The sequence below is a fragment of the Eubacterium sp. 14-2 genome (assembly GCF_000403845.2).
Classification (GTDB): domain Bacteria; phylum Bacillota; class Clostridia; order Lachnospirales; family Lachnospiraceae; genus Petralouisia.
In genome coordinates this window covers 566,911-624,223 of record NZ_KE159567.1, presented here as the reverse complement: position 1 = coordinate 624,223, position 57,313 = coordinate 566,911, and the positions used below count along the sequence as shown (strand labels likewise).

General features: G+C 46.9%; 57 protein-coding genes, 9 tRNA genes, 1 rRNA gene and 1 other annotated feature (1 of these 68 cut by a window edge). Of the genes, 13 read left to right on the top strand and 54 right to left on the bottom strand.

Features of this window, described 5'->3' with window-relative positions:
- Positions 1 to 38: 38 nt before the first annotated feature.
- The 8 genes from C805_RS10060 to C805_RS10025 all read right to left on the bottom strand — a co-directional run bounded on the left by C805_RS10060 (position 39) and on the right by C805_RS10025 (position 8,239).
- The gene (locus tag C805_RS10060; protein WP_016213719.1) at positions 39 to 1,067 is read right to left on the bottom strand and encodes an N-acetylmuramoyl-L-alanine amidase family protein; all 1,029 of its coding nucleotides are present in this window, start codon (positions 1,065 to 1,067) and stop codon (positions 39 to 41) included.
- A gap of 18 nt (positions 1,068 to 1,085) precedes the next feature.
- Complete coding sequence (locus C805_RS10055) at positions 1,086 to 2,786, bottom strand: lectin like domain-containing protein (protein WP_016213718.1); 1,701 nt, start codon at positions 2,784 to 2,786, stop codon at positions 1,086 to 1,088.
- Positions 2,783 to 3,952: a THUMP domain-containing class I SAM-dependent RNA methyltransferase gene (locus C805_RS10050; RefSeq protein WP_016213717.1), complete on the bottom strand. Its 1,170-nt coding sequence runs from the start codon at positions 3,950 to 3,952 to the stop codon at positions 2,783 to 2,785. Before C805_RS10050 ends, C805_RS10055 begins: the two co-directional genes overlap by 4 nt.
- 94 nt (positions 3,953 to 4,046) lie before the next feature.
- Positions 4,047 to 4,343: a rhodanese-like domain-containing protein gene (locus C805_RS10045; protein WP_016213716.1), complete on the bottom strand. Its 297-nt coding sequence runs from the start codon at positions 4,341 to 4,343 to the stop codon at positions 4,047 to 4,049.
- Between the two features lie 140 nt (positions 4,344 to 4,483).
- Complete coding sequence (locus C805_RS10040; protein ID WP_016213715.1) at positions 4,484 to 4,696, bottom strand: hypothetical protein; 213 nt, start codon at positions 4,694 to 4,696, stop codon at positions 4,484 to 4,486.
- Positions 4,697 to 5,069: 373 nt separating this feature from the next.
- Positions 5,070 to 5,441 (bottom strand): nucleotidyltransferase domain-containing protein, encoded by a 372-nt coding sequence (locus tag C805_RS10035; RefSeq protein WP_022750930.1) that lies wholly within the window; start codon positions 5,439 to 5,441, stop codon positions 5,070 to 5,072.
- A gap of 16 nt (positions 5,442 to 5,457) precedes the next feature.
- Entirely contained in the window at positions 5,458 to 7,731 is a 2,274-nt protein-coding gene (locus C805_RS10030) for a cyclic nucleotide-binding domain-containing protein (RefSeq protein ID WP_016213713.1), read from the bottom strand.
- A 25-nt stretch (positions 7,732 to 7,756) separates the two neighbouring features.
- Complete coding sequence (locus tag C805_RS10025; protein WP_016213712.1) at positions 7,757 to 8,239, bottom strand: DUF1700 domain-containing protein; 483 nt, start codon at positions 8,237 to 8,239, stop codon at positions 7,757 to 7,759.
- A 179-nt stretch (positions 8,240 to 8,418) separates the two neighbouring features.
- Here C805_RS10025 and C805_RS10020 point away from each other — a divergent pair.
- Positions 8,419 to 8,492 (top strand) — tRNA-Arg (locus C805_RS10020).
- A 140-nt stretch (positions 8,493 to 8,632) separates the two neighbouring features.
- Here C805_RS10020 and C805_RS10015 read toward each other — a convergent pair.
- The 8 genes from C805_RS10015 to C805_RS09985 form a co-directional block, all read right to left on the bottom strand.
- Positions 8,633 to 10,558, bottom strand: a complete 1,926-nt coding sequence (locus C805_RS10015) for a sensor domain-containing diguanylate cyclase (RefSeq protein WP_016213711.1) — start codon at positions 10,556 to 10,558, stop codon at positions 8,633 to 8,635.
- Positions 10,559 to 10,725: 167 nt separating this feature from the next.
- A complete protein-coding gene (locus C805_RS10010; RefSeq protein ID WP_031200895.1) occupies positions 10,726 to 11,346 on the bottom strand; it encodes an ABC transporter ATP-binding protein in 621 nt (206 codons plus the stop codon).
- A gap of 43 nt (positions 11,347 to 11,389) precedes the next feature.
- Complete coding sequence (locus C805_RS10005) at positions 11,390 to 12,334, bottom strand: ABC transporter ATP-binding protein (protein ID WP_016213709.1); 945 nt, start codon at positions 12,332 to 12,334, stop codon at positions 11,390 to 11,392.
- Between the two features lie 9 nt (positions 12,335 to 12,343).
- Positions 12,344 to 13,183, bottom strand: a complete 840-nt coding sequence (locus C805_RS10000; RefSeq protein WP_016213708.1) for an ABC transporter permease — start codon at positions 13,181 to 13,183, stop codon at positions 12,344 to 12,346.
- Positions 13,167 to 14,150, bottom strand: coding sequence for an ABC transporter permease (locus tag C805_RS09995; RefSeq protein ID WP_016213707.1), 984 nt, complete (start codon positions 14,148 to 14,150; stop codon positions 13,167 to 13,169). Before C805_RS09995 ends, C805_RS10000 begins: the two co-directional genes overlap by 17 nt.
- Before the next feature lie 4 nt (positions 14,151 to 14,154).
- Positions 14,155 to 15,768, bottom strand: coding sequence for an ABC transporter substrate-binding protein (locus C805_RS09990; RefSeq protein WP_016213706.1), 1,614 nt, complete (start codon positions 15,766 to 15,768; stop codon positions 14,155 to 14,157).
- 124 nt (positions 15,769 to 15,892) lie between these two features.
- Entirely contained in the window at positions 15,893 to 17,176 is a 1,284-nt protein-coding gene (locus C805_RS25080) for a sensor histidine kinase (RefSeq protein ID WP_016213705.1), read from the bottom strand.
- A 1-nt stretch (position 17,177) separates the two neighbouring features.
- Positions 17,178 to 17,861 (bottom strand): response regulator transcription factor, encoded by a 684-nt coding sequence (locus tag C805_RS09985; protein WP_016213704.1) that lies wholly within the window; start codon positions 17,859 to 17,861, stop codon positions 17,178 to 17,180.
- A gap of 198 nt (positions 17,862 to 18,059) precedes the next feature.
- On the opposite strand from C805_RS09985, the gene C805_RS09980 reads away from it, so the two are divergent.
- From C805_RS09980 to C805_RS0104500, 5 genes are all read left to right on the top strand, one after another.
- On the top strand, positions 18,060 to 20,378 hold the full coding sequence (locus C805_RS09980) for an extracellular solute-binding protein (RefSeq protein WP_016213703.1): 2,319 nt from the start codon (positions 18,060 to 18,062) through the stop codon (positions 20,376 to 20,378).
- Between the two features lie 37 nt (positions 20,379 to 20,415).
- The gene (locus C805_RS09975; RefSeq protein WP_016213702.1) at positions 20,416 to 21,267 is read left to right on the top strand and encodes a carbohydrate ABC transporter permease; all 852 of its coding nucleotides are present in this window, start codon (positions 20,416 to 20,418) and stop codon (positions 21,265 to 21,267) included.
- Complete coding sequence (locus C805_RS09970) at positions 21,248 to 22,099, top strand: carbohydrate ABC transporter permease (RefSeq protein ID WP_016213701.1); 852 nt, start codon at positions 21,248 to 21,250, stop codon at positions 22,097 to 22,099. The genes C805_RS09975 and C805_RS09970 overlap by 20 nt, the downstream gene beginning before the upstream one ends.
- 5 nt (positions 22,100 to 22,104) lie before the next feature.
- Complete coding sequence (locus tag C805_RS09965; RefSeq protein ID WP_016213700.1) at positions 22,105 to 23,676, top strand: efflux RND transporter periplasmic adaptor subunit; 1,572 nt, start codon at positions 22,105 to 22,107, stop codon at positions 23,674 to 23,676.
- 158 nt (positions 23,677 to 23,834) lie between these two features.
- Positions 23,835 to 24,452 carry a hypothetical protein gene (locus tag C805_RS0104500; protein WP_022750929.1) on the top strand — a complete coding sequence of 206 codons (618 nt, stop codon included), beginning with the start codon at positions 23,835 to 23,837 and terminating at the stop codon, positions 24,450 to 24,452.
- Between the two features lie 248 nt (positions 24,453 to 24,700).
- Here C805_RS0104500 and C805_RS09960 read toward each other — a convergent pair whose 3' ends face one another.
- Together C805_RS09960 and C805_RS09955 are read right to left on the bottom strand one after the other, a co-directional pair.
- A complete protein-coding gene (locus tag C805_RS09960; RefSeq protein ID WP_016213699.1) occupies positions 24,701 to 26,644 on the bottom strand; it encodes a [Fe-Fe] hydrogenase large subunit C-terminal domain-containing protein in 1,944 nt (647 codons plus the stop codon).
- A gap of 69 nt (positions 26,645 to 26,713) precedes the next feature.
- The gene (locus tag C805_RS09955) at positions 26,714 to 28,825 is read right to left on the bottom strand and encodes a beta-galactosidase (protein ID WP_016213698.1); all 2,112 of its coding nucleotides are present in this window, start codon (positions 28,823 to 28,825) and stop codon (positions 26,714 to 26,716) included.
- Positions 28,826 to 28,966: 141 nt separating this feature from the next.
- Between C805_RS09955 and C805_RS09950 the strand changes: the two genes are divergently transcribed.
- The gene (locus C805_RS09950; RefSeq protein WP_016213697.1) at positions 28,967 to 29,701 is read left to right on the top strand and encodes a LysM peptidoglycan-binding domain-containing protein; all 735 of its coding nucleotides are present in this window, start codon (positions 28,967 to 28,969) and stop codon (positions 29,699 to 29,701) included.
- A gap of 51 nt (positions 29,702 to 29,752) precedes the next feature.
- On the opposite strand, the gene C805_RS25075 is transcribed toward C805_RS09950, so the two are convergent.
- From C805_RS25075 to C805_RS09940, 3 genes are read right to left on the bottom strand one after another with little or no spacing between them, the layout of a single operon-like run.
- Entirely contained in the window at positions 29,753 to 30,823 is a 1,071-nt protein-coding gene (locus C805_RS25075; RefSeq protein ID WP_016213696.1) for a peptidoglycan recognition protein family protein, read from the bottom strand.
- Between the two features lie 23 nt (positions 30,824 to 30,846).
- Positions 30,847 to 31,074 carry a holin gene (locus tag C805_RS09945; RefSeq protein ID WP_016213695.1) on the bottom strand — a complete coding sequence of 76 codons (228 nt, stop codon included), beginning with the start codon at positions 31,072 to 31,074 and terminating at the stop codon, positions 30,847 to 30,849.
- Positions 31,075 to 31,076: 2 nt separating this feature from the next.
- Positions 31,077 to 31,418: a hypothetical protein gene (locus tag C805_RS09940; RefSeq protein WP_016213694.1), complete on the bottom strand. Its 342-nt coding sequence runs from the start codon at positions 31,416 to 31,418 to the stop codon at positions 31,077 to 31,079.
- A gap of 81 nt (positions 31,419 to 31,499) precedes the next feature.
- Between C805_RS09940 and C805_RS09935 the strand changes: the two genes are divergently transcribed.
- Positions 31,500 to 31,820, top strand: a complete 321-nt coding sequence (locus C805_RS09935; RefSeq protein ID WP_016213693.1) for a hypothetical protein — start codon at positions 31,500 to 31,502, stop codon at positions 31,818 to 31,820.
- A 7-nt stretch (positions 31,821 to 31,827) separates the two neighbouring features.
- Here the strand turns inward: C805_RS09935 and C805_RS26275 are convergent, their stop codons facing one another.
- The 3 genes from C805_RS26275 to C805_RS26960 all read right to left on the bottom strand — a co-directional run bounded on the left by C805_RS26275 (position 31,828) and on the right by C805_RS26960 (position 33,675).
- A complete protein-coding gene (locus tag C805_RS26275; RefSeq protein WP_155957609.1) occupies positions 31,828 to 32,100 on the bottom strand; it encodes a hypothetical protein in 273 nt (90 codons plus the stop codon).
- A 307-nt stretch (positions 32,101 to 32,407) separates the two neighbouring features.
- Positions 32,408 to 33,406, bottom strand: a complete 999-nt coding sequence (gene xerA, locus C805_RS09925) for a site-specific tyrosine recombinase/integron integrase (RefSeq protein WP_016213691.1) — start codon at positions 33,404 to 33,406, stop codon at positions 32,408 to 32,410.
- A 173-nt stretch (positions 33,407 to 33,579) separates the two neighbouring features.
- Entirely contained in the window at positions 33,580 to 33,675 is a 96-nt protein-coding gene (locus C805_RS26960; protein ID WP_242832658.1) for a putative holin-like toxin, read from the bottom strand.
- Positions 33,676 to 33,880: 205 nt separating this feature from the next.
- Between C805_RS26960 and C805_RS0104485 the strand changes: the two genes are divergently transcribed.
- On the top strand, positions 33,881 to 34,183 hold the full coding sequence (locus C805_RS0104485; protein WP_155957608.1) for a hypothetical protein: 303 nt from the start codon (positions 33,881 to 33,883) through the stop codon (positions 34,181 to 34,183).
- A 30-nt stretch (positions 34,184 to 34,213) separates the two neighbouring features.
- On the opposite strand, the gene C805_RS09920 is transcribed toward C805_RS0104485, so the two are convergent.
- From C805_RS09920 to C805_RS09845, 16 genes are all read right to left on the bottom strand, one after another.
- Positions 34,214 to 35,134: a hypothetical protein gene (locus C805_RS09920; protein WP_016213690.1), complete on the bottom strand. Its 921-nt coding sequence runs from the start codon at positions 35,132 to 35,134 to the stop codon at positions 34,214 to 34,216.
- Positions 35,124 to 35,681, bottom strand: coding sequence for a putative phage tail protein (locus C805_RS09915; RefSeq protein ID WP_016213689.1), 558 nt, complete (start codon positions 35,679 to 35,681; stop codon positions 35,124 to 35,126). The genes C805_RS09920 and C805_RS09915 overlap by 11 nt, the downstream gene beginning before the upstream one ends.
- Entirely contained in the window at positions 35,678 to 36,739 is a 1,062-nt protein-coding gene (locus C805_RS09910; protein ID WP_016213688.1) for a baseplate J/gp47 family protein, read from the bottom strand. Before C805_RS09910 ends, C805_RS09915 begins: the two co-directional genes overlap by 4 nt.
- Positions 36,739 to 37,140 (bottom strand): DUF2634 domain-containing protein, encoded by a 402-nt coding sequence (locus C805_RS09905; protein WP_016213687.1) that lies wholly within the window; start codon positions 37,138 to 37,140, stop codon positions 36,739 to 36,741. The genes C805_RS09910 and C805_RS09905 overlap by 1 nt, the downstream gene beginning before the upstream one ends.
- Positions 37,137 to 37,589, bottom strand: coding sequence for a DUF2577 domain-containing protein (locus tag C805_RS09900; RefSeq protein WP_016213686.1), 453 nt, complete (start codon positions 37,587 to 37,589; stop codon positions 37,137 to 37,139). Before C805_RS09900 ends, C805_RS09905 begins: the two co-directional genes overlap by 4 nt.
- Positions 37,582 to 38,580: an XkdQ/YqbQ family protein gene (locus tag C805_RS09895; protein WP_016213685.1), complete on the bottom strand. Its 999-nt coding sequence runs from the start codon at positions 38,578 to 38,580 to the stop codon at positions 37,582 to 37,584. Before C805_RS09895 ends, C805_RS09900 begins: the two co-directional genes overlap by 8 nt.
- Before the next feature lie 12 nt (positions 38,581 to 38,592).
- Entirely contained in the window at positions 38,593 to 39,294 is a 702-nt protein-coding gene (locus C805_RS09890) for a LysM peptidoglycan-binding domain-containing protein (protein WP_016213684.1), read from the bottom strand.
- Complete coding sequence (locus C805_RS09885) at positions 39,294 to 41,903, bottom strand: tape measure protein (RefSeq protein WP_016213683.1); 2,610 nt, start codon at positions 41,901 to 41,903, stop codon at positions 39,294 to 39,296. The genes C805_RS09890 and C805_RS09885 overlap by 1 nt, the downstream gene beginning before the upstream one ends.
- Positions 41,904 to 42,099: 196 nt before the next feature.
- Positions 42,100 to 42,531 carry a phage tail assembly chaperone gene (locus tag C805_RS09880; protein ID WP_016213682.1) on the bottom strand — a complete coding sequence of 144 codons (432 nt, stop codon included), beginning with the start codon at positions 42,529 to 42,531 and terminating at the stop codon, positions 42,100 to 42,102.
- A gap of 127 nt (positions 42,532 to 42,658) precedes the next feature.
- Positions 42,659 to 43,342 carry a DUF4352 domain-containing protein gene (locus tag C805_RS09875; protein WP_016213681.1) on the bottom strand — a complete coding sequence of 228 codons (684 nt, stop codon included), beginning with the start codon at positions 43,340 to 43,342 and terminating at the stop codon, positions 42,659 to 42,661.
- A gap of 77 nt (positions 43,343 to 43,419) precedes the next feature.
- A complete protein-coding gene (locus C805_RS09870) occupies positions 43,420 to 43,890 on the bottom strand; it encodes a phage tail tube protein (protein WP_016213680.1) in 471 nt (156 codons plus the stop codon).
- Positions 43,891 to 43,907: 17 nt separating this feature from the next.
- The gene (locus C805_RS09865; protein WP_016213679.1) at positions 43,908 to 45,218 is read right to left on the bottom strand and encodes a phage tail sheath family protein; all 1,311 of its coding nucleotides are present in this window, start codon (positions 45,216 to 45,218) and stop codon (positions 43,908 to 43,910) included.
- Position 45,219: 1 nt separating this feature from the next.
- On the bottom strand, positions 45,220 to 45,459 hold the full coding sequence (locus C805_RS09860; RefSeq protein WP_016213678.1) for a hypothetical protein: 240 nt from the start codon (positions 45,457 to 45,459) through the stop codon (positions 45,220 to 45,222).
- Positions 45,460 to 45,504: 45 nt separating this feature from the next.
- Positions 45,505 to 45,951 (bottom strand): phage tail terminator family protein, encoded by a 447-nt coding sequence (locus C805_RS09855; RefSeq protein ID WP_016213677.1) that lies wholly within the window; start codon positions 45,949 to 45,951, stop codon positions 45,505 to 45,507.
- A 415-nt stretch (positions 45,952 to 46,366) separates the two neighbouring features.
- On the bottom strand, positions 46,367 to 46,639 hold the full coding sequence (locus tag C805_RS09850) for a hypothetical protein (RefSeq protein WP_016213675.1): 273 nt from the start codon (positions 46,637 to 46,639) through the stop codon (positions 46,367 to 46,369).
- Between the two features lie 83 nt (positions 46,640 to 46,722).
- Positions 46,723 to 46,905 carry a hypothetical protein gene (locus C805_RS09845; protein ID WP_016213674.1) on the bottom strand — a complete coding sequence of 61 codons (183 nt, stop codon included), beginning with the start codon at positions 46,903 to 46,905 and terminating at the stop codon, positions 46,723 to 46,725.
- 252 nt (positions 46,906 to 47,157) lie between these two features.
- On the opposite strand from C805_RS09845, the gene C805_RS25070 reads away from it, so the two are divergent.
- The 4 genes from C805_RS25070 (at position 47,158) to C805_RS09825 (ending at position 50,443) form a co-directional block, all read left to right on the top strand.
- Complete coding sequence (locus C805_RS25070; RefSeq protein WP_016213673.1) at positions 47,158 to 47,658, top strand: helix-turn-helix domain-containing protein; 501 nt, start codon at positions 47,158 to 47,160, stop codon at positions 47,656 to 47,658.
- Positions 47,659 to 47,719: 61 nt separating this feature from the next.
- The gene (locus C805_RS09835) at positions 47,720 to 48,175 is read left to right on the top strand and encodes an ImmA/IrrE family metallo-endopeptidase (RefSeq protein WP_016213672.1); all 456 of its coding nucleotides are present in this window, start codon (positions 47,720 to 47,722) and stop codon (positions 48,173 to 48,175) included.
- Positions 48,176 to 48,400: 225 nt separating this feature from the next.
- Positions 48,401 to 50,002, top strand: a complete 1,602-nt coding sequence (locus C805_RS09830; RefSeq protein WP_016213671.1) for a recombinase family protein — start codon at positions 48,401 to 48,403, stop codon at positions 50,000 to 50,002.
- Between the two features lie 36 nt (positions 50,003 to 50,038).
- Entirely contained in the window at positions 50,039 to 50,443 is a 405-nt protein-coding gene (locus C805_RS09825; RefSeq protein WP_016213670.1) for a glycosyl hydrolase family 18 protein, read from the top strand.
- Positions 50,444 to 50,591: 148 nt separating this feature from the next.
- On the opposite strand, the gene C805_RS09820 is transcribed toward C805_RS09825, so the two are convergent.
- From C805_RS09820 to C805_RS09755, 14 genes are all read right to left on the bottom strand, one after another.
- The gene (locus C805_RS09820; protein WP_016213669.1) at positions 50,592 to 50,897 is read right to left on the bottom strand and encodes a Dabb family protein; all 306 of its coding nucleotides are present in this window, start codon (positions 50,895 to 50,897) and stop codon (positions 50,592 to 50,594) included.
- A 49-nt stretch (positions 50,898 to 50,946) separates the two neighbouring features.
- A tRNA-Gly gene (locus tag C805_RS09815) sits at positions 50,947 to 51,017 on the bottom strand.
- A gap of 40 nt (positions 51,018 to 51,057) precedes the next feature.
- Positions 51,058 to 51,141, bottom strand: a tRNA-Leu gene (locus C805_RS09810).
- 5 nt (positions 51,142 to 51,146) lie between these two features.
- Positions 51,147 to 51,219, bottom strand: a tRNA-Val gene (locus C805_RS09805).
- An 84-nt stretch (positions 51,220 to 51,303) separates the two neighbouring features.
- Positions 51,304 to 51,377, bottom strand: a tRNA-Asp gene (locus C805_RS09800).
- A 21-nt stretch (positions 51,378 to 51,398) separates the two neighbouring features.
- Positions 51,399 to 51,472 (bottom strand) — tRNA-Ile (locus C805_RS09795).
- A 20-nt stretch (positions 51,473 to 51,492) separates the two neighbouring features.
- Positions 51,493 to 51,565 (bottom strand) — tRNA-Thr (locus tag C805_RS09790).
- Positions 51,566 to 51,640: 75 nt separating this feature from the next.
- Positions 51,641 to 51,712, bottom strand: a tRNA-Glu gene (locus C805_RS09785).
- 83 nt (positions 51,713 to 51,795) lie between these two features.
- The gene (locus C805_RS09780) at positions 51,796 to 52,635 is read right to left on the bottom strand and encodes a 4Fe-4S binding protein (protein ID WP_016213668.1); all 840 of its coding nucleotides are present in this window, start codon (positions 52,633 to 52,635) and stop codon (positions 51,796 to 51,798) included.
- A complete protein-coding gene (locus C805_RS27490) occupies positions 52,628 to 52,822 on the bottom strand; it encodes a CD1871A family CXXC motif-containing protein (protein WP_016213667.1) in 195 nt (64 codons plus the stop codon). The genes C805_RS09780 and C805_RS27490 overlap by 8 nt, the downstream gene beginning before the upstream one ends.
- Positions 52,819 to 53,454 carry a TlpA family protein disulfide reductase gene (locus tag C805_RS09770; protein ID WP_016213666.1) on the bottom strand — a complete coding sequence of 212 codons (636 nt, stop codon included), beginning with the start codon at positions 53,452 to 53,454 and terminating at the stop codon, positions 52,819 to 52,821. The genes C805_RS27490 and C805_RS09770 overlap by 4 nt, the downstream gene beginning before the upstream one ends.
- Before the next feature lie 74 nt (positions 53,455 to 53,528).
- A complete protein-coding gene (locus C805_RS09765; protein ID WP_016213665.1) occupies positions 53,529 to 54,044 on the bottom strand; it encodes a GNAT family N-acetyltransferase in 516 nt (171 codons plus the stop codon).
- A 65-nt stretch (positions 54,045 to 54,109) separates the two neighbouring features.
- A tRNA-Asn gene (locus tag C805_RS09760) sits at positions 54,110 to 54,181 on the bottom strand.
- Between the two features lie 83 nt (positions 54,182 to 54,264).
- Positions 54,265 to 57,151: ribosomal RNA gene (locus C805_RS09755) — 23S ribosomal RNA — on the bottom strand.
- A 50-nt stretch (positions 57,152 to 57,201) separates the two neighbouring features.
- Positions 57,202 to 57,313 (bottom strand) — a sequence feature (23S ribosomal RNA rRNA prediction is too short) (it continues 1,196 nt past the right edge of the window).

Below are 57,313 nucleotides of genomic sequence, written 5' to 3'. Positions count from 1 at the left end.
TTAAACTCACAGACGTATCACCTGCGTTCCCCTGTATTTCAGTAACCCTCATCCAGTGCGCGCATAATGGCGTTGTAAATCCCCTGGGCTGCCTGTTTCTGATATTCCGGGGAATTCAGTTTGTTCAGTTCTTCCTGGTTGGTCATAAAGCCCACTTCTATCAATGCTGTGGGCACTTCATTATTTCTTATGATATAAATACCATTTCCATGCGTCAGGCCATTGTTTTTACTGCCCATGGCGCCGGTGATTTCCTCCAGGCAAATCTGGGCAAGATGTTTGCTGCTCAGCCCCTCTTCTTCTTTCAGTTCATCATACATAACCTCTGTTCCATTATAGGACGACATCTGGCCGTCTGTAGTGGAATTGCTGTGCACACTGATATAGAGATTGGCCTCTGACTTTCCGCCAAGCTGTGCCCTCTGCTCAAATGTGGGGTTTGTATCTTCTGTTCTGGTATAATACACACCAATATTTCTGTCATTTTTGTCCAGCAGTTCTTTTAACTGCAGTACAATGGCAAGATTGATGTCTTTTTCCATGATTTCCTGTTTGATAGCTCCCGGAGCGCCGCCTCCGTGGCCTGCGTCAATCACAACAACTTTGTCGTACACCTGCTGAGGCGTCAGAAAGTCCACATAAAGGTAACTTCCTGTCACTGTGGTTTTTACTTCATAAACCGCGTCCATGGTAATCTCGATCACACCGCTTTCCATATACAAATCATTGATGTGATTGCTTCTTCCCAGCAGGGGATGACTGGTAAAATAATCTTTTTCCACTCCCGGAATTTCAATGGTAATTAACTGTCTGACATAATTATTTTCTATGGAAATATCCTGCTCTGTCATACCAGACGGAATTTCCACGCGAAGCTGCTGGCGGAAATTGATGTCCTCTTCCTCCTCTGCCTGCTCGGTATAATAGGCAAGCATCTGAAGCTCTGACATCTGTTCCCGCTTTTCCTCCCGCTTGTTGATTTCGGAAAAAGGCCTCAGAGCCACCAGAGCCGTGACAATCAGAACTGCCAGGGTCAGCGATGATATTTTCAGTATTTTTTCTTCCATATTGCCTCTTCTGTTTTTCTATTGACGGTCACTGTATACTTTCAGGCACAGATTGCAGTCCTGATTTTCCTCTGCACTCTCCCATTTTTTTCCATTGGAACTGATATATCCCTCCCCGTCTGTGAGGTCCACATCAGCGGTCATTTCATCTGCCCTGTATTCCACTGCCATGGGATGTACGGAGCCCGGTGTTGTGATAAAAAGCACTACGGCATATTTCTGCCCCTTTTTCACCCTGCATTCTTTCTCAAATTCTATGGTATAATATCCGGCGTTGGTCAGGCTTCCTTCCGCCACTTTCACACGCTTTTCCAGAGAATCCTTATTTTCAAATTCCTTTACCACATACAGCTCATAGGAGGTTTCTTTTCCGGTGGCATAAAATCCTGCTGCTTTCAGTATTTCATCTGACCGGGCAGTGTATACATTTGCCCCGTAAACGCTGTCTTTCTCATAACCGAGCTGTCCCACCCAGCCGCAAAGATCAGACTGGTAAATGCTGTCATAATTATCTGCTTCCTGAATTCCCGTATAGACAACGCTGTGCAGCCCGATATTCACATCATAATAGGAAACGTAAAATACACCTTCATCTCCAAATGCTTTTCCCCAGCTGTTCTGACACAGAAAAGCTCCATCGCCTTCCACTTCCAGATTGAAATTTTCTCCGGGATAACTGTCATCCCAGCCGATTATCATAATTTCATGATTAGGCTTCTCCGCCCCCATATAACAGTATGCGTGATGTTCTTCATTGTAATAATCAGAATCGGAACCGTCCAGTGCGCTGTAAATGGCTGTCTGCACCCCTCCGTATTTAAACACAGATTCTTTGATTTTTTCAAAATCTTTTCCATCCGGAAGCTGTACCTCCTGCACGTGTTTCACAGGCTCCAGCCCCTCTGCGGAAACTCCGTCTCCGTATGGGTCGTCTTTTTCATTTACCGGTCCCTGCCAGGCGGTGAGATAGGCCATGCCCATGGTATATTCTCCTCCGTCTGCCTGTTCCAGCACGAAACTGTTCTGAATGGACATATGATCCGGAGAAAATTCAAATTCTTCTTCCGGCAGCAGGGTGGATTCCATGGCCGACAGCGCGGCAAAGGCCCAGCAGGTTCCGTAATGGCCCTGGTCTTTTACTTCCGGGGCCCGATGCCTTTCCCGTAAATCATAGGCCAGAGGCAGGTTTCCCCCCTCTTCTGCGGTATTAACCGCAATGGCCTGATTTTCCTCAATATTCCAATTATAATTAAAATTCAACTTTTCTGCAACTGTTTTCGCTGCTACATAGTATTCTCCGTCTCTGTACGTCATAGGTGAGGAAATTTTTTCTTTTTTGCTGTTGACCTCCACTGTTTCCTGGTCTAACTGAAACTTTACCACATCAGAGCGTTTTTCCAGTACGAGTTTTTCCCCCTCATACAGATGAGCGCTGCAGTTAAAGCTGTCCCTCAGCTCTGAAAACGGAATCATAATATTCAGATTTTCATCCATATAAATTCCGTGATCCTTACTGGTCAGCTCCCGGTTATCCACCAGAACCGTAAGATGCTTCTCGTTGACGCTTTCTGCAATCAGCGGATTCCATACCTCCTGTTTCAGACGGGCGCCCCGAAAAGGCTCCACTTTTTCATTTTTTCCGCCGTCACCGGCAAATTTAAACAGCACCGCAAGCAAAAGTATTACGGCCATCACCAGATATTTTCCTGACTGTCTCACTCAGATACCTCTTCCCTGTGGCTGCGGTTCCGTCTGGGTGGTTTCGGCCCCTGGAACTGGTAAAAATATGTTTTCAGCATTCCATTGTAAATTTTTCGGTTTCTGTCAGCCTTTTTCCCGATGTAACGCTCCGCATCCTCGTAGCCCGTGAGCAGATATGCAGACCAGCAATCCAGGCGGTTCATGGCCTGACCGATTTCTTTATAAAGAGCCGGCAGCACTTCCTCTTTCATGCGTTCTCCGTAAGGGGGATTTGCAATGAGAAATCCATACTTTTTCGGATGGCTCAGTTCTCTGACCGGACGCTGCTGAAAATGAATCAGGTGATCCACGCCTGCCCGTCTGGCATTGTCTCTGGCCGCCCTTATAATTTCTCCGTCAATATCATATCCCTGAATATCCGTTGCAACTTCCCGGTTTATCAGGTCATTTGCCTCTTCCACACTTTCCTGCCATAATTCAGGCTCTATCAGATTTGTCCAGGTCTGGGCCGTAAATCTGCGGTTCATCCCCGGTGCAATGTTCGCGGCCATCATGGCGGCTTCTATGGGAAAAGTCCCGCTTCCGCAGAAAGGATCCACCAGAATCCGGTCGCCTTTCCAGGGCGTCAGCAGCAGCAGCGCTGCCGCCAGAGTCTCCGTAACAGGAGCTTTGCTGACCAGCGTGCGATACCCCCGCTTATGCAGGGAATCCCCGGAGGTGTCAATGGCCACCGTTACTTCATCTTTCATCAGAAACAGCCGCAATGGATACTCCGCTCCCGTCTCCGGAAACCACTCGGTATGGTATTTCTGTTTCAGGCGTTCCACCATGGCCTTTTTTACAACAGACTGAATATCCGAAGGGCTGAACAGTTTACTTTTGATGGAGGACGCTTTCGCTGCCCAGAACTTTCCATCTTCCGGTATATAATCTTCCCAGGGAATACTCCGGATTCCCTGAAATAATTCTTCAAAGGTCTCTGCATGGAACTGCCCTGTTTTCAGAAGAACCCGCTCACTGGTGCGCAGAAAAATATTTGCGCGGCAGACAGCTTCTCCGTCCCCTTCAAAAGTCACCCGTCCATCTTCGACTTTCAGGATTTCATACCCCAGGTCATATATCTCTTTTTTCAGAACTGCCTCCAGTCCAAAATGACAGGGGGCGATTAATTCGTATGTTTTCATTCTTTTTCTCCAGACCGGCCCTGACTGTATTCCATAAATATGCCGGAAGGGCCTAAGACTATATTATCTTCTCACCTTCCGGCTGTCAATCATTTTATGGTTTTTGCAATACCGCCTGGATGCCGCCCACTAAAGTGGCAGTCCGGTAACCGTCCCTGCTCATCTCCCTGGCTGCCATCAGGCTGCTGGAGCCTCTGTCGCAGTAAAGAACGTACAGTTTATCTTTTGGCAGATATTTTCGGTACATTTCCAGTTCTTCATAAGGAATATTTCTGGCTCCTTCCACATGAACCTCTTCAAATTCCTCTTTACTGCGCAAATCAATCACCCAGGTGTCGGGGCGTTTGCGGTATTCATTAAACTGCCGTATATTGATTGTCTGAAATTCCATAACTTCACCCCTTCAGAATATAACCAGAACAAACATGCCCTTTCCTGTAGAAAGAAAAAGATAAAAACAGATTACCGGAACCATTTCCGATAATCTGTTTTACATTATTATACTATGCAGTTTTTCGCTTTTTGTACCGACTACTTTCCGTAGGTGTCCCGGCAGTCAGATCCGCTGGCATCGGAAGCCTTGTTGGAAGACTTATTCTGAGAAGAAGAATTCTTCGTGCTGTTCTGGGAAGAAGAATTCTTTGTACTGTTCTGAGAATATGCATTTTTGGTGCTGTTCTTCATGTTTCCGGATTCATTGGTTCCATTTGTGCTTTTGTTCTGCATATCACTGTTTTTTGCCATTATATTTTCCTCCTAATCATTTACTGCTTTCATAGTATCTGATAAAGGCCGATTTTTTATGCAGAAAATTTTTTTGAATTTTTTTAAATTTTATCTTGCATTTTACGACAGATTGTATTATAATCCTATTTGTAAGAAGGATTTCACCTTCAGGAATTCTTTTTATAAGTTATACCCCTTATTAATTATTTATACTCCCCTCATAGAAGAGGCCAGTGGCTCCCCCGCTGGTCTTTTCTTTTTGTATTAATATTATAAAAAAGAATCCTGCATTGCAGGATTCTCCGCCTGCGGCGGGTCGCTTTCGCAACATATTTCTTTTCCGCCGCAGTGCGATAATTATTTTCTCTTATAGGAAATCCAACGGAATTTCCTATAAGAGAACAAAGTGGGCAGGGTGTACAGGCATCGGGCAATATCCAGCATCCAGCGTCAGCATACCACCCTCAAATAACCGATAATATGAATTACCCGGCTCTTTTTCAGACATTGTCTGACGAAGATTTACCAGCTTTTGCGCCTGTTCTTCCGATATCTGCCTGTCAGTTAAGACCAGAATATCAATATCGCTCCATCCTGGTCTGAAATCATCCAGCACCAGAGAGCCATACAAATAAACTGACGGTTCACAGTCTGACAAAATGCTGTGGATTTCATGGGTCATCTTATTTATGGCTTTCTGACGCTGGCAGCGTTCAGAACCTGTTTCCTTCTGTTCCCACATTTCTTCTCTTTTATCCGACATCTTTCCTGTTCATCGCCTACATATCATAAAAGTCCTTATTCGCCTGCAGTTCCTCCGTAATCACGCCGCCTTTTTTCTGGTAACGGTCATACCACAGTATCATATGACGGGCTTTCCGGTCTTTGAGAATTTCGTACTTTTCAAACATCTCACGGTACATGGGGTTCACCTTCAGTTCTGCCCGAATGGTTTTATTAAAAGGACAGTACCGGAAAATAATATCCCTGGACACTTTATTCAGACGGAAACTTCCTTTGGACTCATAGCGAATCCAGCTCTGGTAATCCTTGACAAACACTTCACGGAAATTATTTTTGGACTTATACAGGGCATTTTTCACCTTTTCCTTGGCATCTGCAGACAGGTCATGGTTCTTCCGGTAATACTGGATATAATCGTTGTATTCTGAAGTAAGAGAAGCCTCTGTAATGTCGTTCCAGCGCACGCCCTGAATCTTCCTGCACATCTCCCAGCGGAACCGCCCGCAGACTTCCACCATCAGCTCGCCCACGTCTGCAACGGTGAGAATGGGGAAAATAAACCTTGCCCGAGTATCCTTCTTGATGCCTGCTGTCTCCTGCCACATCATGGCCTTGCTTCCTGCATTAGGCATAAGAATAATATTGGGCAGCACTTCTTTCTGTATCATCTCCATATTGACTTCGTGTTCCGGATCCGAGAACCCCACTTCCCGGAAAAACAGAGAAAAATCAATTTTTCGTATTTCATCCATGGCGCCATTTGCTTTTTCTGCTGTAACCAGCATGTTTTCCGGGGTACCGATAATATCGTCCTTATACAGAATGGGACAGAATGTGGAAATCTTGCCGTAGGTTGCCCGGTTGGTGGATACGAACATATTCTGCAGCTCAAACCGCACTTTGGCTTTGTTGTCCTTTGCCAGCAGCGGTACCTGATCGGCTGTAATATTTCCGGTCTTCTTCTGTTCATTGAGATGACCGGTGTAATCCATGTCAAATTCATTTCTGGAAGGTTCATTCTCTCCCCGGTACACACTCAGCAGCCATTCATAGATCGTAAACACATTCTCCGCCCTGCAGCGGCGGATTCTTCCGGCTATTTCAAAGAGGCTGCGGGTATTGTCCGTTCCGGCAAGCTCCTCGTCCATAAAGCCAAAATTCAGAAACATCTTCACGGAAGTCGGCATATATCCCCCTTCCAGGGAACGGAAAAATACCAGTTCATATATGTGGTAAAAGTCATCTGTAATCTTTCGGCGCAGTTTGCGCACATCATCGGTGGTAGCCAGAATATCCGGCAGATTTTTGTACTCATTAAGAGAATTCCGAAAACTTTCCTTCCTCTTTTCTTCGCAGCCGGAATATTCCAGAATCTGAGTCAGATAATCTATGCCTTCCTCGTAGGGCTCCACTGCTTCATCCTCTGACTCTCCGGAACTGCTCCGTACCAGCTGGCTGAAATCGAATCCTTTATACTCCGCAAAGCCGGCATTCATCATCTGTTCGGAAAACAGGCCGCTCTTTGCGGCAAAATCCATCAGTTCGGAAATTTTTCCCTGTATGGGTTCAATATCCCGTCCGAATGCCGCAGCCTTTTTCGCCAGTTCAAAATACATCTGGAACAGATTCGTACCCTCAGCGGACAGAAGCAGCTCTTTATTCGTTTTCAGATACCCCTTCAGCACAGAGATTAACTCCATGGTTTTTCGCATCCAGACCACTGCGTTAAAAACAGCTCCGGTTCCCAGCACATAATCCCTTGCCAGATGCTGATCCATGGCTTTCAGAGACAGGCCGGACATCCGCTCGTAATATTCTCTGGTCCAGGGCGCAATCTGTTCCGGCAGCGACACCGGCCCCACAGAATCCATGGCCGGAAACTGCTTCTCCGGCAATTCCATATCTTTGCACAGCTTCTGATACGCCCGGTAACTTCCCATCAGAAACCTGTAATACTCCTGACATTTCCTGCCGCTGAGCATATACCTGCGCATCAGCATGGACGTCTGGTGCATGGCCCCCATGGCAAATACCGCCACATATTTTTCTTCTTCTGCAAATATTTTTTTATAATCTTCTGTGGAATTATACGGAAATGCATACAAAACACAGTCTGTATTGGCCACATAATTGCACATATACGTTCCGCTAAGGCTTTCCAGCATACCGATAATACTTCCGGCCTCCATATCAAATTCGTCATTCTCCAAGACAGCCCGAACGCTTCCCTGTAAAATGATATACAAACCTTTCAGCCTGTCTCCTTTTTTCAAAAAATGTTTTCCTCTGCTAACTTTTACTGTTTCCATGTACTCCTCCTGTATTTCAAATCCACTAACGCCTGCCCCCGAAAAACAGGGAATAAAGCAGAAGCAATAATATAACGGGCACCAGAATCGGAAGCAGGAACGCCACCACATTTGCTACAATTACAATGATAAGAACCGCCGCCAGAACCAGCAGCAGTTTTCCGTACCAGCTGTTCAGTTTCAGTCCGCCGAACCGTACATCCCATCCGCCCTGTTCAGAATAATCCGCTCGAAATCCCCGGCCGGACTGTTCCTTCCGCTGTCCGTAATCCTCTGAATAATACTGGCTTCCCTCCCCGGCTCCAAATTTCCCGGTGGTATCAATCAATGTTTTGGCAATCAGCCTTGGATTGCCGAGACGGGCAGTTACTTCTTCCTCACTCTGTCCTTTCCTGGCTTCCTCCCTGATGTAATTATCATAATATGTTATGTTTTCGTTGATTGCCGCCTGATCCAGCTCTCCCTGCAGGGCAATCTGCAATTCATGTAAAAATTCCTGTTTTGTCATGAAAGCTCTCCTGTTTTCCTGTTTGTACACTCCATTCAATATTTTTATCAACTATTTATCATTCTATCACACTATACTTTTTTTTTCACCATTTTTCCCAAATTTTTTTCAAAAAATCTATTGACAAATTCCCGAAACTGGAGTAAGATATAAAACGTTCAATCGAATATTTACAATATGTGTGTGTAGCTCAGCTGGATAGAGCACTTGGCTACGGACCAAGGTGTCGGGAGTTCGAATCTTCTCACGCACGTGAAAAAACTCATGAGAATCATCTCATGGGTTTTTTATTATTCTATCAGGAAGGATCAGGAAGGCATTTTCACGCTAAAGTGTGAAAATGCCTTCCTGATAGAATAATAAATAATATGCGCACTCGTGGAATCTGTTCCGTTAAGTACCGGAACCCTTATATTCCGTATAACATCCCTTTGTATCGCGTTTCACCTCATAAAGGGCCTCGTCTGCCCGGTTCAGCAGCTCCTCCACATTGAGATTGGGATCTGCTGTACAGGCAAAACCGGCGGAAGCTCCTATGGTCAGTGATTTTCCTGCTGACATGGTAACCCGGTATCTTTTCAGTATATGATAAAAACTGTTCAGCAGTTTCACAATTTCCTCTTTGTCCTGGCAGCCAAAAATCATCATGCAGAATTCATCTCCGGAACGCCTGGATGGCATCACATGCCTGGAAGGCATGGACTGCATAACAGAGGCAAAGCTCTGCAGGTATTTATCTCCGGCAGCATGGCCGAAGTTGTCATTGATACCCTTAAAATAATCCAGATCCAGCATAACCACAGCACAGATTTCTCCCTCCTGCATTTTCTCCAGAATTTCTGCGGCCCGCTGTTTGAAATAAGAATATTTATACAGACCAGTCAGGGCGTCATGGGTATTTTCATACTGCATCTGTTTCTTTTCCATGATGTATCCGGTCACATCAGTAACTACTCCCAGGCATCTCTGTTCCGATTCTTTTCTGTGTATCCGGATATATTTCAGACTGTTAATCTGAAACACATTCTGTTCTCCCTCCAGAGGATGTTCCGTTATGTTATGAATATACCGCTCAAACAGTGCGGAATTTCCATAAAGCTCCCCGGCGCTCTGGGCCGGAATATCCAACAGTTCCCGCAGGCCTGACGTTACAAATACGTGATTAATTTCTTTTTCATATTCAAAAGCTGCCAGGGGTACGCCGCTGATTTCAATGATAGCAGAAATACGGTCAGAACTGTTTATAATACTTTTTACCATGGTATTGATTCCCTGGCTCAGTTTTTCAAATTCCTGATTTCCTCCTACTTCCACGGTGGTATCCAGATTTCCGTTGGTAATCACGGACAATCCTCCAATGATAGCATGGATTCCATTCACCACTTTATCTTTAACCAGATAATTCAGAAGAAAAATAACCACTGCTTCTATCAAGATCAGATATGCCAGGGTGTTGAACATGCTTTCCATGAGTTTCCGATACAGCACCGATCCTGGCAGCGCCGCACAGAGCAGCATACCTTCATAGGTCCTGGAAGCCACAAACATGATCTCCCCGTCTTTTCCTTCCTTATATGCACCCTGGGCGCATTCCTCCACTTCCTGCAGCTGATAACAGGGTGCATCAAATTCCTGTTCCATTCCGCCGGAATGGCCTGCAATCTCTCCGGTAACAGTATCTATGGCAAAAATTTCCTCTCCTTCATCTGTGGGAAACCTTGAAAAAATATACTCACAGGTATTCCTGGACCGGGCCTCTATCTGGCGAACCGGCTCAAATCCCACCTGCACAATGCCTTTCTGGCCTTTCCTGGCAATTCCCACATATTTCATCATTTTCCCAATGGCTGCATTGGGCTGCATTTCCTGAATCAGATAAGCATCCTCATCATCGCTTTCCAGAATCTGCAGAAATTCCCTGGTCTGCTTATGGTCGGCCATATCCATGCCCACATAGGCGGCTACCGAGGCAGACACGATAATTCCATTTTCATCTATAATATGCAGCTCATCCACATTGAGCAGTTTAGCCAGATACTGCATTTCGGAAACATTTTTTGCTACTTCCTCCTGCCTGTCAAAGATATAGGCGGCAGCCCTGACCCTGGTAAGATAATCCAGATCCAGGTTTTTATTCATAATTTCCAGCTCTGACTGATTATTTTCCAGAATATGAATTACCTGTTCCATCTTGGCACGAAAAGCATTCAGCTGCTGAGATTTCAGGCTGTGCAGCGTATACAGTGTATTTATGGATAAAATCAGAAACACAGCTGCTGTCATAATCGCAAAGGTATATTTGATAAAAGTTTTCTGCATGTAAGTCCCTCCTGCCTGCGCAGTCAATGGTTGCATTTTAACTTATTCCTTCTAATTATAACTTATATTATGCTGAAAAAAGTTTCATTTTTTCACAAAACAGTATCAGTTTTTAACATGATATCATGTTAAATGATTTCTTTGCTTTCCGCCCCGGAATAATAACATCATCCAAACATTCCATCTGCTTCCGGTAATTTTATAATTCTGGTACAGACTTTTTCCGCCAGAGCCGGATTATGGGTAATGACCAGCATACCCAGATTCCGTTTTTCAGCCTCCGTAAGAAGCACTTCCCAGATTTGTGCCTGGGTAATGGCATCCAGCATGGTACTGATTTCATCACAAATCAGAAATTCAGTTTCCGGCCCAAGAACCCGCGCAATGCAGAAACGCTGTAACTCTCCGCCGGACAGCTCAATGGGCCACCGCTCCATCCATCCTTCTTCCATACCCATACGTTTTAACAGTTCCTCTTCGGGCTCCTGACATTCCCGGAGGATTTTCTTCATTTTCCACCGGGGATTCACCGCCTGCTCCGGGTGCTGGGAAATCATCTGAACCGGACAGTAACCGGACAGGGGCAGAGGCTTCCCTTTCCACAGCACCTCTCCCTGTTCCGGTTTTAAGTAACCCGCCAGTATTTTTGACAGGGTGGTCTTTCCATGGCCGGAAGGCCCCACCAGACCTGCCCGCTCTCCCGCTGCCACCTTAAGATTTATATTCTTAAGAATCCAGGGAGAATTCCGGTGATACCGGAAGCTGATATTCCTGGCCTCCAGCAGAATCTGTCCTGCTGCGGAACTGTCTTTTTCTGTGGTACCATCTGTATTATTCTGCATGGATACACCTCACTTCCCCGCCCCGCAGAGGGCGCATTTCTATTCTTCCCTTACAGTCCTCCCTCCGTTCCGGGCAGCGTTCTGCAAACAGACAGCCTTCCGGAAGATTTCCTCCCCAAGGCTGTGTTCCCGCTATGGGCTTAAACTCATTCCCAGGCATTGCCTGCAAAAATGCCTGACTGTAGGGATGACGCAAAGCTCCTTTTTTCCTGAAATCCCCGGCCGGGGCAATTTCCAGTATGGTTCCCGCATAAAACATGGCCACCCGGTCTGCCGCCTGCAGGGCCAGATCCAGATCATGGGTTATCAGCAGTATTGCACATCCTTCTTCCGCCAGTTCCCGGAAATTCTGAAAGGTTTCTCTGGCCAGTTCTTCCTGCAGCCCCGGTGTGGGCTCATCTGCCACAATCAGTCTGGCCCGGTGCATGACTGCTCCTGCAATCAGCACCCGCCGGGCCATGCCCCCGGACAGCTGATGTGGATACCGGTCTGCTGCCTCCCGCTCCAGATGATACCGCTCAAAAACCTGATACACTTTCTCTCTTACCTGCTGCTTTTCTTTTCGGGGACAGACCCCGGCCACCTGTTTTCCCACTTTCATCAGGGGATCCAGATACTCTACAGACTGGGGAATAAAGGAAATCTCCCGGCCCCGCAGCTTTTTCTGTAAGGAGGCATAAAGACTCTGACCGCAGAATTCCATCCTGCCTGACACTCTGGCGTTTCCAGGGAGAATTCCCAGTATCCCGTGAGCCAGCAAACTTTTGCCGGACCCGCTGGCTCCCGCTACTGCCACAATCTCTCCGGCGGAAACTGTCAGGGAAAGGTCATGGACCAGCTCCAGTTCCCGGCGCTTCATCCCCCGGTCATACCTGTCAAAGGAAATGCTCAGATTTTCCACTTTTAACACAGGTTGTTTTTCTCTGTTTTCCATGCAATCCTCCTATTCATTTCCGCTGTTTGGATTCAGCAGGCGTTTCAGATTTTCTCCTGCCATATCAAACAGTATTACCGCAAACAAAAGCATCAGTCCCGGAAATACGGCCATCCACCATTTTCCGGCAGCAATATGCTGCATGGACTCTGACAGAATCACACCGATGGCGGGCACTTCCGGAGAAAACCCGAATCCCAGGAAAGTAATGGCCGCCTCATGCATAATGGCATGAGGGAACAGCAGCACCACTCCAATCAGATATACCGGCAGCACCTGCGGTACCATATGTTCTCGTGCCACCTGCAGCCAGGTTTTCCCCATGCGGTAAGAAGCCTGTACATACTGTGCGTTTCGAACCTGAAGCACTTCTCCCCGCACCAGTCTTGTCAGCTCCGGCCAATGGGTCAGGGCAACGGCTGCTGTCACTCCCGTTCCTCCTCTGCCCATCATAAAAGAAATCAGAATCAGCAGAATCAGATGGGGAATCCCCATACACAGATCCACGCACCAGTTCACAAACCTGTCTGTCCAGCCCCCTCTCAGCGCTGCTGCCACCCCGAATACCAGAGCAAGCAGAGAGCTGACCGCCGAGGCCAGAATCCCGATAACAATACTGTTAGACAGCCCTCTGACACTCCGGAAAAACATATCCCTTCCCATATGGTCAGTACCAAAAAGATGTTCCGGACAGGGAGAGATGAATTTTGCCTGATAGTCCACGCCATAGCTTTCCGGGCTGATACACAGTCCCGCCGCAAGACAGACTGCCAGATACAGAAAGGCTCCTGTTACAGCCCACAGTGTTTTTCTTCTCCGGTTCCAGAATTTTTCAGTTTTTCTGTTCATGTGAAACACCCTCCCTGATTCTGGGGTCCAGGATTCCATACAGCACATTTGCAATAAGGTTCCCGGCAAATACAAAAACCGCGCTGAATATGGCAATGCCCAGCAGCAGCGGCACATCCCCGCCAAGCCCCGCCGCTGTCACAGCGCTTCCAATTCCCGGATAGGAAAATACGGACTCTGCCAGTGCAATTCCGCCGAACAGCTCGCTGAAGGAAGCAAACTGTACCGTAACTGCGGGAATGGCAATATTCCTCATTCCATGACGCTTTAAAATCTGCCAGGTATTTTCCCCTCTTGTCCTTGCATAGAGTATAAACTCACTGTCAAAAAGTTCCAGTAATTTCTGTCTGGTATACAATGTGATTTTCCCGATGCCCAGAATACTCAGGGTAACTGCCGGCAGAACAAGATGGTGCAGCCGATCTCCCAGCGTCACCTCCGGGGCTGCTTTTCCCATGGGCGCCGCAAGCCCAATGGGAAACCAGCCCAGATTTACAGCAAAAACACTGAGCATGAGAAGGCCCACCCAAAAGGTGGGCGCAGACTGAAACACCAGACAGCATGTTTTTATGATTTTATCCGGCAGTTTTCCTTTCAGGACTGCTGCCAGAATGCCCAGCCCAAATCCCAGAATGCCGGAACAGCTCCAGGCAATCAGAATCAGCGCCAGAGAATACTGAAACCGCTCCTTTATCACAGTCAACACCGGCTGTTTGTATACAATGGATTCTCCGAAATCTCCATGGAGCACATTGTCTGCCCAGGTGAAAAACCGCTCCATGGGCGGGTCGTTCAGGCCCCAGTATTCTGCAATCTCCTCTTTTGCTTCCTCCGATATGGTGGAACTGGTTCCTATGTAAGCAGTCAGCGGGTCCATGGGTGCATGAGAAACCATGAGAAATGCAATGATACTTATGGCAATCAGCAATGTTATCATGCGCAGCATTGTCATACATAATTTTTTCATGTTTTTATCCTTTTCTGATTTTCCAATCTTTCATGTTACAGATTATGGGAATTCCGTGTCCATGAGGATGGGGAATCTGGGTGTCTTTGGAAATATCCAGCCGGTCGCTGACAAAATAGCAATGTTCGATATTTACCAGAAACAGCCAGGGGTAATCTTTTGCGTAAGCTGCCTGGGCTTCTTTCCAGAGCGATACCGCTTCTTCCTGACTTCCGGCAGAAACAGCCTCCGTCATCAGCCTGTCCACCTCTTCATTCCGGTACCCGTTGGTATTGCTGTAAGCCTGCCTGGTGAAATGTTCCGACCGAAACAGGCTGTCGATTACCATGGGGCTGTACTGTCCATAGCCCCAGACCACGCCCTGGCTGTACGCCTTTTTTGTAATTTCATCCCAGGTGGTCTGTTTTACCTCTATGGAAATTCCAAGCTGTTTTACGTTCTCCGCCACGGCCGCGGCCAGCATATAGCGGTCCTGTTCGTCAGAGGGGGTATAGACCTCAAACTGACAGGGCACCCCGTCTTTTTCCCGGATTCCGTCTCCGTCCTGATCCCGCCATCCTGCTTCTTCCAGCAGCTTCCTGGCTTCCTCCACCTGAGAGTCCTCATACATTTTCGTATTTCCCCAGACCAGGTTGTCTGTCCAGCCCTGGGCAGGCTTTCCAATCCCGTTAAATGCATGGTCAATCACTTCCTGCCGGTTAATGCCGATGGACAGGGCCTTTCTCACTGCCAGGTCCGACGTGACTTTATTTCCCACTTCTTCCTGCTTCCCGTCGGCAGTGGTAATCACGTCCGGTTCCCGGCAGGGAAGGCTGATATTCCGCACGTCCATGGTTTCCAGCTTTTCCACATGCATGCCTTCCAGGGTTTCTCCTGCCCAGGCAGGCTGTACCATTACCACATCCAGCTGCCCGGATCTGGCATTGGAAAAGGCCGCTTCGTTGTCCATATCCACAAAGGTCACACGGCCAATTTCCGGCGCTCCCTCAAAATAACTTTCGTTGGCCTCCACAATCAGCTGCTGCTCCGTATCGTACTGGATCACTTTCCAGGGCCCGGTTCCCACAGGCATCCTGTCATAGGTTTCACTGTCATACCCGTCGGAAGGCACAATTCCAAGCTGGGCGGTAGTGTCCAGAAATGGTGAAAAAGGCTCTTTCAGGGTAAACTGCACCGTAGTGTCATCCAGGGCTTTTACTTCTTTCAGCCTGGAAAGATCCACTTTTTCATTCTGTCCCTGATTTGCCATTACTGTTTCATAGGTAAATACCACGTCCTCTGCTGTAAAATCCGTACCGTCCTGAAACCGGATTCCTTCTTTCAGCCTGTAGGTATAGACCAGGGAATCCTCGGAAATCTCCCAGCTTTCAGCCAGATCTCCCTCATATTCCGAATCAGCATTTACCCGTACCAGGCCATTGTTGATAAAATCATATCCATAAGCAAATCCGCCCTTTACCGGGTCCAGGGAACCATCCCAGAATCCATGGCCCACATAGCAGACAATGGCATTTTCATCGCCTGCTGTATTCCCTTTTTCTTCCGGTTTCTGTTCCCCTCCGCAGCCTGCCAGCAGCAGAACCAGCCAGCAAAGCAGAAGCAGTCTTTTCCTTTTCATATATTTTCCTCCTGTACTTAAACTCATAATTCAGACATGGTTTATGCTACCACAGAAAAAAAGAAGGCGGAAGCCCCCTGGGGGGTCTTTCCACCTCTTTTTATCTTGCAGGAAAACAATATTTTTACCGCTTCACCGGCAGTTTCACCGTAAAGGTACTGCCGCCGCCCTTTGTATCGCTTACGGATATTTTCCCGCCGTGGCTGCTGCAGATTTCCCTGGCTATGGACAGTCCGAGTCCAAAATGTTCCTTATCGCTACGGGAATCGCTGACCTGATAAAATTTATCGAATATCTTCTCTTTCTCCTCATCGGCAATTCCTTTTCCGGTATCGGCCACCTGAATACAATATCTGCCCCTCTGGCGGTACAGATACAGTGACACTTTCTGCCCGGAAGGGGTATAATGCAAAGCGTTTTCCACCAGGATAACCAGCACCTGCTCCATCCGCCGGCAATCGCAGACACATTGATAATCCTGTCCTTCTTTAAAGGTGCAGGAAAAGCCGATTTCCTTCTTTTCTGCAGCCTCCTTATATTTCTCATATACAGTTTCCACAAGTTCCGCCAGACTGACCGGTTCAAACTGAAAGGTCATCTCTGCCCGTTCCACTTTTACCAGACACAGAAGATCCTGTATCAGATGCTCCATTCTGGACATTTCGCTGTTCATCAGAGCAAAAATCCGCTCCTGCTTTTCCATGTCATGGTTTTTTCTCAGCATGGACAGCCCTGTTTTAAATACTGCCAGGGGCGAACGGAGTTCATGGGAGGCAAAGGCAATAAAGTCCTTCTGCTGTTCCTGATTCTGTTCCACCGGTTTCAGCACGCGGGACGTAAACCTGCAGGAAAAACCATAGACCAGCGGGACTGACATAAGCCAGACTGCCAGAAACCACAGACGCTGCCTGTTTACTCTGTGACAGAATGGATCCAGACTGTACAGATACATCCAGGTAACTGGTGTAACCGGCTCTGAAACTGTTCCATACCAGACCAGATAATCTGATTTTTCTTTTTCATATCGGAAATACTCCATTTCAGAAGTAAATTTATCCATAACCGGGGTAATTCCCTTTTCCTGCACATACAACTGTACTTCCCCGGCCAGCCTGCGCTCCGGCTCCGTCAGAACCACCTGGGAAAGGGTGGCGGTTACGCCGTCCGCCTCCAGATACAGGATATTTTTTTCAGGACTTACATTGCGCATATACCAGTTGATACTGATGGGTGTTTCGTTGTGCAGCTCATGAGAAATGTTACCGGCCTTCAGAAGGAAATAGGCTTCTTCCTGTCCATACATGTTTTTTTCTGAAATTTTAAGACAGCACAGAACCACTGCAAGCACCAGAAGTTCCGTGGTAAAACAGCAGACAAGGGAAAGCCGGATCCGGATTTTTTTCAGCATCTCAGACCACCTGCTTTGTGGTCAGACAGTACCCCTGCCGGTGCACCGTCACAATCTGCACTGCAGTATCCAGGCTGTTCAGCTTTTTTCGGAGCAGATATATGTAATTGTCCAGATTCCCATCCTCGATTTCCGCCTCCGGCCCCCAGACATTTCCGATAATCTGCAGGCGTGTGAGAACCTGCCTGGGATTCCGCAGAAAATAGGACAGCAGCTGCCCTTCCCGTCCGGGCAGAATACAGATATGGTCATTGTGGATTAATTTTGACTCTTTTTCAGAAAAGCAGATATCTCCGAACCGAAGTACAAAAGGCGAGGGCTGGGCCAAGGTCCTTCGCATTACGCTGCGAATCCGGGCCAGCAGTTCCCCCAGGTCAAAGGGCTTTACCAGATAATCGTCCGCCCCTGAATCCAGCCCGTTGATTTTCTCCGCAGATTCTCCAAGGGCTGTAATAAATATCACCGGCGTGCTGATTCCGTCCCGGCGCATACGCCTGAGAATATCTTCCCCCATCATACCCGGAAGCATCCGGTCCAGCAGCACAATATCATGGGCTTCCTGCAGAGCCAGCAGCAGTCCCTCATATCCGTCATGACAGATATCCACAGAAAATCCTTCATCCTCCAGGCCATACAGCAGCAGTTCCGCTAACCCTCTGTCATCTTCAATCATCAGTATTCTCATGACGTACCTCCTCTTTCTAAGCACTGGCAGTTTCAGTCAGTATATCATACAAAATTATCTGCAACAATAAATTTTTCTCCTCTTTTTCCATCCTCTGCCCAGCTCCTGAAAGCCTTTAGAGAATTCTTAGAGGACTTTCTCACCCTCCCGTGATAAGATAACAGCAAGTCAGACAAACCTCAGGAAAGGAGAACATGTATGAAACAGAAATTTTCATTTTTACTTGCAGGATTACTGATTTTCATGTCCTGCCTCACTGCAGGCTGCAGTATTTCCGGAAGCAATAACCGGAAAAATCAGCCTGGGCCGGCCTCGCAAAAGGAAGATTTTGGCCAGCCAAAGGAACAGGCCATGGGCCGCTACCGGGAAGAAACCATTGCATTTCCGGTACCTGCCCGGTCCATATTCGACATTGAAAAAGAAGGAGACACCGTTCGTATTCTTCTGGAACAGAAACCGGGCAATTTCTGCTGCTGCAAAAGCCAGGATGCAGGCGCCACCTGGCAGCAGGAATCCTGGGATACCTCATGGCTGCCAGAACATTACCGGGTGGTATCCGCCTGCTTTGCCCCGGAAAACACCATTTTCGTTTCTTTCGGAAAAATATCAGAAGACCCCCTGGATGAACAGCATGCAACAGGGGCATACGAATATATCAGACTAAAAGAAACCCCGGAAGGGCTTCAGACAGAACCCTTTTCTCCGGAACTTCCAAAACCCAGGGAAGAATACCTGAAAGCAGGCTATGGACTGCGGAACATGGTCTGTTCAGAAGACGGAACACTCACAGGAATCCTGCAGCTTGGTTCCGGAGAGACACAGACTTCTCAGATTATGAACTTTAATTCAGACAACGGCGTCATAAACTGGAAGCGTGATACAGGCAACGCTGAACTTAAACTCCAGGAAAACATCCTCTATCTGAATGAATACGACGGAACCATCAAAATTCTGGATTCCGCAAATGGGTCGGACCTGTCGGAAACGGTACTCCCCTCCGGAACCAGGTTCTTAAATCTGATGGATTCAGAGCCTGAAAATCAGAAATTTTATTACTGTAATGAAACGGGAATTTACAGCTCCGATCATACCATGTCCCTGACAGAACTTCTGGTGGACGGCAATTTAAGCAGTTTTTCCGACATCACTTCCACCTTACGGTATTTTTGCCAGATGGACGAAACCATATTTCTGGTATTTCTGGAAACTACCGACTCTGACGGACTGAAACTGCTGCGGTACCAATACGACCCGGATTTACCCACCCAGCCGGAGCATGAGCTGAAAATTTACTCTTTGTACAGCAACTACAATTTGCAAAGACTGGTTTCCGACTTCCATTCCACCCACCCGAATGTACTGGTGACTTATGAAGCTGGCATGGAATCTTCCGGTACGAAAAGTGAATCCGATGCCATCAGCATTCTGAACACGGAAATCATGGCCGGAAAAGGACCGGATGTTCTGTTTCTGAACGGCCTTCCCTGGAACTCCTATGCCAGACAGGATATCCTTCTGGATTTGAACAGCCTGGCATTCATGCAGGAAAATCAGGTGATCCGAAACCTTTTTACTTCATTTGAAAAAGAAGGCAGACAGTATGCGGTGCCCGTCTGCTTTTCCATCCCCATACTGGCCGGAGAAGAAAGCCGGATTTCCCAGGTGGATTCTCCGGAAGATTTACTGGAAATGGTCAGAGAAACGGACGCTCTGCCTCCTCTGGAAGCCGAAAACTTCCTGCCTTATACCTTCAGTATTTTCTGGCAGAATATCCAAAAAGAAGACGGTTCCATTTCCGAAGAAGAGGTGAAAAAGCTGCTGCAATGCAGCAAAGAGCTGAACGACCTGTTGGCGCCTGAAGACCAGGACCCCTGGGCTCCCTTCCTTTCAGTAAGGCCCGAAGAAGAAGGCCTTCCTGCTTACGATCCCTCCTGGTCCAATGTGAACGTCTGGAATATTTTATACGGAAATACCGCTGCATCCACAGGTTATCTGGGCTCTGTTAAGGATTTCACCGCCATTTCCGACCACATCCCAGGACAGGCTCCGGGCTGGAAAACTTTTCCGGCGCATGTATTTACTTCTCTGCTGGCAGGAATCAACGGAAAATCTCCACAGACAGATTTAGCCGGTGAATTTCTGGAATTTATACTCAGTGAAGAAGAACAGATGCGGTTTATTGACGGTTCCCTGCCTGTCTTCCCTGCATTTCCGGTCCATGAAAAAGTCTGGCAGACCATGGCAGCAGAACCTGCCCCGGAAAAACTGGAAGAATACGAACAAATTTTCCGGAAAATGGGCGGCACGTTCCACTGGCCTTCCTCGGAGGAATTTGACAGACTGGAACAGCAGATTTCCGAACTGGACACCCCGGCCATGGAAGACGCTCTGGTTCTGGCTGCCATTACAGAAAAAGGCCGGATGTACTTATCCGGAGGCAGGTCTCTGGAAGAAACGGTAAATGAAATTATCCAGACACTGGAACTGTACCTGGCAGAATCAGGTATTTCAGAGTAATGCTGCCCATGGTTCGTCTTAAGAAATGGAGTACCCTATGAAAAAAACATTCGCCCTGCAGAAGGACTTCCTGTTCCTTCTGCCCAGCCTGCTGGGCGTTTCCGTCTTTGTATTCCTTCCCTTCGGGGATGTGGTACGAAGATCCTTTACCAGCCTGGACGCCAGCCGGTTCACCGGATTTGAAAATTACAGAGCCATATGGGACAACACCGCTTTTCGGCTGGCCATGGGAAACACCCTGAAATTTCTGAGTATTTCCATTCCTCTTTTGCTGGCTGTCTCCCTTCTGCTGGCAAATATGGTGCATTTTGGCCGCCACAGTATCTGCACATGGTATAAAAAATTCTGTCTGCTGCCCATGGCGGTTCCCACTGCCTCCCTGGTCTTTGTGTGGAACATGCTGTTTCACCGTTTCGGAATCCTGAACAGTATTCTGAACCTTTCCACTGACTGGCTCCATTCCTCCCTGGCATTTGCAGTGCTTACCCTCAGCTTTCTCTGGAAAAACACGGGATATTATGTGATTTTATGGCTCACAGGCCTCCAGGGTATTCCCAAAAGCCTGTACGAAGCGGCTGCTCTGGACGGGGCCGGCCCCCTGGCCCGGTTCCGTTATATAACTCTTCCGGGGCTGAAACCCATGGCCTCTGCTGTACTGATTCTGGCTCTTACCGGTGCCTTCAGATCCTACCGTGAAATCTATCTTCTGTCCGGGGAGTATCCGAACAAAAGTATTTACATGATACAGCATATGTTCCACAACTGGTTTCGGGACATGGCCATGGAAAAGATGTCAGCGGCCGCAGTGGTCATTGTATGTATTTTCGCGGTACTGGTATATCCGTTCCGCAAAAAAGGAGGTGGGAATTTTGATTCGCTCAACACTTAAGGCCCTGGTTCTGCTTCTGCTGTGCGGTCTGTCCTGTCTTCCCATATTCCTTCTGTTTATCGGCTCCATCACCGGCAGACATGAACTTGCCTTTTACCTGAAAGGCATTTTTGAAGGACCAGGACAGAGCTTTTTTCCCCTGTTCCCCTCCTTCCCTTCTCTGAGAGGATATCTGGAAGTGCTGCTGGACACGCCGGAATTCTACCGCGTATTCTGGAACTCTGTCAAACTGACCTTCTGCATTATGGCAGGCCAGTTATTCTGCTCCGTTCCCGCTGCCTGGGGATTTTCCCGCTGGCATGGAACGCTGAGCAGCCTGCTGTTTTATCTGTATACTATTTTAATGCTGCTGCCCTTCCAGGTTACCATGGTGTCCGGCTATATCGTCATTGACCGTCTGGGCATGATGGACAGCCACAGCGCCGTTATTCTGCCGGCTGTATTTTCCACCTTCCCGGTATTCCTGATTTACCGGTATTTTATCGGAATACCGGAAGAAATTTTTGAAGCATTTTCCCTGGACAGCAGCAGCCATTTCCGGATGTTCCTGCACATGGGCCTGCCTCTGGCCATGCCGGGTGTGAAAGCTGCTCTGCTGCTGGGCATTCTGGAATACTGGAATCTGCTGGAGCAGCCGCTGATTTTCCTGAAAAATCCATCCCTCTGGCCCTTTTCTCTTTATATTCCGAATATCAGCCAGAACAGCATCCAGTACACCTTTGTCTTTTCCTTTCTTGTGCTTCTTCCCATGGTTCTGATTACCTTTCAGGGAAGAGAGGAACTGGAAAAAGGCATTGGCACAATGGTTCTGAAACATCCGGAAAGGAGCTGAATTACATGAAATTAAAATCATACCCCAGAACATTTTTCCAGAACCGGCAGTTTCATGCCATATCCGTTTTTCTTGTGGGAATGGCTGTCATGACTGTCATATCCAGGGCTGCTGATTCCTTTATGCTTCCCCAGGTTCAGGTAACCTCCACGGAGACCATGGCACTGCAGTATCCGCTGGAAATCCAGGGAAATATTGTTCCCAAACAGCAACGGGCTGTTTACTGTCCTGAGAATCTCAGAATCGGGCAGGTACAGGTGCAGAAAAACGATATTGTGGCAAAGGGAGACCTTTTGTTTTCCGCAGACCCCAAAGACCTCAGTGACAATATCCGAAAAACAGAGCAGGAACTTAAAAAGCTGGAACTTCAGATCAGAGATCTGGAATCCTCCCAAAACAGCCAGGCCCGGCAGCATGAGCTTAATTTAAACCGGGCCAGGGAGGATTATAATCATACATCAGCAGAGGCCGAATCGGCTGTAACTGCCGCCCGTCATGAACTGGAACAGGCCAGAAATGATCTGGCTGTGCATGAAAGTCAAAAACCGGAGGAAACCCTGAATTCTCAAAAATCAGATACGGAAACAGGCGGTCCCGATTCTCAGGAGCCCGGTCTTACTGATGAAAGCCAGGATCCTCAGGAGCCTGGTCTTACAGATGAAAACCAGGATTCTCAGAAAATCAGCCGGACTGGAGAAGAAAATCCTCTTTCTGCCTGGAACAGGAAACGGGAAGAGTTAGAACAGATCTGTCAGGAAAAACAGAAACACTATGAAGAAGCTGTGGCTGCCCAAAACACATCTCTGAAAGCTGCCGCCCGTCAGATTGAGGATGCCAGCCTCCCTCTGACGCAGGACCACTCTGCCCAGCTGCTCCGGTCAGATCAGGAAAATCTGATTCATACTTTACAGGAATTAAAGGAACTGAGGGAGGCAGAAGGCAAAGTTTACTCTGAATACGACGGCCAGATTCTGGAATGCTCCATTTCCACCGGAAGCATTACCTCCCCGGAACCCGTCATAATTCTCGGAGATTTCAGCCAGTCTTTCCGGTTTGAAGGCATACTGGATGAAACCGTCCCGGAGGAAGATATGTCATATGGCAGCAGTTGGGCCAGACGTCCTGCCGACAGCACCGGAATGATTTGCCTGGAAGAAAACATGGAAGGCATTCTTCGAATGCAGAATGACAGTACCCCTGAGAAAACCGTAAAAATCACAAATGTTTCAAAGGATGAAAACAACTCCTGCCGGATTACCGCTGACCTGAATGACCAGGAATTTTCCCGGCCTGGGGAAGCAGTTCTGGATTTAACCAGCGAAAGCAAAATCTGGCCCTGCTGCATTCCTCTGTCGGCTCTGCACAGCGGGGAATCCGGGGATTTTGTCATAAGAGTCACAGAAAGCCCCACTATTCTGGGCCTTTGTTCCACCGCCGAATATGTGCCGGTCACCATTCTGGAAAAAAACAGCCAGTACGCAGCAGTGGAAGGCTCTCTTTCCCCCACAGACCAGATTATCGTAAATGCCAGCAAGGCTGTAAAGGAAGGTGATCGCATACGGATAATCGAAGACTGACCACACACAGATTTTTCCTGCATCTGAAAATATTTCTGTCCGCAGCCCTGTTTCTTTTCAGTTTCCTGCAGTTTCACATTCACTTTCGGGAACTGAACAGCCGGGAAGAAAATTTTACATATCTGTTTTATCAGGATTCTGTTTCTCTCCGGGGGCTGATGGAGACATGTGAAACACAGCATATCAGCCATGAAATCTTTCCCGTAAACAGAGAGGAATCTTTCCGAAAACAGAACACCGCCAGTTCCGTCAAAAATTCTGCCGGGTTCCACACATGGAATTCCTCCCATGAACTTTCCATTGTAACAATCCAAAGCTGTCATTCCCGGAACTTCCAGGAAACGGAATCCCTTTTTTCAGGCTACGATGAAAAAATTGACGTAAACCTGCTGAAATGGATGGTTTATGTAATAACAGCTCTGTTCTTTACCGGTATGGCTCTGTTCTTTCTTTTAAAATTAAAAAAATCCTCTCTCCATTTCCGTGCCGGATGGCCCTTTCTTCTCTGCCTTTTGGTGTACCTTGGATTTTTAAAGATGGAACTGTTTTCTGAAACAGCAGAATTTCCCCTGTGGGTTCTGCCCGGAACATGGTCAGATCTGGAGGGCTGGGGAACCTTATGGAAAAACATGGGCCTGCAGTTTGAAATCATCTTCCGTTTCCGGGACTGCCCTGTTCTGATAAACTACTACCAGAGTCTGACAGGATGTTTCTCTTTTCTGGCACTCTGCCTCCTGGCCCTGTTCCTGCTCCGGCAAAACCCTGATTTCCGGTAAAAGTTTTTATTGTTAAAAGAATGCGCTATGCGCATTCTCCGCGCGCGAGCGGATTGCGCAGCAATAAACATCGACCCCGCGAGCTGCGCATAATTGTTTTTTATCTTACCGGAAATACTTTCACACGTTAGCATGACAAGATATTTCCGGTAAGATAAAAAGAAAATCCGCAGCATACCAGTGATTCACATCCCATTCGTATGCTGCGGATTCTTTTCTTCTGCCAGAATCTCTTTTCCGAAATACTGTCAGTCCACCACTTCTTTCATTTTTTCTGCCATGCGGTTCACTACCTCGTCAATCATTTCCGTCTGTGCAGCGATCTCCTGGCTGCTGGCCGCAAGTGCGGAAGTCCCATCGTTGATGTTTTCAATATTCTGTACAAACTGCACTGTTTCATCATCCAGTTTCTGTATGGCCGGAATCAGAATGGTACTCTGCTCCTTTCCCGTGGCAACTGCTGCCTTGGTCTGTTCTGACAAATCCCGGACGCGGTTTGCAATCACTGCAAATCCTTTCCCGGCTTCCCCGCTTCTTGCAGCCTCAATCCCCGCATTCAGCGCCAGCATACCGGTCTGGTTGGATATTTTAATAATGGATTCATTCATGACATCATATCCCTGCACCGCATCCACCACCTGCTGCATGGAGCCCCGCAGCATTTCCGTAAAAGAAGACATTCCGCCCACTGCCTGAGCAATTCTGGTGGCATCCTCAGCAGAACACTGATTTCCCTCAGCCAGTTCTCCCATGGCAGTTTTTATCTGCTGAAAATCATTCATAATTTCCTGGTACAGAATCTGTTTCCTTTTCTGGGATTCCCGAAGCTGTTCCGTAATTTCGCGCATACGTTCCTGTTCTTCCTGCAGCGCATTCTTCTCATAATGCATACAGTTTTCTTTCCGGTTCAGTCCCAGGGCAACAGCCTCCGCCATCTGACGGCAGCTTTCATATCCGCAGGCGCCGCAGTCAATCTCCCTCTTTTCCCTGGTGTCTTTCTTCATATCTTCAAAACCGGCTTCCACCTGATGTTCATTTACAGAAGCTGCCATATGTTTATTTTCATATCTGCATATAAAATCTTCCAGTTTCAGTTCTGCAAACTGTGCGTTAAAATTCGCAAGTCGCTTTTCGTATGTAAGCCCTTTTCCCCATGGATTGTTTTTATCCTTTTTCTTATCCTGTTTGCCGGATTTGGCCTTATTTCTCTGGTTGTTAATCTCAAACAGCACATCGTCATTTTCCAGGGTTTCCGGCTCCACCCCTGTTCCGTGCAGGCACCCGTTGGCGCAGTTCAGCGCATCTACCATAAAGGGAAGCTGTCTGCCGCTCTTTACACGTTTTGCATATCCTTTCAGAAAATGATAGGCATGGCTTTCCCCTTCAATCTGACGGACCATCACATCTTTCCCCAGAAAATGTTCCACATTTTCCTTTAATCCTCCTGGCTGAGGATATACGCTGCCCAGTCCGTACTCCAGCTCGTCCACCGCACTGTAAGAAGACAGGTTTACTCCTTTCAGCGCATTCATCAGATGATGAAAGGTCACATTATAAGAAACATACGGGCGGTTGTCCGGACGCATGATTTCTGATTTCTTCGCAATACAGGGACCGATAAAAGCCAGTTTATCTGTAATATTCATGTATTTTTTCGCATAAATTGCCGCACACATCATGGGACTGTGCACCGGAACTATTCTGGAAATCAGATCAGGTACATATTTCTCGATATAGTCCACAATTGCGGGACAGGGCTGTGAAATTCCTCCGGTAAAATTCTTTTCTGCAATATAATTCAGATATCCCCAGGTGGTAATATCCGCCCCGAAACTCACACTGATTACATGTTTTGCCCCAAGGCTTTTCAGATATCCAAGCACTTTTCCATACTGTCCGGGATAATTTGCTATAAACGCAGGCGCCACCAGAAGGCTGATGGACTCTCCCTTCTTCAGATCCTCCAGAAACTGTTCCGTATCATCCCGAAAATCCCTTGCATGATGGTGACAGGCATCAATACACGCACCGCAATGGATACAGGCGTCTCCGTTGACATAAATCAGATCTTTTCCGTCTTTGGTCAGAGAATAATTCGCCTCAAAAACCGGACAGACCGAAATACAGTGATTACATCCAATGCATTCTTCATTGGTATAAACCAGCCCTGAATTCAACTTACCTATTTCCATGATACAAACCCTCCATACCACTCCTTATTTTATACATTTCCTGCCCTTTGTACAAATCTTAGTTAGATTTTATTCTTTTTCCCCACAATTTGCAACCATATTTCCACATTTTTCATTACTTTTCTCCCACTCCTCCGCACCCTTTCGCCGGGACAGGGTTCCTGGGTCAGGAATGGTTTTTTCTACAATACACAGGTTCCAGGGCGCTATTTCCAGCTCCTCCCCCGGACAGATTTCATCTCCCCTGACAAGCTCCACTGCCTTTTCTCCCCGCCAGACCGTTTTTTGGGTCTGAGCAGAATAATTCAGATAAAATACCACTTCTTTTCCCAAATCATTTTTCCCCTTTCGGACAATCACCGGAAATCTTTCCGGTTCTCCTGGAATTCCAGCCTGTGTCAGCACATCCTCCAGGATCCGATCCAGCATTTCATCCTCCACCATGCAGCCCAGGTAAGTGGCCGTACCTTTTCCATAGCGGCTGCGGGTAACAGCCGGACGCGGGCCCCAGCTCTCATGTTCATAAAAGGCCAGCGGTTCTGCCTCTTTCGCTTCCAGCAATTCCATGAAAGTGTGAACCTGACAGGCATCCGCCTGATAAAAATCACTTCGCAGCGTAACATTCCTGGGAAATGCAAACTGCTGATATTCCACTCCCAGGCATTCCCGAATCACAGCTGGCTGGGTATCATGATATACTTTCAGATATTCATCGGCAAATGCAGATTTGAAAGTCACCAGCAAACAGCCGCCCTGTTTCACATATTCATTGAGCCGGCGCAGCAGTTTTTCCGGCGCGGCATAAAGGGCGGGCACAAAAATCAGGCTGTATTGCTCCAGTTCTTCCGACTCCGGATACAGAAAATCACATTCCACATTCATGCGGTACAGCCGGTTATAAAGCCAGCGCACCACGTCATTATAAGCTGTCTGCCCCGGACTGGCCGGGTCTGCGTCTATCAGGAACCAGTCCAGTCCGGTCAGAGCCTCATTACTCACCAGGATTGCCGCCTGGTTTCGTTTCTGCAGATTCACCAGATGACTTCCAAGCCTTTTAAATTCCCCGCCGATAATTTTTGCCTCCCGCCAGGTATCGTTTTCCGCAAAATCGTGACTTAAAAGTCCTTTCCAGTATGTTTCCACTGCATTATGCAGAGAATGCCAGTGCCAGTACATCACGCTGTTTGCCCCGGAAGCAATGTGGCTGTAGGCCTGCAGACGAAGCTGCCCCGGATAGGGAGTCCATGCCGGAAATCCCTGTGCCTCTGTCTCCAGTATCAGATAATTTCCCCTCTTTACAGAACGAATCAAATCCCCTCCAAACGCAATTTCCTCCCCGGTGAGCAAATCCTGAGACGGATGGTAAATATCTGCTCCTGCAATGGTCACACTGCCTGCCGCCTCAAACTGGTTTACCTCCGGCTGTACGCCATAGGAATATCCCCGCCATTCAAAGTCAAAATTGTGGGTAATAAACTGTTCCGGCCTTTTATATTCTTTGATAATTTCCGCCTGCCATTCCAGAAATTCTGACACCAGTTTCCTCTGAAACTTCTGAAATTCAGCGCCCAGGCTGCCGTTGATGGTACCGCGGACATCGGGAAATTCTTCCCAGCAGTTAATGCGGTTACTCCAGTAATCCAGCCCGAATCTGCGATTCAGCGCTTCCAGATTTCCTTCAAATTCCTGTTTCAGATATTCCACAAATTTTTTCTGTACGCCCTCTCCTGCTGTACCATAGGATTTCGTTTCGTTGTCAATCTGGAATCCAATCACATTTTTCCTGTGGGCTGTGCATTCCAGCAGCCTGCGGATCACCCGTTCCCCATAGAAAAGATAATCCGGATTGGTAATATCCATATTCTGTCTTGGCCCGTACAGATTCCGTCCTGTTCTGGTAACTGCCAGCACCTCCGGATGTTTTTTCACCATCCAGGCAGGCACTGCATAGGTAGGGGTTCCCACAATCACGCCAATTCCCGCCTGCTCCATGGCATCAATCACCCGCGTCACATGGGAAAAGTCAAATACGCCTTCCCTGGGTTCGCAGGTGCTCCAGGTGGATTCTGCAATCCGCACCGTATTGATGCCTGCCTCTTCCATCATTTTCACATCCTGTTCCAGACGGTCATAAGGCAGATATTCTTCATAATATGCCGCTCCGTAAAGCAATTTATCCATAACCGTTCTCCTTCCTTTGCCGCATCTGTTTCCTGTTCTCTATTATAAATTATTTCCGGAAAAAGAAAAGAATTTTCAGACATGCTCCGGGAACTTTTCCCGGCCGGATTCATATTTTAAAGAAAAAGGTTTTCTGCATTTATGGAAATTTATATTGTACGTCCCGGTGATACCGTAGATACCATTGCGGCCTCCCACGGAATTTCTGCCCAGTCTGTGATTTACAATAATCAGATCCCGTACCCTTATCCGCTGGCTGTGGGGCAGGCCCTTCTTTTGTCCACGGAAAACCCGCCTGATTCAGAGACAGCCGGCAATTATGAAGTAATTACCGGAGGATATGCCTACCCTTTTATCAGCAGATGGGTCCTGGAACAGACTCTTCCCTGGCTCTCTGAACTGTTTGTTTTCTCTTATGGATTTACAACGGAAGGCGAGCTGATTCCTCCTGCACTGGATGACACTTTCATGATTTCGGCTGCAAAATCCTCCGGTACCTCTCCTGTTCTGACTCTGACTCCTTTCGGCCCTTCGGGACAGTTCAGCAATTACCTGATTTCTCAGGTGGTAAACAATGAAACTGCAAAACAAAATCTGATTGCAAATCTGCGTGCCCAGATCACAGAGCGGGGTTTTGAAGGTGTTGACATTGATTTTGAATACATTCTTCCGGAGGATAAAATCCCTTTCGTGAATTTTGTACGCGACGTGCGGACAGCAGTAAATGAACTGGGTTATCCGGTTTCCGTGGCACTGGCTCCGAAAACTTCTGACAACCAGACCGGGCTGCTGTATGAAGGCAAAGATTACGGGCTGTTGGGAGAAGCTGCGGATTCTGTTCTTCTTATGACATATGAGTGGGGATACACATACTGACATACAGGCTGCATTTTATCTCTTCCATGCAGCGCTTTTAAACGCTGCCTGTCAAATCATCCCCAGCAAAGATTTCCACATCTTCTTTCCTGCTGTAACTTCTCCGTCAGAACTTTTATAATTCAATATCTCCTTCTGATAGCGGTTGACTGCCCCTGTGAATTTCGGCCCGGCAATTCCATCTGCTTCTCCGCAGTGATACCCCAGTGCATTCAGTCGTTTCTGAATATAAATGACTGCCGTATGTTTTCTGTTTTTCACAGCGGACACGGTTACCGTATTTCCGAGCGTCTCATCTCCAGCGATTCCATCCGCAGCGGATCCGGTGGCTTTCTGCACATCAAGGATAAACTGTTTCTGTGTGTAGCCGCAGGCGGAATCCTTATCTTTCTCACTTTCTTCCTCTTTTCCTCCGGAATAAATCACGGTCCCCTTTTCGTCATAAACATACTGCCCCGGCTTACAGTCTGCAATGGCAAAATCTTTATTATGATACGCCCCGGTCTGCTTCTGACAGATTCCCTCTTTCCAACCGGAACCCACGCGATACCAGATTTCTTTCTGATTATCTTCTGCAGGTCTCTCCGGCTTCTCATTTTCCGGCTGTACCGGTTCCTCCCCGGCCTGTCCGGAAATCTGTTTTCTGAAATCTTCCCATAAATCCGGACTGTCCATCATCTTCCGGGGACAGTATTTCCCTTTTGCGTCAAAATGACGGATGACCCGGTCTGCAGGAATCCCGGTTTCCTCCATCAGATATTTCACCAGTGCAATGGCATTTGCACGGGCTGTTTCATAATCCCCGTCGCTGTTTACACAGATTTCGATGTTAATGGTATTGCGGTTATTTGCGTCACGGACAGCATGATTACCGCCATATTCGATTCCGATGGAATACGTCCCGTCCGTATGTTCCGCTGCCTGATAAATACCGTCAGAACCGGAATAATACTGTACCGAGGTACCAAGATGGCCCAGGAACTGGGCTTCGGCGTGTCGTCTGGCCCCGGCTCCTCCGGCATAATTATCTGTTTCGTGAATCACAATATATTTCGGCACATTCCGGCTGATATAGGTATTTCTGGTTGAAACAAAGTTTCTGTTAATGGTTATGTTGCTCATAGTTCTGCCTCCCTTTCTTAAAATCAATGCTGTTTTTCGTTTCTCTCATTTTCTTCCGGTACCTCCGGCAGTCCTGCCAGAGACGTAAGCAGGGATACCACCCCGGCCAGTGCTGCGGTTCCCAGAACCACCTGCCAGTCCACCGCTCCTATGGCGGCCGCCGCGGGAATCAGGGCCACTGCGCTCTGTGCCATGGTCTTTACTGCCCGGACTGCGGCGGCTTTCATCCATTTCTCTGTTTTTTTGCTCATAGTCATTCCTCTCTTTCTTTTGGTTCTTCCGGCATATCCAGAAGTTTTTTATACAGTTTGGTCGCCACATCATTGCCGCCGAGATTATGGTAGGATTCATATACCTTCTTCACGGATTCTTTGGCATAAATCGGGCAGCATTCCCTGTCCTGGTATTTGTTGTAATTCTGGACAATGCTCTCCCGGAGCAGGCTCTTCACCCCTTCTGCGGTGGCTGTGCTTTTCTGCTGTTCATCTTTCAGACGTTTCTTCACATCCCGGTAAAGACAACCAAGAATGAATGTTACAATGCCAAACAGCCATTCCAGCCAGTTCTGCTGGATGAAATTCCATATCACATACATTGATTCACCCCCTTTTTTTATTTTTTTGCATAAGAAAAACACTTAAAGTCGGCCTTTAAGTGCTTTTGTTCAGGCAAAAATATGGTGGGGTTGTGGGTTGGTTTGCTAAACACGGATTTACAAAACACCATAGTGCGAAAAATATTTTTTGAATACCCTCCTACTTTAAACCTTGATGATATTGTAAAAGATATTTTTTTAAAGATTCCGCTTGGAAATGAAACATATATTGTAAACGTAACCGCCGGCGGCAGCATAAAAATGATTGTTCAGTCTTACGGTATCTGGGAATTTGCTTCTGCTATTGTATTTTCTTACGCTTTTCCTGGAATCATTTTTTACAGAAAAGTCAGTGGTATCATTTTTAAAAATGTTGCAGACTGGACAGAAACGATGGTTTGAACTAATTTTATGCCGGATTATTTGCAGGAAGTTCTAACAAAGCAAGCACTTTCACACCATTTATTGTCTCCTGAGTCAGAACGGATGGTATAGTTTTCCAGCTTTGAATGTTACCTTCAGGAGAAAGGGCATCTTCTATTGAAATCAGCCACATATTAGCATTATCAGTATTTTGATAAATCTCCAGGTAAGATACATTATTTGTTTCGTCCCATGTTTCTCTGATTTTTGTCCAGGCATGCATAAGGGAAGCAGATGATATACTTATAAACTTTCTCAAAGTGTATACACCAAAAAATTGTATTTTCTGATACTCCGGAGGCATGTTATTATAATATCGCTTTGCGCTTATCAGGCATGAATTGTCGTGATATACACCTTCTGTCTTTGCTATTCGATACCAGCCATGCTGTTCACAAAAAGAATAAGAACAGGAGATGTATCCCGGCACAATATCCGTGTTTAGCAGATTCCCGCTTTTTCTCTCCGATTTTTTCCGTTTTCTCCCCTTCCGATATTTCCGGGTACAACAAAAACTCCGGCCTGTATCCCGGAGTCTTCCTGCTCTCATATGATGTATTTATCCCTTATATTGCATACTTGTTGTATGCTGTCTTTACATTCTTCTGAGATATATAACAGTATACCTGTGTGGTTTTCAGGTCTGCATGTCCAAGTATCGCCGCCACATCCTGTATATTCATTCCGCGGTCCAGAAGGTTGGTTGCCAGCGTCCTGCGGTATCGATGCGGATGTACATTGGACACCCCCGCTTTCCCTCCGATTCGTTTCAGAAGCACTTCTATCCCGTTTTTCCCCAGCCTCTCCGTCCCCTTTCCCGAAAACAGGGCTTCTCCTTTATCTGTTCTCGCGAAAAGATAATCTTTCAGGTGCATGGCCGCTACTTCGGAAAGGTAAACAGTGCGCTCTTTATTCCCTTTCCCCAGCACAGTACATTCCATCCGCTCAAAGTCTATATCATCTATGTTAAGCCTGGCCACCTCTGATACTCTGCAGCCCGTACAGTACAGGAAATCCAGTAATGCCAGGTCCCGGATATTCCCGCAGGCCATTCTTAACTTTTCCATTTCCGCCGCCGAATAGGGCTTCTTTACCTTTTTTCGATACTTAATCTGTTTAATAGCCGCGCATGGATTCCGGCCAATCAGCCCTTCTGCCGACAGCCAGCCAAAAAAGCTGGAGTAGCACCTGCGCATACCGTCCAGTGTCCGGTTACTCACTTTTACACCGGTCTTTTCCCTGCGATATGACAGATAAAACCGAATATCGTAAGCTGTCACCTCATACAGGGGCTTTCCAAGAAACTGTATCAGCTTCCGGTTCTCATCCGCGTATCTGTGTAGGGTAGATTCCGCAATCCCTTCAATGCGCTTTGTGGCAAGAAATTTTTTCAGCATATTTTCAGCACTGTTATCCACCGTTGCTATTTCTGTACACCGTTCCTGAACCTCATAATTATTCAGTTCAATTACAAGAATATCCTGAACCGTATCTGTTACGCCTGTATCCACACGCCCTTCCAGAGCTTCCATGACTTTATGAATTATCTGCTCTCTTATGTCCATAACTGTAACCACCTCCGGCACAATCATATCATAACGGAACAAAATCCTTGCAATAAATTCGCCTGTATGCTATAGTAAAGACATCAAAAGGAGCAACCGCCCACAAAGTGGTTAGCCTCCCGGATGGGCAATAAGCCTACCTGTACCGGCTAAGTAACAAGGTAGGCTTATTTTTATTTGCGCCTGTTATTCCTATCTATGTAGGCAAGCAGTGAAACGAGAAAAGTACCGCCTAAAATAAGCAGGCTCAATACTTCATATGTACTCATATCCACCACCTCCCTCTTTCCGTATTTCCCATGAAGGGATTCGTGCCGAACGACACAATGGCGAATGCCATTTCAGAAAGGCGGGAGGCTGGTCCACCCTGTAACGCGATTACTCCTGTATCGAATATACCATATCCTGATATTGTTTGCAAACACAACTTCCCGGTTCTCAGCTTCCATTTTTCACAGTTCACTAAACACGGATTTGATAGTTGCAAAAAACTGGAAATATTCAACAATATCTTTTAAGGCCTGCACAGGCGTGACTATTGAAGGAGGAATTGAAGGATTTCTTGATGCCAAAGTTATTCCAAAAATAGAAATCAATCCGACTTCTGTTAATACTTTCGAGAGTATCATGGGAAGCACAGGTGGCCCTTCCATCTGTGCCCTGACATTTATATATGGAGCAGCATACGGAGCCGGAATTGCTTTTTCATATGCAGGAGATACACGACTGGCACAGTTTTATTTTAATTCTGGTAATTATGGAATCAGATTCTTTTAAATTTTGTGTAAACTGATATGAAACACTATTTCAGGGCGATTCCATTATAATTACGTGGACTCCGCCAAATGCATCAATAAATTTCAATTTGTGGTCATTATCAAGATAAAGGAATCCACCTGTGATACCATCATTGTGAAATCCATAGCCTGCCCGGCTTGTAGAATCCGCTTTGTTTTGTGACTCTGCCACAAACTGGGCATGTACAAAAGAATCTTTGTTCACACCTACAATTTTGGAAACCAGATTTGTAGAATCGTAACGGTTTTCCCCGGACAGATTTGCTTTTTCTGACAAATCCGTGTTTAACTTACTGACCGCCCCCGTCAGCGTCCCGTCTGCCAGCCCGGAAATATCATTCGTCCCGCACAGTTTCCAGAGATACCGCAGATTTCTGGCAAACAGGGAAACCTTCTGCCACAGACTGCCCTGTTTCTCTCCGCCTTCCACAGGCGCAACCTCTGCCCATTCCGCAGGGCTCTCATTATCCCCACTGTCAAAAGTAACGGTTGCATCTTTCAAATCTCCATCTTTCTGAAGCAATTCCTTCCATTCATGCCACTGTCCGTCCACATACATACGTTCCAGAATTCTGATATTTGCTGTTTCATGTAATACAGCTCTCTGAACTCTGGCGGAATCCCTTTCATTTTCTGCTGCCACACAGGTTTCCAGCGAAAAGCAATATGCCGCATCAGATAATACCGGTAAAGTTCCTGACACCAGTTCTGACCGGCACCAGCTTACACTGGAAGTCCGGGGCAGTCCGCCTTCTCCCAGCACGTCAATGTTCCCTGTAAAAGCGCCGATATCCAGCTTGTTCTGCTTCATCTCCTCTGTTTTTTTCAAATCACCGTCAATCATATCCATTGCCTGATTGAACTGGTTAATATCATAAAAATCATCTTCTTCCGGTTTCGGATAACCGTAATTTACTGTTTCATTTGCCATAAATCAACACCTCATTCCTTATCTGCTTTCCGGTAAATGCCGAAAGCTGTCTGTGAGTAAACTGTTTCAATGTTTTATGCTGGTTATAAAGTAAAGACAGATCCAACACCATATTTGCCGGAACTGTCTCTTTCAGCATTTCTTCCACCATTTTATAATTCTTTTTACTTTTCAGGGCAACACGGATTTTTATCCGGTATTCCTGATTCTGGATTTCCAGAGAATAACCATCCGCACCGCAGAGAGTATCCAGCCTGTTCCGCAATACCTGTTCCGTATATGGAATGGCATTATTCCATCGAGACAGGACACGAAATCTGCGGTTTTCCAGAGAATCGTCATCCAGCGCCGCAATCCCCAGCATAGTCTCAAATTTTTCTATTCCCTGTTCATCTGCTGAGAGAATAAACTGATTATTCTTCAAAATTTCTGTCATATCCTCCAGTGCCTGTACTTCCCGCTGCTGTGCACTCAGCAGCTTTCTCAGTTCCAGGTAGCCGCACATAAATTCCGGAAGAAAGGAAATCAGGTCTGCTTCTCTAATCATGATACCACACCTCCGCATACCGGAAGCTGCCCTTCTTCCAGAATAATATTTTCAGTTTTTCCATTTAACGCAACTGAGGTTATATCTATAATTCCGTCAATTGCAAGGAGCCTTGCCTCTGTCTGGGCAATTCTGACCACCAGTGAATCCTGCTCCGCCCAGAGTTCCCGCAGCTGTCCCAGATAATTTTCCACCGCCTGCACCATCCGGGAATGCAGTGCCTCAAATCCATATCCGGTATCATAAACTGCCTGTACGGAAACCTCTATGGAAAATTCCTGAGGCGTATCCACTGTTACCACATGGCCAATGGGTGCAATCCCTTCTCCCTTACCGTCCTGCTGCGGGTCCAGCTCCTGTTGTACACGCTTCAGCAGCGTTTCATCTGCTTTCCCATAACCTGCGTCCAGAATAGTCAGTTTTACAGTACCTCCGCCGTTCCATACCGGTGTTACCTTTACCGCTCCCACACCGGGAATAGCCAGCGTTTTATCCGTATAGTCCTTTTTATTTCCGCCAAACGCCTGAGAATGAAAGGAATCAAAATACCTTTTACGGAAAAGTTCCGTATCTTCTTCATCTTCCCCAGGGATCAGAAGCTCTGTCAGTTCCACGGTTTCGAGACCTGGAATATACTCCACCGGAATCAGCTTTCCAAAGGTACTGTTGCCCACAGTTCCTTCTGTCTCACACTGAAAATGGCAGATGCCTTCCTCCGGCTGTTCCAGTACCTCATAATACAGCTCCTCACAGCTGAAACGTGTCCCTGGCTCCAGCTTCAGAGTATTCGGAGTGAAAACTCCTTTCAGCACAGCCTTCGCTGCGGCTTTCGGCACGATTCCACGCTCTTTTGCCCTTCGGAGCAAAAATTCTCTGGAGGCTGTGTCTGCAAAAGTTTCCTTTAAAATCACGTCCAGTTCCAGATACATCAGCTGAAGTTCAATCGCAACCGGAGCCAGCGCATCATATATCACAGAACCTTCCCGTTTATCCATGTCATCCGGAACATGATCCAGCATTCTCTCCAGTATGTCTTCATAAATAATATCTTCATACATTAAATATCCACCTCTCTTTCTGCCTTAAGGTTTCCGAAAACAGTATGTACCGTAAACAAAGCCTTCACTGTACTTCCATTTACCTCAAACTCAAATCCGTCCACTTCTTCAATCCGGTCATCCTGCTGCAATGCCTCCGTTATTCTGTATTCCAGTTCCGGGCAGACATAGCTTACCGGTTCTCCAAATAAGTCCAGAAGCTCAATCCCGTAATCCCAGGAGTAAATCAGATACTGATACCGTTCCGTGCTCAGAATCTTAAATACCACCTGCTTCATGGCCTCCAGTCCATCTGTTTTTCCCTGTACCCTCTGCTTTTTTATATCCATTCTGTAATTTTTACTGGGTTCCTGTTCTATTTCAAAATCCTCTTCCAAAAAACCTGTCTCTGCCGGTATCATATCCCAATCCTTTCCAATACAAAATATTTCTGACCGCCCTGCTGCCTGAGCAGCAGCACTTTCTCTCCTGCTGCAAGCCCATTTTTAATGATAATTTCCTGTTCCCCGGAAATACGATGGTTATGGGCAGCTCCGGCCTCGCCGGTTGTTCCCCGGAATTCGTGGTCATGCCCCATCGCACCAGGCAAAGTTTTTCCTTCCACAGAATGGACATGGGAGCCAGAAGCTGTATCCGTATCCATGTCCACTGCAATTTTTATACGGTAATCCATCACATTTCCGGTGAGAATCAGCTGGGCCTCTCCAAGCGTCATTTTCTGCTCCACATTAATTTTCAGAGGCGAAACAGATTCCACAGTTCCAAAACACAGGTTTACCGGTTTTGAGGCCTCCACCGCTTCAAGGGCTGCCTTTTTCATAATTTTTACCAGTTCTACCGCATCAGACAATAAATTCACCTCCCCGGAGCGTCAAATCCATCCAGTGTTCTCTCCCTTTATATACATGTTTGCATTTTTCCACAAGCATGAAATTACTCACTTTTTTACTTCCCAGATTCAGTTTTACCGCCACCAGACTTCCTGCTCTCACTCGGTTGTCTCCCACAGCACCGGTAATTTTCAGATTTCGGGTTTTCTGGTTATACAGCTTCAGCAGGGCATCCGCCTTTGCTTTCCCATTCTCGCCTTTCTGCAATGTATCAAAATACTGCAGAATTCCCCAGCGGTTCATATTAGAACCGTCCTGCGCAATGTAGATTTCACGTTTCCCGGTTTCCTCATTGTCGTACGCCAGCTTGATGCGGTTGTAAGTATTTTGGTCAATGCTGCATGTATAATCAAAATTTTCTCCGGTTTCTTCATCAATCAGAAGATATTTTCCTTTTTTCTCCACATACATGTCTGAAATATTTTTCAGTGTCAGTTTCCCGAAATCATCATACAGGACATACATCTCCTTTTTGTTTTCCAGCGTCAGATCCAGGGCATTCTCTATCATTTCAAACAGGGAGGTATTGTCCTCCACTCTGGAAGGTATCACATACCCGCTGTTCTTCAGGGTACCCACGGACAGCCGGTAATCCTCCGCAATCATTTTTATAAGCTGGTCAGCCGTTTTATTTTCGTAGACTCTGGTGTCCTTGTTGTTCAGATACCGGAGCTGGTCATAAGCGGTAACTGTGAGCTCCCGTACTTTTCCTTCTTTTCTGGCACTCTGCTGTTTGAATACGAAACCAAAAAAAATCTTCTTTCCATTTACGGTAAACCTTACCGGGCTTCCCTCCGAAAATTTCAGCTTCTTATCCTCTAACACTTTAAATGTGAGTTTGCCAGGCGTACCTCTGCGCTCCGTAGACCATTCAATTCCTTCTTCTACTGCCGGCCGGTACAGTTTCGTTCCTTTTTCATTTCCTATCAGAAGTTCCGCATTTACTTTCATCTGCATTTCCTCCTACACCGGCGGAATGACCAGTACCTGACCAGGGTAAATGAGATCAGGATTTCCCCCGATTACGGAACGATTGGCCTCATAAATCACCGTATAGAGAGAACCATTCCCATAAAAACGCCTTGCCAGAGCCCACAGACAGTCTCCCTTTACCACAGTATAAGTCTGCGGTGCGGAAGGCGCCGGAGAATTTTCCGTTTCCCGCGGAATTCTGTCCTCTGTTGCCTTCCGTTTCTTTTTATCTTTTGCAGGTTTATAAATTTTAACTGTCTTTGTTCCGAACTGCCGATACTGCTTCAGTTTGATTTTTACCTTCAGGTCATTTCCTTCTTTGGCATTCTCGGTTATTTTGTACTCCTCCAGGGATACCTTCATATTAACGCCAGACAGCGGTTTCCCATTGGGTAAGTTCCGGTAAACCTTAAATCGAACTATTTTCCGGCTGTTTTTCAGTTCTTCAAAATATTCTGTAAAATAATCTGCCTTTCTGAATTTCGATTTATAGACTGCAAAGGGGTAACGTACCTGAGGCAGAAGACATTCAAATTCAATGTCTGTCAGCTCCGGTTTTTTCAGAAGATTCACCTGTTCCCCGTTCATTAAAGTTACTGTTTTATTTGCATTATTGAATGTCATCTGAAGCTGCTCCGGCGGAACCGGAAGCAGACGTTTCCCCAGATAGAATTCATATCCGCTTTTTGCCATCAGCTATGCACTCCTTCCGCTATGCTTATTACTGCTTCATTCACTGCTTCGGTAAGCCCTGAAACAAAACCCTCCAGGTCATTGGTTCCGGTTACCGTATTTTTCATGCCGGACTGGTCAATATTAATCTGGGCTGTGGTAAACCGGTTCACCGTCTCCTGCTCTGCTATATCCCGCAGATATTTCAGGTCCTCCTGAGTGATGTTCATGGACTCTGCCATGTCTCCGGTATTCGCGGAAATGGCATCGAGGTTTCCCGTTGTTCCGCTGCTGTTGAGACCGTCAGCCACACTATCTCCAGGACATCCGCCCAGGCCGCCGCCGGGGCCGCCACCAGGGCCGCTTTCATATGGTGGAATTTCCGTTGGAAAATTATCCAGTCCCGGCAGTCCACCCCCGGAATTCAGTAAATCTGAAATCGTACCCTCTGTTCCCTGTCCAAAACCATATCCTTTATCCCAGGCATCTCCATACTTCAGACGGTCAAGATAATAGTCCTCCGGATTCATTTCTTTCATGACTTCTTTCCCTTTGCCGAATTCTTTATCAACCCATCCTTCCAGGGAACCGCGCCATCCGGAAACCGTACCGGCCAGATCTGAGCCAAACACCGTATCTATGGCCGATGCCAGTGTCTCCAGAATCTGCAGAACAAAGTCAGCCATATCAAAAAACAGCCTTGCAATGGAATTTACCGGATCACTGAACACATTTCCAAAAAAGTTTGCGAACATTGCGATAAAATTCCAGAACAGGCAAAACACACCGATTACAAAATTAATCATGCCGATAATCAGATTTCCAATAAATGCACCAGCAACTGCAAATGCTCCGCAGATAATACCTGTAGCTGATATGGAAGTTCCCGCAAAATGATTTATAGCCGCAACTACTGCATAAATAATCATAATCAGCACAATAATCATCAGGACAATCCATGTAAGTGGACATGCTGCCAGAGCTGCATTCAATCCATGCTGAGCAGCTGTTTCTATCTCTGTTGCAGTGGCTGCTATTCCCTGAGCCGCTGCTTTTATTCTCTCTGATATGGCAATCACACCATTGATGACTGCAACAATCCCGGCAACAAGCAGATAAACTGACAAAGCTGCCACAACGCCATAAATAATCGGAGAAATCATCGACCAGTTATCCCCGATAAATCCTCCTGCCGCCGCCATCAGATCCATAATCCAGAGCACCACTCCGGAAACCATATAGAATCCGCTGATAATTCCATTTATAAATTCCTGAAATTCCGCACTGTTTGCAAGCTCATTGATACGCTCCAGAACCGGCTGGAAAGCCATCTGGGCATGATTCTGAAAAGAAGTCTGCATCTGAGCAAACGTCATGGGCATACTTGCAAATTTTGTATTGGTCTCATCTGTAGCCGCAAACATGGCCGATTTCACAATATCGGCCGTAATCCTTCCCTCCGCTGCCAGGTTTCTTAACTGTTCTGCAGGAAGTCCCATGTAACTGGCAATGGCCTGTATCATGCCGGGAGCCTGACTCAGAATAGTATCAAATCCTCCTTCTCCCAGAGTCCCTGAGCTCATGGCCTGGGTAATCTGGGACAGAACCGCATCACTCCCGCTTTCTCCTGTTCCCGAAACTGCAAGCTGCCTGTTCACCTGCTCCATAAAGGCCACGATTTCCTCATTTCCGGAAAAGGCGCCGCCGGCCGTAATGCCCAGATCCGAAACTGCTGCCATAGTTCCCTGATAAGAACCGCCGGACCGTTCTGCTGCCTGAAAAATCATGTTCTGTAAGTCCTCTGTGCTCTGCTGTCCGTCATTCATCATATCCAGGCGGGCGGCAACAGCCATCATCTGATCTGACAAATCCATAACTGCTGAAAGATTGTCCAGGGTTGCATACTGAGATACGGTTTCTTTTACGGCTTTAAGCATTCCATTTGCACTGGCTTTCCCCTGCTCCGTCTCCCGATTGAGTTCCCCCTGTCCATCTGCGGTGTCTCTCACATAACGCTCTGTATTTCCTATGATGCGGGACAGGCCCAGATATGCCGCACCTGCAGCAGAAACATCTGCATTGTCCACGGCTTCATTTAACCTGTTCTGCTGCTGCAGCGCCAGACTCAGCTGACTGCGCAGACGTTCCAGTTCCATATTTGCAGTATCTGTGCCGAAATTCAGGGGATTGTCCTCTATCTGCTGCACACGTTCCCGCATAATGGATATTCTGGCCGCCAGACTGTTCAGATCCTGAAAAGCCTCCGGCGGAAATGTAAAATCGCGGAATGCCTGCCTTGCAATGGCATCCTGGGTATCGCCCAGCTGTTCCAGCATCTGATTTAATTCTGCTGTTTCCATTTGATACCGTTCTTCCCCGGAACCGGTAAACACCCGCTGATTATCTGCCTGCCAGGTTCCCGGCGGTGTATCCGAAGGCCGGGCAGATGTGGTTCCCGCCCCTCTTTCCAGCCCCTGTATGGCAGCCGCCGCCTGGTTAATTGTAACGGTTGCACTGTTAAGTGCATGCTGCATATTATAAATGGATGCTGTGGACAGATTCACAGCATCCATAATGTCATACAGCATAGTTGTAAAATAATTCTGAAATTCAATTCCTGCCTGAAGCAACTATTTCACCTTCCTTTTCTCCTGGCCTGAGATTTGGCCTTTTTCCTCTCTTTTTTATCATTTTCTGTCTTTATATTGATTGCTGCTATGACAAATGCTTTTTCCTGCCCCTCCATCGCAAGCCACCGGGAGGGTGTGATATGCAGCTTATGGAGGGCATAATACACATAGTTTGCTTCCCAGTCCCCTCCCTCAATCAGTTTTTTGCCTCATTCACCTTTTCTTCCAGGGCCTTGTCAAATCCCTGGAATTTCTGAATCCAGCTTCCAAGTCTCTGGTATTCCCCAGGATCATCCACAAGGGCATACACAAGATCTTCCGGCGTTTTCACACCATAGGAATCCTGCAGGCCCGCATCATACAAATCCGGAAATACTGTGGAAGTGGCTATAAGCCTTACCAGGTACTGAGAAGAATTTACTCTGGGACGAAACAGGTTCGGTTTTCCTGTTACCTGTACCTCTATGGTGCAGGAATCTCTCAGATCTTCGTTTTCTTTGGAGGAAACGTGCCTGAATTCCCATTCCAGCGGCTTTCCCGTCTCATCGGTTAAGCTGGAAGTAGGCGCATAAGTTCCATTTTCTCTGTTAAATTTGTTTTCTTTCATAAATCTGCTGAATTTTGACATAAATTTATCCTCTCTTTCTGAATATATCTTTAAATGAAATCCGGAAGAATTTTCCATAGAAGAAGAGAGCCTGAAAACAGGCTCTCTTCTTACTGCTGTTATGCAATTTTCTGTCCACGTGACCAGATTATCTGAGTTTAAATTTCACGGAATCATTACCGGAATTGAACTGTATCAGCAGTTCTTCCTCTGAAGAAGCCACAGTTTCCGGAACATCAAATGCTATTTCCCCTGTCTGGGAAGATAACGGATTTACTTTGGAATCATGAAGATCGTTGCTGTATCCCAGTAAATTTACAGAAGCAAATTCATATCCGTCCCCAAACAGAACTTTTACAGACACATCATCTCCCATTCCAATCATGGGAAGGAAACTTCCTGCCTGCTTTCCGTTATTGGTAATTGTCGCAAATACCTGTACATATCTGTTTCCTTCTTCATCCGGACTGAAAGAACCATAATCTGCTGCAATGGATTCCACAATCTGAACATCTGTTACAGAAATATCCCAGTCTTTTAAGGTAGCAGTTTCTCCGATATTATAAATCTTTTCCTCTTCCTCAGGCTCCTCCGGTGTTTCCTGTTCTCCGGCATCCCCTGCCTGCTCCGGATCTTCTGACTTATCTTTGTCATCAGACGCCGCATCTTCCTTTGTCTCCTCACTGTCTTCTGCATCTGAAGCGGAATCTTCACTCTGCTCTGTTTTGACGGTATCCTCCGTTTTATCTGACTTGTCATTTCCTCCGCCGCAGGCAGTTACTGACAGGCACATTGCCATGCCCAGTAATAATGCAGCAATTTTCTTTTTCATAGTTTTACTTCCTCCTTTGTATTGATAGTTGAATTTTATCATATACAGGAGAATTTGTCACGTGTATAATTTTCCCTTTAATATCCGTTCAGCTCACTGAACTGTTCCGGCATATCCCAGCTTTCAAACGTTCCGGAAATTTCTTCATCCATGATTTCCTCTCCGGCTTCAAATTTGGCCAGTATGAAACTGTCACACAGACAGTCATGATGGGTAATGGTCTGACGTCCGGCGCTGCTTCCGGGATCCTCATTACTTACCTGAATCTCAAAATAAGGCATTCTTCCGGTTTTCTGGTATTCATCTGCCATCTTTCGGAATATGGACTGGTTATAATGGGCAGTTCCGCTCCAGGTTCCCTTTCCGCCGGCTGCTTTATGACCCATTCCCACTTTTCCAAGAATTGCCACATCCGTGATATTTACTTCCCATTTGCTCTCAAAATTTGTCATGCTCATAAAATTATAACGCCGGGCGCCAATGGTAATATAACACTCCGCAAGGCCCCCATATATGGCGTCATTTGCGCTCATAACTGCATTTCCCATACTTCAACACTCCTTTCCTACATAATGGTGCAGACCATGTATAATTTGTCCATGGCATTTACAACGGTCACCGCGTCGGACACTACCACGCTTTTTTTATCCGCACCCTGCTGCACAGTCACATCCGCATCTGAAAAATTCTCAATTGCCCGTATCTGTTCCAGCTGTCTGTGATGGGACACAATATCGGACCAAAGAGATACCCGTCCGGCATTGTCGTTTGGAACAGCTCCCAGATATTTTGTATTGAACAGCACAGCCATATCGTTTCCAATCTGGTCGATTACCCGGACAGTCTGATTTTCCTTAAATACATTACCCTGAGTATCAGAAACAGTAACCATGGTGTTAATATCCTTTAACACCCGAACATCTGCTCCCACTTTGTGGAATACAAATTCACCTGTTCCAATGGCTTTTTTCAGATCGTTCTGTGTAAAATCAGCCTTCACCGTAAACTCTCCGTCATAAATTCTGTTCTGACAGCTCCTGTTCACTTCACATCCTGCCAGCGCCCCTGTTGTCCAGTAAACAAGGCTTCCCCCACTCCATTCTCCATCTGTGGTTTCATTTTTCACACTGATGACACCGCAGTAATCTGCTTTTGCATAATCGTGAAGAACAAGCTGAAATTTCACACCCATTTCATCCCGCATACGCTTCGCAAAAGAAACAAACAGGGCTTTTGTGACTTCATCCTCCAGGACTGCTCCCATGGTGTTGTAGGTATAACCTTCAATTTTATCCAGATAGTTCTGGTAGGAACCACCTTCCACCGTACCATTGGTACCTCCTTTGAGAGGCACTGCCGCAGCCGGCGCCAGTGCTGCCTCCGGCTTCCATTTCACATACGCATTGGAAACAAGTTCTCCTGCCCCGGAAACAGTCTGTTCATCCACCACTTCGATTCCCAGTATGGTCTTCACATCAAAAAGAGATTCATCATCTGCATTTACCTGAATCGTAATTTTCAGGTCATTTCCGCGCTCTCCGCTGCAGACTGCTTCTCCATAATCATTGGATGCCTTTGTTCCGTTTCCGTTCAGCCTGTACCCATACAGAATTCTGGTATTCAAAAACAGATCCCGCAGCCCTTTCATTTTATCATGTCCGTAGTCATAACCGAAAATCTCCATACTGTTCTCCCGGAAATCCTCGCTGCTCACTTCAAATACTTCACCGGAAATCCCCCAGTCCAGTTCCAGCGGCATAGTTGCAATTCCCCGCTCAGATAAAGCTGCATTTGCAGATGCTGCCGAAACAAAATTGATATAAGTTCCCGGAAGTTCTCTGTTCTGAGTTATAAATGTACCTCCGCCTAAAGCCATTTTATTTCACCTTTCCTTTCATATAATCTTCTGTTTTCTGTTCTGCCTGTTTCATGGTATACTGCTGTTCCGGAGACAGAAGGGCGTTCAGCAGGTCCTTTCTGTCCTGAAACCGTTCTGACCGGAGCAGCTGCTCCTTTGTGAAAAGGGTTTCCGCCTTTTCAGGCTTCTCAGATTCTGTTTCTTCTGATTTCATTTTCCCGTTGTCCGATCTTTTCAGTAAACGGTTCTTCCCTGTCATGGTACTTCACCTTTCCTTTCGCTGAAATTTCTCCTGAATGATACTTCACACCTGATTTTTCCCCTGTTCTTTTGCTGAAATTTCTCCTGAAATCTCCTCCATTGCAGGAATTCCCTCACCATTCCTGCAGACAAACAGGTTATAATTTACCATGAAATTCAGGATTCCTTCCGTAATCTCGTATTTCATTCCGGTTCCCCTTATGGTTCTGCCCTCCACAGTCAGGTATTCCAGACATGAAAAGAGACGCTCTGCCACTGCACTGCATTCTTCCCTCTCCCGTCCTTCCCGTTTGGGAGCATACCGGATACCAAAGAGATTTTCCCGGAAATACTGTTTCCCCGGAAAGGGCCTGGAACCGGAACTCAGACAGGATATCAGAAAACTGCGTTCCTTTAATTCCTGTTCTGTCATTTCCCTGTATATTTCATAATTACTGCCAAATTCAGCATTCAGGGAACTGCTGAGTGACTCAATGACGGTATTAATCATTACTGCACACCTCTTACTTCATCTTTCTGCTTTCCATGTTTCATATCTTTTTCCGTTCACCTCCCTCCACTGCCCGGCGCGCCCGGTAACATACCGCTAAGGAACGGTACTGCCATGTGTATCTTCCATGGCTTAGTATCATATTAGCACCCCAAACATGGACAATCAGGACAGAGCGGACAAACTTTTATTTTTTATGGAGCAGGAGAAAACAGGACGGGTGCCGGTAACTGGCCGGACATTTCCGTCCCAGCTTCCGACACCCGACTTCTCAGGCAAAAAACCTTTCAAATTCTTTCCTTATTCCTTCTCCTGTGGCCCTTCTTCCAATTTTTACCGCTGCCTCTTCCCATGACATTCCTTCAAAAATCTTATATTTTATAATACGCTGCATCCGCATGGGAATGGTATTCATCTAGGATTCCGTCTCTGTTTTTATCTCCTCAGCCCGCTCCTTCCGTTCCTCTAAAATCTGTTCCTGTCTGCGGACCTTTCGTTCCGTTCCGCTTCCGGAAACGGTTCCTGATATATGAAAATTCCGGGGCTGGTAGGGAAAACTCCCATTGCTTCCCCTCACAACATCTTCTACCGTTTCCGTTTTCCTGGCTCTTAATTTTCTGATTTCCTGCTCCGTTTCTTTTATCATTGCACAGGCATCCATGTATTCCGATAATATTCCCTTATCCAATGTAATCCCTCCTGTTTCTTTCTGATTTCCCGCTCCGCTTTTCCACTTTCCATACTCTGTCTGTCCGCTTCATTCAGATGATTTCATCTATGGCTGTTTTCATCATATAAAACTTTATCCTTCATGGCTGTTTTCACCATATAAGGCTTTATCCTTTCAGCCAGATCCTTTATGATTTCCTCTGCTTCCGCTTCGGAAACACATTGGTCGTCACAGATTATTACAGAAGCAGACCCAAGCCTGAACTGTTTTGCTGCATGTTCCATAAATTCCTCCTGCTCCTTTGTACATTTTATGTACTGCTGGTTGTACCTGTTGTCTCTTTCCTGCCAAAACCTCTTTTCTGGAACAGTCGGTTTTCACTCCATAATCCTCCTTTTCTTTTTCTCAGTTTTTCTTTTCTTTTCCAGATATTAACATAGTTATTCTGAGAAGTCAATAAATTTCTCAGTTTTTTTGTTCTTTGTATTGATTCTCTCAGTTTTATGTAGTAATATTTTATCGTACAGGAGGTGACAATGGTGAGTTTTGGAACAAGATTAAAGGAAAAAAGAGAATCCCTCAGAATTACCCAGCCTCAGCTTGCTGAAATGCTGGGAGTCAGCAAAGGGGCCATTGGAAACTGGGAAACAGATGTAAATTCCCCCCGTGCTGCCCTTTTATATGATTTGTTTCACATCCTGCACTGTGATGCCAATTATCTGTTTCAGGACGGAACAGAAGAACAGTATAAAGACAGGGCGACTCCGGAAGAATTTGAAAACATCATAAAAAAATACCGTGTGCTTGACGACCATGGCCGGGAAATGGTAGATTTCACTCTGGCGAAGGAATGGGAGCGTTCCATCGAACAGACGTCTTCCGCTGTTTATACTTATAACAGTTCTCACCGTCCCTCCAAAGTGACGGAAGATACTTCTCCGTATCTTTTAAACGCCGCTCACGAACGCACGGATGTGGAAATAACGGAAGAAATGATCCGGCATGATGAAGACATTATGGATGATGAAAATTTCTGATTATGATTCCCGGCAGTAAAATGCCGGAAGCATACATGGGGAAACTGACAGGGGTGATATTATGGATTACACAGAATTGCTTATAGAGGCAGACAGCAACCATCTGATTACAAAGGAGAAGCCTCTGAAATCCTGCGATGGGAGAATCAAGGGAAACAGAATTGCTATTAAGGACACTCTGACCACAACAGAAAAGAAATGCGTACTGGCAGAAGAACTGGGCCATTATTATACCAGTGTTGGAAATATTCTGAACCAGAACAATGTTCAGAACCGCAAACAGGAACAGAAGGCACGCCTCTGGTCCTACAACCGTCTGATTGGATTAAACGGAATTATAAATTCCTACCGGCACGGATGCCACAGCCTGGCTGAAATGGCTGAATACCTGGAGGTAACTCAGGAATTTCTGGCAGAATCCATCCAAAAATACCGCTCCAAATATGGGGTATTTACCACACTGGACAATTATATTATCTATTTTGAACCAAATCTCGCTGTAATTGAAATGTTATAACACACCATATGAAGGTTTTGTCTGAATTCTTTATTTCCTGATAATTATAAAGGCGTATTATCTGCCTGTATCATATAATAAGAAAATAAACCGTACCCCGCAGCTCTGTTGCGGGGTATTACTGACAGCACCCTTCCTGCACAAGCAGTACCGCCCGCACCGTCATGAAATGACAGTGCATTTTTTTATGCTCCTTTTTCATAGACTGATAAGGGAGGTGAAACCATGAACAGACCTTTAAATCCACAGGGCACTTATTACGCATACCTCCGAAAAAGCCGCGCAGATCGTGACGCCGAAGCCCATGGGGAAGGAGAAACTCTGCTGCGTCATGAAAAACTGCTGAAAACTTTTGCAGAAAATCTGGGCATTACCATTTCAAAATTTTACAGGGAAATTGTTTCCGGAGAAACCATTCAGGACCGGCCCGTTGTCAGGAAACTGCTGCAGGACATCAGTGACGGAAGCTGCGACGGTGTTCTGGTGGCGGAAGTGGAACGTCTGGCAAGGGGGGATACCGGCGACCAGGGAACCATAGCCAGATATTTTCAGATTTCTGACACGCTGATTCTGACTCCGCTGAAAATATATGACCCCACCGACGAATACGACGAAGAATACTTTGAATTCGGACTTTTCATGAGCCGAAGGGAATATAAAACCATAAACCGCCGCATTCAGCGAGGACGTATGGCCTCCCTTCAGGAAGGCAAATGGATTGCCAGCACCGCTCCCTATGGTTACGAACGGGTAAAAATACCTGGAGGAAAAGGTTATACCCTGGAGATTGTGCCAGAGCAGGCAGAAGTCGTCCGTCTGATTTTCCACCTTTGTCTTTTCGGAGAAAAACAGCCGGATGGTTCCTGGAAACCTCTGGGACGCCTGCGCATCTGCAGAAAACTGGATGAAATGGGCATAAAACCAAAGGCTGCGGAAAAATGGTCTGTCAGCACCATCAAAGACATACTGGAAAACCCGGTCTATATTGGAAAAATCTGCTGGGGCAGAAAAAAAGAAAAGAAAACCATTGCGGAGGGAACCACCCGGAAAATCCGTATAAAAAACCCGGACTTTCCAATGTACAGCGGACTTCATCCCCCTGTTATTTCGGAAGATATATTTTATAAAGTTCAGAAACTGATTCATGCAAAATCTGCGCCGCCTGTTGTAAACAGCAAAATCCTGAAAAACCCCCTGTCCGGCATTATTACCTGCAAAAAATGCGGCTCTGCCCTTACCAGAACTGCCAGCAACACCAGAGACAGTTATTACAGTCTCCGCTGTCCCAATCGTGACTGTGACAACATTTCCGCCCCGTTGTATCTTATAGAACAAAAACTTCTGGAAGCCCTGCAGGAATGGATGGATGGCTACATGCTGGAATGGGAAACAGATACGGACCGTGTTCAGGAATGGAACATGAAAGAACATATGCTGAAAAATTATTTAAAAGAGCTGGAACTGGCAGAAAAGCAGCAGATACGCACCTGTGAACTACTGGAACAGGGTATCTATACTCCGGAAATTTTTCAGACCCGTTTCACTGCTGTTTCAGATAAAATACAGATCGTCAGAACCGAAATTTTCCGTCTGCAGCAATCCATTGAAGCCGAACAGCAGACTGTGTCCGCCGAAAATACATGGCTTCCTGCCCATTGCCCCATTCTTGATGCTTATACCCATACAGACAATGCTCAGATCAAAAATGAAATTCTAAAAAGTATCATTCACCACGCAGAATATATCAAAACAGAGCGAAGCCGGAAATTCCACCGCGACAATGCCAGTTTTGAACTTGTTATTTATCCAAAACTTCCGGAACATTAACGGAATCCTGTATGGTGATACACATATGGCCCTCCCATGGCGGTGGCACCCCTCAACAAAGTCCGTCAGGTCGTAGAATACGCCCTGACCAAAATCCCGGCTTCCAAAATCAGCCTTGGCATTCCCAATTACGGTTATGACTGGACGCTCCCTTTCGTACAGGGTACCTCAAAAGCCGTCACCATCGGAAATATTCAGGCTGTCCAGATTGCTATTGCCCAAAATGCCCTTATCCAGTACGATGAAACTGCCCAGTCTCCTTATTTTCGCTATGTTTCAGAAGGACTCACCCATGAAGTATGGTTTGAAGATGTACGAAGCCTGTCCGCTAAATTCGATCTGGTCAGAGAGTATCAGCTCCGGGGCATGGGCTACTGGCAGATAATGCAGCTCTTTCGGGCAAACTGGCTGCTGTTATCAGACACCTTTTCTATTCAGTAGAATCCCGGAACGGTTACTGACTGCTGCTATCAGACACCTTTTCTATTCAGCAGAATCCCGGAACGGTTTCAGAGCATACCGGAACGTCAGAAAATGACAGTTCAGATATGCTCTGTTCCCCTTCTCCCGAACGTTAATCTCCGGGTATTTAATATTCATAGTCGATACATGCTCTGCTTTCCCGCATCTGACTGATAAATGCTCCAAACTTTACATGTTCCGGATGTTTCTGATACGCGTCCAGCCCTGCCATATCCTGAAAATCACAGATCAGCGCCAGCTCATAATTGGTTCCGTCTGCCGCCGGAGCATTGCATACAACCTCCATTTTTTCTACAGAAGGCACCAGATCTTTCAGCTGCTCTGCCCTTGCCTTTGCTTCTTCAGCATTTTCCCTGGCAGTTTTGCCATTAAATTCTTCCTTCAGCTTAAACATTACAATGTGTTTTACCATATTATCTCCTCCATATATGATTCACGGGTTAAAAAGTTACATTAAAAAAAGCAGATAACGGGAGTCGAACCCGCCTTTCCAGCTTGGGAAGCTAGCGTTCTACCGATGAACCATATCTGCAATAAAATCTCTTTATTATATTTTTAATTTCCTCATCCAATGCCGGCGACCGGAATCGAACCGGTACGATGTTGCCACCACAGGATTTTAAGTCCTGCGCGTCTGCCAGTTCCGCCACGCCGGCACAAATGGGACCTACAGGGCTCGAACCTGTGACCCTCTGCTTGTAAGGCAGATGCTCTCCCAGCTGAGCTAAGATCCCATTTAATCTCTTACCGAATATCCATCCGGCAAGCACACTTTATTGAATATATATTCAACGCGATACAGTATAAAACTGTATCAGCGACCCAGAAGGGACTCGAACCCTCGACCTCCGCCGTGACAGGGCGGCGCTCTAACCAACTGAGCCACTGGGCCATAATCGCATAGCTAATATAGTGGACCTTCGGGGACTCGAACCCAGGACCGACCGGTTATGAGCCGGTTGCTCTAACCAACTGAGCTAAAGGTCCAAGTTGACTGAATCAACACAAGCCGATGATCGGACTCGAACCGATAACCTGCTGATTACAAATCAGCTGCTCTGCCAATTGAGCCACATCGGCATGTTATGCCTATTGAGCAGCAATGTTCAATAAGATCTGTCTGTCAGATACTGACATAAATTATTAACTATGGAATGACTCCTACGGGAATCGAACCCGTGTTACCGCCGTGAAAGGGCGATGTCTTAACCGCTTGACCAAGGAGCCAACTGTCTTTTCTGCCGCTATCTCAGCGACGGATTAATATTATCACAGTTTGTCACAAAATGCAAGCACTTTTTTCATAATATTTAATGTATTGCATTTACCGGGCAGGACTTCTTACATACCCCGCACCGTATACATTCCGGATGATTTGGATGCTCTGCCGGATTAACCTGCATTTTACATACTCTGGCACAGACACCGCAGCCTGTACAGGTTTCTTTTTCTACCCGATACCGGAATACGGCTATGGAATTAAATACAGAATATACCGCTCCCAGGGGACATATGTATTTACAGAAAGGCCTGTAAATCATCACCGACAATATAACCGTCACAAGGAGCAGAACATTTTTCCATGCATACAGCCATCCAAGGGCGCCTCGCATGGATTGATTCAGCAGAACCAGTGGCAGCCCGCCCTCCAGAGTGCCTGCCGGGCAGATTAATTTGCAGAAGTAAGGGGCTCCCTGTCCCAGTACGTCTACCAGAACCATGGGCAGAAGTATGACAAATACAATAAAAATAACATATTTCATTTTCCGAAGCAGCTTATCTCCCCGAAATGTGTCGATTTTTTTCAGGAAAGGGATTTTATGCAGCATCTCCTGAATCAGCCCAAAGGGACACAGCCAGCCGCAGACAAATCTTCCTGTCAATGCTCCCACAAACATCAGAAAGCCTGCCACATAAAAGGCAAATTTAAAATTCCGGTTACCGATTACTGCCTGCATTGCTCCAATGGGACAGGCGCCCACCGCTCCCGGACAGGAGTAACAGTTCAGTCCGGGAACGCAGAGATTTTTCAGCTTTCCCTTATATATTTTTCCCTGAACAAAACCTGCCAGATAACTGTTGGTGAGCAGCGCCCAAAATGCCTGTACTCCATGACGTTTCCATTCACCTGTGTTTTTTCTCTTATCCAATTCCAATACACTCCATACAGATATTAATTGCCTTTTCCAGAACCACCGACATTTCCCCCCGGTAAACTCCTAACCCCATCATAAAAAGCCCTGCTGCGGCCATACAGATTCCTTTTCGTGAAACATGGTGCCAGTTCATCCTGTCGTCTGAAACAGTTTCTTTCCTGCCAGACAGCATGGCCCTCATTTCACAGCCCCTTTCAGCTCTGTCTCCACAATTGTTTTCCAGTCTTCCAGAGAACGGCTGCCAGAATAAGTCTCTCCTGTAATATTTCCTTCCTTATCTACAAAAAACGTCTCAGGAACCGCATTAATTCCCAAAAGCCTGCCATTGAGATAACCTTCATCCGGAATCAGAAACGGATAGGCTGCACCTGTTTTCTCAGCCAGAAGTTTTGCTGTTTCCACAACTTCCTCATCTGCTTTTCCAAAAGCGTCTACCGCATCCAGGACAATTCCCACCACATTTACTCCCTGTTCTTCCATCTCATTGTGAAGTTTCTCAAGATCCGGAATTTCACTGACACATGGCGAACACCAGGTTGTAAATACATTTACCATAGTCAGATCATAATCTGCAAACATTTCCTGTGTGTATGTGTTGCCTTCTATATCCTTTACCGAGAACTCTCCCAGTGTTTCCTCTGTTTCAGATGCGGCTTTTTCTCCGGAATTATCCGCTTCCTTTCCATCCTCTTCTGAGGCAGACTGATTCCGGGGACTGTTTTTCTCTCCGGAACCACAACCGTTTAACAGTATCATCCAGCAAAAACTGAATAATAATAACAAAGTCATTTTTTTCACTGTACTTTTCTTCATCTGACGCTGCTCCTTCCTGGATTCTCAAATCCATTTACAATGATTTTCTTTTTCATCATTTTCATAAAACAGTTTCAAAGCAAAATCTCATATTTATAATCTTTCATGATTACATCGGTTCCTCTTTTCCTGTAAGTACTTTCACTTACCACTTTACCGCCGCATTTTACCGCAACACGATTGGAGGCAAGGTTCTCCTGGCCTGCGAAGACAGTGACTTTTTCCGCCCCCTGTGTTCTGGCATAATCAATCATTCCCTGTGCCATTTCTGTTGCATACCCCTGACACCAGTAATTTTTATGTACGCAGTAAGCAATATCATAAATCTTTTTATCTGTGCTTATCATAAAACTACAGGTTCCAACTGGCTGCATCGAATCTTTTAATACCGGAATCAGATAGCAGCATTTGTCATCATCGCCAAGCCCTTCCAGCATTTTCAGGTATTCCACATCAATCTCTTCTTTTGCCTCATCCGGCAGATACTGCCCCATTTCAGGATCATTCCAGATACGATATGCCCATAAGGCATCATCCTTTGTAAATCCCCGAAGGATAAGGCGCTGTGTTTCAATTAGTGAAATTTTCATTTCTATAACCTCCCGGTCTTTGATACACAAAATCCTGTAAACATTGCTGCTTACAGAATTCCTACCTCCCCGAGTTGGGCTCGAACCAACAACCCCGCGGTTAACAGCCGCGTGCTCTACCATTGAGCTATCGAGGATTATCTTTTCAGTTTTTCTTCCTTATACCCTGAAAAACCCATACAGTATACAGCCATCCATCTTCTTCCTTCCCGTCTTCCTGAAGGTCAAGCCCTCGACCGATTAGTAGCAGTCAGCTCCATCCATTGCTGCACTTCCACTCCTGCCCTATCTACCTCGTACTCTCCAAGGGGTCTTACTTCTTTCGAATGGGACATCTCATCTTGAGGGGGGCTTCACGCTTAGATGCCTTCAGCGTTTATCCCGTCCGGACTTGGCTACCCTGCCATGGCACTGGCGTGCCAACAGATGCACCAGTGGTCCGTCCATCCCGGTCCTCTCGTACTGGGGACAGCTCCTCTCAGATCTCCTTCGCCCGCGCCGGATAGGGACCGAACTGTCTCACGACGTTCTGAACCCAGCTCGCGTACCGCTTTAATGGGCGAACAGCCCAACCCTTGGGACCTGCTGCAGCCCCAGGATGCGATGAGCCGACATCGAGGTGCCAAACCACTCCGTCGATGTGAACTCTTGGGAGTGATAAGCCTGTTATCCCCAGGGTAGCTTTTATCCGTTGAGCGATGGCAATCCCACGTTCTGCCACCGGATCACTAAGTCCTACTTTCGTACCTGCTCCACCCGTCGGTGTCGCAGTCAGGCCCCCTTCTGCCTTTGCACTCTTCAGATGGTTTCCGTCCATCCTGAGGGAACCTTTGAGCGCCTCCGATACCCTTTCGGAGGCGACCGCCCCAGTCAAACTCCCCGCCTGGCATTGTCCCACCGCCGGCTTACGGCGGCTGGTTAGAAACCCGGTACTGCAGGGGTGGTATCCCAACAGCGGCTCCGGAAAAACTGGCGTCCTTCCTTCTCAGCCTCCCACCTATCCTGTACATGCAGCACCAGATCCCAGTACCAGACTGGAGTAAAGCTCCATGGGGTCTTTCCGTCCTGGCGCGGGTAGCCAGCATCTTCACTGGCACTTCAATTTCACCGGGTGCATTGTCGAGACAGTGCTCAAATCATTACGCCTTTCGTGCGGGTCGGAACTTACCCGACAAGGAATTTCGCTACCTTAGGACCGTTATAGTTACGGCCGCCGTTTACCGGGGCTTGGATTCAGAGCTTCGCTTGCGCTAACCCCTCCTCTTAACCTTCCGGCACCGGGCAGGCGTCAGCCCATATACTTCACCTTCCGGTTTTGCATAGACCTGTGTTTTTGCTAAACAGTTGCTTGAGCCTTTTCTCTGCGGCCTGCTTTCGCAGGCACCCCTTCTCCCGAAGTTACGGGGCCATTTTGCCGAGTTCCTTGACAATGCTTCTCCCGTCGGCCTTGGGATTCTCTCCCCATCCACCTGTGTCGGTTTACGGTACGGGTACAGGATAAACTATAGCGGCTTTTCCCGGTACGCGCTCCCCATGCTTCGCTACTTCTTTCTTCGCTCCGCGTCACAGCCCCGGCTTAACGGAGGGATTTGCCTCCCCGCCACCTCTTCTGCTTGCACCGGGCTTTCCGTTCCCGGCTCATGGTTCCCGCATACGTCCCCACAGTTCTGTTATCCCGCAGTACAGGAATATCAACCTGTTGTCCATCGGCTACGCCTTTCGGCCTCGCCTTAGGTCCCGACTTCCCCAGGGCAGATCAGCTTTACCCTGGAAACCTTGGATATTCGGCCGGAAGGATTCCCACCTTCCTCTCGCTACTCATTCCGGCATTCTCTCTTCCCGTCACTCCACAGCTCCTTCCGGTACTGCTTCTTCGCGGCGGCAATGCTCCTCTACCGATGTACTTGCATACATCCCGCGGCTTCGGCGGCGTGTTTCAGCCCCGGACATTTTCGGCGCAGGACCTCTCGACCAGTGAGCTGTTACGCACTCTTTGAATGCATGGCTGCTTCTGAGCCAACATCCTGGTTGTCTTTGAAATCCCACATCCTTTCCCACTTAACACGCACTTGGGGGCCTTAGCCGGCGGTCCGGGCTCTTTCCCTTTTGACTGTCCAACTTATCTCGTACAGTCTGACTCCCATGAATCATCTGGCCGGCATTCGGAGTTTGATATTCTTCGGTAAGCTTTGACGCCCCCTAGGAAATTCAGTGCTCTACCTCCGGCAGACTCTCATGAGGCTAGCCCTAAAGCTATTTCGAGGAGAACCAGCTATCTCCGGGTTCGATTGGAATTTCTCCCCTATCCACACCTCATCGCCACCCTTTTCAACGGATGTGCGTTCGGCCCTCCACTCCCTCTTACAGAAGCTTCAGCCTGGACATGGATAGATCACCCGGTTTCGGGTCTGCGTTGTCTGACTCCGGCCCTCTTAAGACCCGGTTTCCCTGCGGCTCCGCACTTTATGTGCTTAACCTTGCCGGACAACGCAACTCGCCGGACCGTTCTACAAAAAGTACGCGGTTCCGCTTTCGCGGTTCCACAGCTTGTAAACACAGGGTTTCAGGTTCTCTTTCACTCCCCTCCCGGGGTTCTTTTCACCTTTCCTTCACAGTACTCTGCGCTATCGGTCACTAAGTAGTATTCAGCCTTACGGGGTGGTCCCCGCGTCTTCCATCAAGGTTCCACGTGTCTCGATGTACTCTGGATCCCGCCTGGCTGCTCTCGGCTTCGGTTACGGGGCTTTCACCCTCTCTGGCTGGCTTTCCCAAAACCATTCCCCTGCCTCCTGCAGTCCTTTCTGCGGTCCGAACCCCGGCATGCTCGCATCCCGGTTTGGGCTCTTTCCCTTTCGCTCGCCGCTACTCAGGAAATCGATGTTTCTTTCTTTTCCTCCGGCTACTTAGATGTTTCAGTTCACCGGGTTCCCTTCCATGCGTTATGAATTGGCGCATGGATACATGAGGTGTCCTCATGTGGGTTTCCCCATTCAGATATCCGCGGATCACAAGATATTTGCTCCTCCCCGCGGCTTTTCGCAGCTTATCACGTCTTTCGTCGGCTCTTAGTGCCAAGGCATCCGCCCTGTGCTCTTTTCTGCTTGACCTCTTCTGTCTGTTGCATAGCGTTGCTCAGACAGCTGCATGGTTTCCCATGCCCTGTATCTTCCGATACAGTCTGATATTATATTTCTACAATATCCCGATGTTTTGATTACGGTTTGTTTGTTGATGTCTTTTCTGTTTCTGTATGGATTTTTCAAGGTACA

Bases quoted from the DNA above. Each gene is read 5' to 3' on its own strand.
- C805_RS10060 (WP_016213719.1), bottom strand. From the start codon at position 1,067: ATGGAAGAAAAAATACTGAAAATATCATCGCTGACCCTGGCAGTTCTG.
- C805_RS10050 (WP_016213717.1), bottom strand. From the start codon at position 3,952: ATGAAAACATACGAATTAATCGCCCCCTGTCATTTTGGACTGGAGGCA.
- C805_RS10045 (WP_016213716.1), bottom strand. From the start codon at position 4,343: ATGGAATTTCAGACAATCAATATACGGCAGTTTAATGAATACCGCAAA.
- C805_RS10040 (WP_016213715.1), bottom strand. From the start codon at position 4,696: ATGGCAAAAAACAGTGATATGCAGAACAAAAGCACAAATGGAACCAAT.
- C805_RS10035 (WP_022750930.1), bottom strand. From the start codon at position 5,441: ATGTCGGATAAAAGAGAAGAAATGTGGGAACAGAAGGAAACAGGTTCT.
- C805_RS10030 (WP_016213713.1), bottom strand. From the start codon at position 7,731: ATGGAAACAGTAAAAGTTAGCAGAGGAAAACATTTTTTGAAAAAAGGA.
- C805_RS10025 (WP_016213712.1), bottom strand. From the start codon at position 8,239: ATGACAAAACAGGAATTTTTACATGAATTGCAGATTGCCCTGCAGGGA.
- C805_RS10015 (WP_016213711.1), bottom strand. From the start codon at position 10,558: ATGCAGAAAACTTTTATCAAATATACCTTTGCGATTATGACAGCAGCT.
- C805_RS10005 (WP_016213709.1), bottom strand. From the start codon at position 12,334: ATGGAAAACAGAGAAAAACAACCTGTGTTAAAAGTGGAAAATCTGAGC.
- C805_RS10000 (WP_016213708.1), bottom strand. From the start codon at position 13,183: ATGAACAGAAAAACTGAAAAATTCTGGAACCGGAGAAGAAAAACACTG.
- C805_RS09995 (WP_016213707.1), bottom strand. From the start codon at position 14,150: ATGAAAAAATTATGTATGACAATGCTGCGCATGATAACATTGCTGATT.
- C805_RS09990 (WP_016213706.1), bottom strand. From the start codon at position 15,768: ATGAAAAGGAAAAGACTGCTTCTGCTTTGCTGGCTGGTTCTGCTGCTG.
- C805_RS25080 (WP_016213705.1), bottom strand. From the start codon at position 17,176: ATGCTGAAAAAAATCCGGATCCGGCTTTCCCTTGTCTGCTGTTTTACC.
- C805_RS09985 (WP_016213704.1), bottom strand. From the start codon at position 17,861: ATGAGAATACTGATGATTGAAGATGACAGAGGGTTAGCGGAACTGCTG.
- C805_RS09980 (WP_016213703.1), top strand. From the start codon at position 18,060: ATGAAACAGAAATTTTCATTTTTACTTGCAGGATTACTGATTTTCATG.
- C805_RS09975 (WP_016213702.1), top strand. From the start codon at position 20,416: ATGAAAAAAACATTCGCCCTGCAGAAGGACTTCCTGTTCCTTCTGCCC.
- C805_RS09965 (WP_016213700.1), top strand. From the start codon at position 22,105: ATGAAATTAAAATCATACCCCAGAACATTTTTCCAGAACCGGCAGTTT.
- C805_RS0104500 (WP_022750929.1), top strand. From the start codon at position 23,835: ATGGAGACATGTGAAACACAGCATATCAGCCATGAAATCTTTCCCGTA.
- C805_RS09960 (WP_016213699.1), bottom strand. From the start codon at position 26,644: ATGGAAATAGGTAAGTTGAATTCAGGGCTGGTTTATACCAATGAAGAA.
- C805_RS09955 (WP_016213698.1), bottom strand. From the start codon at position 28,825: ATGGATAAATTGCTTTACGGAGCGGCATATTATGAAGAATATCTGCCT.
- C805_RS09950 (WP_016213697.1), top strand. From the start codon at position 28,967: ATGGAAATTTATATTGTACGTCCCGGTGATACCGTAGATACCATTGCG.
- C805_RS25075 (WP_016213696.1), bottom strand. From the start codon at position 30,823: ATGAGCAACATAACCATTAACAGAAACTTTGTTTCAACCAGAAATACC.
- C805_RS09945 (WP_016213695.1), bottom strand. From the start codon at position 31,074: ATGAGCAAAAAAACAGAGAAATGGATGAAAGCCGCCGCAGTCCGGGCA.
- C805_RS09940 (WP_016213694.1), bottom strand. From the start codon at position 31,418: ATGTATGTGATATGGAATTTCATCCAGCAGAACTGGCTGGAATGGCTG.
- C805_RS09935 (WP_016213693.1), top strand. From the start codon at position 31,500: ATGGTGGGGTTGTGGGTTGGTTTGCTAAACACGGATTTACAAAACACC.
- xerA (WP_016213691.1), bottom strand. From the start codon at position 33,406: ATGGACATAAGAGAGCAGATAATTCATAAAGTCATGGAAGCTCTGGAA.
- C805_RS26960 (WP_242832658.1), bottom strand. From the start codon at position 33,675: ATGAGTACATATGAAGTATTGAGCCTGCTTATTTTAGGCGGTACTTTT.
- C805_RS09920 (WP_016213690.1), bottom strand. From the start codon at position 35,134: ATGGCAAATGAAACAGTAAATTACGGTTATCCGAAACCGGAAGAAGAT.
- C805_RS09915 (WP_016213689.1), bottom strand. From the start codon at position 35,681: ATGATTAGAGAAGCAGACCTGATTTCCTTTCTTCCGGAATTTATGTGC.
- C805_RS09910 (WP_016213688.1), bottom strand. From the start codon at position 36,739: ATGTATGAAGATATTATTTATGAAGACATACTGGAGAGAATGCTGGAT.
- C805_RS09905 (WP_016213687.1), bottom strand. From the start codon at position 37,140: ATGATACCGGCAGAGACAGGTTTTTTGGAAGAGGATTTTGAAATAGAA.
- C805_RS09895 (WP_016213685.1), bottom strand. From the start codon at position 38,580: ATGAAAGTAAATGCGGAACTTCTGATAGGAAATGAAAAAGGAACGAAA.
- C805_RS09890 (WP_016213684.1), bottom strand. From the start codon at position 39,294: ATGGCAAAAAGCGGATATGAATTCTATCTGGGGAAACGTCTGCTTCCG.
- C805_RS09880 (WP_016213682.1), bottom strand. From the start codon at position 42,531: ATGTCAAAATTCAGCAGATTTATGAAAGAAAACAAATTTAACAGAGAA.
- C805_RS09875 (WP_016213681.1), bottom strand. From the start codon at position 43,342: ATGAAAAAGAAAATTGCTGCATTATTACTGGGCATGGCAATGTGCCTG.
- C805_RS09870 (WP_016213680.1), bottom strand. From the start codon at position 43,890: ATGGGAAATGCAGTTATGAGCGCAAATGACGCCATATATGGGGGCCTT.
- C805_RS09865 (WP_016213679.1), bottom strand. From the start codon at position 45,218: ATGGCTTTAGGCGGAGGTACATTTATAACTCAGAACAGAGAACTTCCG.
- C805_RS09860 (WP_016213678.1), bottom strand. From the start codon at position 45,459: ATGACAGGGAAGAACCGTTTACTGAAAAGATCGGACAACGGGAAAATG.
- C805_RS09855 (WP_016213677.1), bottom strand. From the start codon at position 45,951: ATGATTAATACCGTCATTGAGTCACTCAGCAGTTCCCTGAATGCTGAA.
- C805_RS09845 (WP_016213674.1), bottom strand. From the start codon at position 46,905: ATGGAACATGCAGCAAAACAGTTCAGGCTTGGGTCTGCTTCTGTAATA.
- C805_RS25070 (WP_016213673.1), top strand. From the start codon at position 47,158: ATGGTGAGTTTTGGAACAAGATTAAAGGAAAAAAGAGAATCCCTCAGA.
- C805_RS09835 (WP_016213672.1), top strand. From the start codon at position 47,720: ATGGATTACACAGAATTGCTTATAGAGGCAGACAGCAACCATCTGATT.
- C805_RS09830 (WP_016213671.1), top strand. From the start codon at position 48,401: ATGAACAGACCTTTAAATCCACAGGGCACTTATTACGCATACCTCCGA.
- C805_RS09825 (WP_016213670.1), top strand. From the start codon at position 50,039: ATGGCGGTGGCACCCCTCAACAAAGTCCGTCAGGTCGTAGAATACGCC.
- C805_RS09820 (WP_016213669.1), bottom strand. From the start codon at position 50,897: ATGGTAAAACACATTGTAATGTTTAAGCTGAAGGAAGAATTTAATGGC.
- C805_RS27490 (WP_016213667.1), bottom strand. From the start codon at position 52,822: ATGAGGGCCATGCTGTCTGGCAGGAAAGAAACTGTTTCAGACGACAGG.
- C805_RS09770 (WP_016213666.1), bottom strand. From the start codon at position 53,454: ATGAAGAAAAGTACAGTGAAAAAAATGACTTTGTTATTATTATTCAGT.
- C805_RS09765 (WP_016213665.1), bottom strand. From the start codon at position 54,044: ATGAAAATTTCACTAATTGAAACACAGCGCCTTATCCTTCGGGGATTT.